This window comes from Micromonospora sp. NPDC049366 (assembly GCF_044466625.1).
In the GTDB taxonomy this organism is placed as follows: domain Bacteria; phylum Actinomycetota; class Actinomycetes; order Mycobacteriales; family Micromonosporaceae; genus Micromonospora.
The window spans coordinates 1-56,749 of sequence record NZ_JBITMV010000025.1 but is presented as its reverse complement, the minus strand read 5'-3'; the positions used below and the strand labels follow the sequence as shown (position 1 = coordinate 56,749).

The 56,749-nt window shown below is 72.8% G+C and carries 49 protein-coding genes and 1 pseudogene (1 of these 50 cut by a window edge); 18 read left to right on the top strand and 32 right to left on the bottom strand.

Annotation, left to right across the window (positions count from 1 at the left end):
• Nucleotides 1-719, bottom strand: partial view of a DUF3097 domain-containing protein gene (locus ACIBTV_RS28545; protein ID WP_396709818.1) — the 5' portion only. Its footprint begins 94 nt before the window's first position; 719 of the gene's 813 nt are visible here — the first part of the coding sequence; it begins with the start codon at nt 717-719; its stop codon lies off the left edge, out of view.
• A 162-nt stretch (nt 720-881) separates the two neighbouring features.
• Between ACIBTV_RS28545 and ACIBTV_RS28540 the strand changes: the two genes are divergently transcribed.
• The gene (locus ACIBTV_RS28540) at nt 882-1,676 is read left to right on the top strand and encodes a hypothetical protein (protein ID WP_396709816.1); all 795 of its coding nucleotides are present in this window, start codon (nt 882-884) and stop codon (nt 1,674-1,676) included.
• Between the two features lie 12 nt (nt 1,677-1,688).
• Here the strand turns inward: ACIBTV_RS28540 and ACIBTV_RS28535 are convergent, their stop codons facing one another.
• The 7 genes from ACIBTV_RS28535 to ACIBTV_RS28505 all read right to left on the bottom strand — a co-directional run bounded on the left by ACIBTV_RS28535 (nt 1,689) and on the right by ACIBTV_RS28505 (nt 8,775).
• The gene (locus tag ACIBTV_RS28535) at nt 1,689-2,468 is read right to left on the bottom strand and encodes an HAD-IIA family hydrolase (RefSeq protein ID WP_396709814.1); all 780 of its coding nucleotides are present in this window, start codon (nt 2,466-2,468) and stop codon (nt 1,689-1,691) included.
• Nucleotides 2,469-2,502: 34 nt separating this feature from the next.
• The gene (locus ACIBTV_RS28530) at nt 2,503-3,531 is read right to left on the bottom strand and encodes a ferrochelatase (protein WP_396709812.1); all 1,029 of its coding nucleotides are present in this window, start codon (nt 3,529-3,531) and stop codon (nt 2,503-2,505) included.
• A 54-nt stretch (nt 3,532-3,585) separates the two neighbouring features.
• Nucleotides 3,586-4,353 carry an enoyl-ACP reductase FabI gene (gene fabI, locus ACIBTV_RS28525; RefSeq protein WP_091597254.1) on the bottom strand — a complete coding sequence of 256 codons (768 nt, stop codon included), beginning with the start codon at nt 4,351-4,353 and terminating at the stop codon, nt 3,586-3,588.
• 36 nt (nt 4,354-4,389) lie between these two features.
• Entirely contained in the window at nt 4,390-5,094 is a 705-nt protein-coding gene (fabG, locus tag ACIBTV_RS28520) for a 3-oxoacyl-ACP reductase FabG (RefSeq protein WP_396709810.1), read from the bottom strand.
• A gap of 653 nt (nt 5,095-5,747) precedes the next feature.
• Entirely contained in the window at nt 5,748-6,698 is a 951-nt protein-coding gene (locus ACIBTV_RS28515) for a VWA domain-containing protein (RefSeq protein ID WP_396709808.1), read from the bottom strand.
• A complete protein-coding gene (locus tag ACIBTV_RS28510) occupies nt 6,695-7,690 on the bottom strand; it encodes a DUF58 domain-containing protein (protein WP_396709806.1) in 996 nt (331 codons plus the stop codon). Before ACIBTV_RS28510 ends, ACIBTV_RS28515 begins: the two co-directional genes overlap by 4 nt.
• Nucleotides 7,669-8,775 (bottom strand): AAA family ATPase, encoded by a 1,107-nt coding sequence (locus ACIBTV_RS28505; RefSeq protein ID WP_396709804.1) that lies wholly within the window; start codon nt 8,773-8,775, stop codon nt 7,669-7,671. The genes ACIBTV_RS28510 and ACIBTV_RS28505 overlap by 22 nt, the downstream gene beginning before the upstream one ends.
• A 239-nt stretch (nt 8,776-9,014) precedes the next feature.
• Here ACIBTV_RS28505 and ACIBTV_RS28500 point away from each other — a divergent pair, with 239 nt between their 5' ends.
• The 3 genes from ACIBTV_RS28500 to ACIBTV_RS28490 all read left to right on the top strand — a co-directional run bounded on the left by ACIBTV_RS28500 (nt 9,015) and on the right by ACIBTV_RS28490 (nt 11,335).
• On the top strand, nt 9,015-9,245 hold the full coding sequence (locus ACIBTV_RS28500) for a hypothetical protein (protein WP_396709802.1): 231 nt from the start codon (nt 9,015-9,017) through the stop codon (nt 9,243-9,245).
• 22 nt (nt 9,246-9,267) lie between these two features.
• Nucleotides 9,268-9,789: a PH domain-containing protein gene (locus ACIBTV_RS28495; RefSeq protein ID WP_396709800.1), complete on the top strand. Its 522-nt coding sequence runs from the start codon at nt 9,268-9,270 to the stop codon at nt 9,787-9,789.
• Between the two features lie 64 nt (nt 9,790-9,853).
• Entirely contained in the window at nt 9,854-11,335 is a 1,482-nt protein-coding gene (locus ACIBTV_RS28490) for a PH domain-containing protein (RefSeq protein WP_396709798.1), read from the top strand.
• A 360-nt stretch (nt 11,336-11,695) separates the two neighbouring features.
• Here ACIBTV_RS28490 and ACIBTV_RS28485 read toward each other — a convergent pair whose 3' ends face one another.
• Entirely contained in the window at nt 11,696-12,766 is a 1,071-nt protein-coding gene (locus tag ACIBTV_RS28485) for a phosphatase PAP2 family protein (protein ID WP_396709796.1), read from the bottom strand.
• Between the two features lie 161 nt (nt 12,767-12,927).
• On the opposite strand from ACIBTV_RS28485, the gene ACIBTV_RS28480 reads away from it, so the two are divergent.
• The 3 genes and pseudogenes from ACIBTV_RS28480 to ACIBTV_RS28470 form a co-directional block, all read left to right on the top strand.
• Nucleotides 12,928-13,332, top strand: coding sequence for a thioesterase family protein (locus ACIBTV_RS28480; RefSeq protein ID WP_396709794.1), 405 nt, complete (start codon nt 12,928-12,930; stop codon nt 13,330-13,332).
• Nucleotides 13,329-14,159 (top strand): MBL fold metallo-hydrolase, encoded by an 831-nt coding sequence (locus tag ACIBTV_RS28475; protein ID WP_396709792.1) that lies wholly within the window; start codon nt 13,329-13,331, stop codon nt 14,157-14,159. The genes ACIBTV_RS28480 and ACIBTV_RS28475 overlap by 4 nt, the downstream gene beginning before the upstream one ends.
• A gap of 99 nt (nt 14,160-14,258) precedes the next feature.
• A pseudogene (locus ACIBTV_RS28470) lies at nt 14,259-14,501 on the top strand (Bcr/CflA family drug resistance efflux transporter); the annotation flags it as partial.
• Here the strand turns inward: ACIBTV_RS28470 and ACIBTV_RS28465 are convergent.
• On the bottom strand, nt 14,491-15,426 hold the full coding sequence (locus ACIBTV_RS28465) for a carbohydrate kinase (protein WP_396709790.1): 936 nt from the start codon (nt 15,424-15,426) through the stop codon (nt 14,491-14,493). The pseudogene ACIBTV_RS28470 and the gene ACIBTV_RS28465 overlap by 11 nt on opposite strands.
• Nucleotides 15,427-15,529: 103 nt before the next feature.
• Between ACIBTV_RS28465 and ACIBTV_RS28460 the strand changes: the two genes are divergently transcribed.
• Complete coding sequence (locus ACIBTV_RS28460) at nt 15,530-15,928, top strand: nuclear transport factor 2 family protein (RefSeq protein ID WP_396709788.1); 399 nt, start codon at nt 15,530-15,532, stop codon at nt 15,926-15,928.
• A gap of 21 nt (nt 15,929-15,949) precedes the next feature.
• Here the strand turns inward: ACIBTV_RS28460 and ACIBTV_RS28455 are convergent, their stop codons facing one another.
• Complete coding sequence (locus ACIBTV_RS28455) at nt 15,950-17,209, bottom strand: XdhC family protein (protein WP_396709786.1); 1,260 nt, start codon at nt 17,207-17,209, stop codon at nt 15,950-15,952.
• A gap of 397 nt (nt 17,210-17,606) precedes the next feature.
• Here ACIBTV_RS28455 and ACIBTV_RS28450 point away from each other — a divergent pair, with 397 nt between their 5' ends.
• Entirely contained in the window at nt 17,607-18,704 is a 1,098-nt protein-coding gene (locus ACIBTV_RS28450) for a lytic polysaccharide monooxygenase (protein ID WP_396709784.1), read from the top strand.
• A 90-nt stretch (nt 18,705-18,794) separates the two neighbouring features.
• On the opposite strand, the gene asnB is transcribed toward ACIBTV_RS28450, so the two are convergent.
• Nucleotides 18,795-20,756: an asparagine synthase (glutamine-hydrolyzing) gene (gene asnB, locus ACIBTV_RS28445; RefSeq protein ID WP_396709782.1), complete on the bottom strand. Its 1,962-nt coding sequence runs from the start codon at nt 20,754-20,756 to the stop codon at nt 18,795-18,797.
• A gap of 134 nt (nt 20,757-20,890) precedes the next feature.
• Here asnB and ACIBTV_RS28440 point away from each other — a divergent pair, with 134 nt between their 5' ends.
• The 3 genes from ACIBTV_RS28440 (at nt 20,891) to ACIBTV_RS28430 (ending at nt 26,396) form a co-directional block, all read left to right on the top strand.
• The gene (locus ACIBTV_RS28440; protein WP_396709780.1) at nt 20,891-22,387 is read left to right on the top strand and encodes an aminopeptidase P family protein; all 1,497 of its coding nucleotides are present in this window, start codon (nt 20,891-20,893) and stop codon (nt 22,385-22,387) included.
• A gap of 342 nt (nt 22,388-22,729) precedes the next feature.
• Nucleotides 22,730-24,427, top strand: coding sequence for a right-handed parallel beta-helix repeat-containing protein (locus tag ACIBTV_RS28435; RefSeq protein ID WP_396709779.1), 1,698 nt, complete (start codon nt 22,730-22,732; stop codon nt 24,425-24,427).
• Between the two features lie 343 nt (nt 24,428-24,770).
• The gene (locus tag ACIBTV_RS28430) at nt 24,771-26,396 is read left to right on the top strand and encodes a right-handed parallel beta-helix repeat-containing protein (RefSeq protein WP_396709777.1); all 1,626 of its coding nucleotides are present in this window, start codon (nt 24,771-24,773) and stop codon (nt 26,394-26,396) included.
• 102 nt (nt 26,397-26,498) lie between these two features.
• Here the strand turns inward: ACIBTV_RS28430 and pulA are convergent, their stop codons facing one another.
• The 5 genes from pulA to ACIBTV_RS28405 form a co-directional block, all read right to left on the bottom strand.
• Complete coding sequence (gene pulA, locus ACIBTV_RS28425) at nt 26,499-31,997, bottom strand: pullulanase-type alpha-1,6-glucosidase (RefSeq protein ID WP_396709776.1); 5,499 nt, start codon at nt 31,995-31,997, stop codon at nt 26,499-26,501.
• Between the two features lie 193 nt (nt 31,998-32,190).
• The gene (locus tag ACIBTV_RS28420) at nt 32,191-32,808 is read right to left on the bottom strand and encodes a cellulose binding domain-containing protein (protein ID WP_396709774.1); all 618 of its coding nucleotides are present in this window, start codon (nt 32,806-32,808) and stop codon (nt 32,191-32,193) included.
• Between the two features lie 129 nt (nt 32,809-32,937).
• Nucleotides 32,938-33,615 carry a hypothetical protein gene (locus ACIBTV_RS28415; protein WP_396709772.1) on the bottom strand — a complete coding sequence of 226 codons (678 nt, stop codon included), beginning with the start codon at nt 33,613-33,615 and terminating at the stop codon, nt 32,938-32,940.
• 128 nt (nt 33,616-33,743) lie between these two features.
• Entirely contained in the window at nt 33,744-34,133 is a 390-nt protein-coding gene (locus tag ACIBTV_RS28410; RefSeq protein ID WP_396709770.1) for a hypothetical protein, read from the bottom strand.
• Between the two features lie 37 nt (nt 34,134-34,170).
• A complete protein-coding gene (locus tag ACIBTV_RS28405; RefSeq protein ID WP_396709769.1) occupies nt 34,171-34,854 on the bottom strand; it encodes a hypothetical protein in 684 nt (227 codons plus the stop codon).
• Nucleotides 34,855-34,904: 50 nt separating this feature from the next.
• On the opposite strand from ACIBTV_RS28405, the gene ACIBTV_RS28400 reads away from it, so the two are divergent.
• Both ACIBTV_RS28400 and ACIBTV_RS28395 read left to right on the top strand, forming a co-directional pair.
• The gene (locus tag ACIBTV_RS28400) at nt 34,905-35,081 is read left to right on the top strand and encodes a hypothetical protein (protein WP_396709768.1); all 177 of its coding nucleotides are present in this window, start codon (nt 34,905-34,907) and stop codon (nt 35,079-35,081) included.
• Between the two features lie 27 nt (nt 35,082-35,108).
• Nucleotides 35,109-35,288: a hypothetical protein gene (locus ACIBTV_RS28395; RefSeq protein WP_396709766.1), complete on the top strand. Its 180-nt coding sequence runs from the start codon at nt 35,109-35,111 to the stop codon at nt 35,286-35,288.
• 13 nt (nt 35,289-35,301) lie between these two features.
• On the opposite strand, the gene ACIBTV_RS28390 is transcribed toward ACIBTV_RS28395, so the two are convergent.
• Nucleotides 35,302-36,972, bottom strand: a complete 1,671-nt coding sequence (locus ACIBTV_RS28390; RefSeq protein WP_396709764.1) for a right-handed parallel beta-helix repeat-containing protein — start codon at nt 36,970-36,972, stop codon at nt 35,302-35,304.
• 740 nt (nt 36,973-37,712) lie between these two features.
• Here ACIBTV_RS28390 and ACIBTV_RS28385 point away from each other — a divergent pair.
• Nucleotides 37,713-38,366, top strand: a complete 654-nt coding sequence (locus ACIBTV_RS28385; RefSeq protein ID WP_396709762.1) for a C39 family peptidase — start codon at nt 37,713-37,715, stop codon at nt 38,364-38,366.
• A 60-nt stretch (nt 38,367-38,426) separates the two neighbouring features.
• Here ACIBTV_RS28385 and ACIBTV_RS28380 read toward each other — a convergent pair whose 3' ends face one another.
• Together ACIBTV_RS28380 and ACIBTV_RS28375 are read right to left on the bottom strand one after the other, a co-directional pair.
• Nucleotides 38,427-39,083, bottom strand: coding sequence for a DedA family protein (locus tag ACIBTV_RS28380; RefSeq protein WP_396709760.1), 657 nt, complete (start codon nt 39,081-39,083; stop codon nt 38,427-38,429).
• A gap of 290 nt (nt 39,084-39,373) precedes the next feature.
• Nucleotides 39,374-39,730 (bottom strand): VOC family protein, encoded by a 357-nt coding sequence (locus tag ACIBTV_RS28375; RefSeq protein WP_396709759.1) that lies wholly within the window; start codon nt 39,728-39,730, stop codon nt 39,374-39,376.
• Between the two features lie 156 nt (nt 39,731-39,886).
• On the opposite strand from ACIBTV_RS28375, the gene ACIBTV_RS28370 reads away from it, so the two are divergent.
• Nucleotides 39,887-42,742 carry an aconitate hydratase gene (locus ACIBTV_RS28370; RefSeq protein WP_396709757.1) on the top strand — a complete coding sequence of 952 codons (2,856 nt, stop codon included), beginning with the start codon at nt 39,887-39,889 and terminating at the stop codon, nt 42,740-42,742.
• A gap of 94 nt (nt 42,743-42,836) precedes the next feature.
• On the opposite strand, the gene ACIBTV_RS28365 is transcribed toward ACIBTV_RS28370, so the two are convergent.
• From ACIBTV_RS28365 to ACIBTV_RS28335, 7 genes are all read right to left on the bottom strand, one after another.
• Nucleotides 42,837-43,439, bottom strand: a complete 603-nt coding sequence (locus tag ACIBTV_RS28365) for a GTP-binding protein (RefSeq protein WP_396709755.1) — start codon at nt 43,437-43,439, stop codon at nt 42,837-42,839.
• Nucleotides 43,420-43,806, bottom strand: coding sequence for a DUF742 domain-containing protein (locus ACIBTV_RS28360; RefSeq protein WP_396709754.1), 387 nt, complete (start codon nt 43,804-43,806; stop codon nt 43,420-43,422). The genes ACIBTV_RS28365 and ACIBTV_RS28360 overlap by 20 nt, the downstream gene beginning before the upstream one ends.
• Before the next feature lie 5 nt (nt 43,807-43,811).
• Complete coding sequence (locus ACIBTV_RS28355) at nt 43,812-44,234, bottom strand: roadblock/LC7 domain-containing protein (RefSeq protein WP_396709753.1); 423 nt, start codon at nt 44,232-44,234, stop codon at nt 43,812-43,814.
• A 91-nt stretch (nt 44,235-44,325) separates the two neighbouring features.
• On the bottom strand, nt 44,326-46,884 hold the full coding sequence (locus tag ACIBTV_RS28350) for a nitrate- and nitrite sensing domain-containing protein (protein WP_396709752.1): 2,559 nt from the start codon (nt 46,882-46,884) through the stop codon (nt 44,326-44,328).
• Nucleotides 46,885-46,986: 102 nt separating this feature from the next.
• On the bottom strand, nt 46,987-48,630 hold the full coding sequence (locus ACIBTV_RS28345) for a prenyltransferase/squalene oxidase repeat-containing protein (RefSeq protein ID WP_396709750.1): 1,644 nt from the start codon (nt 48,628-48,630) through the stop codon (nt 46,987-46,989).
• Nucleotides 48,627-49,538 carry a terpene synthase family protein gene (locus ACIBTV_RS28340; protein WP_396709748.1) on the bottom strand — a complete coding sequence of 304 codons (912 nt, stop codon included), beginning with the start codon at nt 49,536-49,538 and terminating at the stop codon, nt 48,627-48,629. Before ACIBTV_RS28340 ends, ACIBTV_RS28345 begins: the two co-directional genes overlap by 4 nt.
• The gene (locus ACIBTV_RS28335; RefSeq protein ID WP_396709859.1) at nt 49,535-50,872 is read right to left on the bottom strand and encodes a cytochrome P450; all 1,338 of its coding nucleotides are present in this window, start codon (nt 50,870-50,872) and stop codon (nt 49,535-49,537) included. Before ACIBTV_RS28335 ends, ACIBTV_RS28340 begins: the two co-directional genes overlap by 4 nt.
• Nucleotides 50,873-51,259: 387 nt before the next feature.
• Between ACIBTV_RS28335 and ACIBTV_RS28330 the strand changes: the two genes are divergently transcribed.
• Nucleotides 51,260-51,508, top strand: coding sequence for a DUF2630 family protein (locus ACIBTV_RS28330; RefSeq protein ID WP_091597147.1), 249 nt, complete (start codon nt 51,260-51,262; stop codon nt 51,506-51,508).
• A gap of 51 nt (nt 51,509-51,559) precedes the next feature.
• Here the strand turns inward: ACIBTV_RS28330 and ACIBTV_RS28325 are convergent, their stop codons facing one another.
• The 3 genes from ACIBTV_RS28325 to ACIBTV_RS28315 form a co-directional block, all read right to left on the bottom strand.
• A complete protein-coding gene (locus tag ACIBTV_RS28325; RefSeq protein ID WP_396709746.1) occupies nt 51,560-52,495 on the bottom strand; it encodes a serine protein kinase RIO in 936 nt (311 codons plus the stop codon).
• A gap of 175 nt (nt 52,496-52,670) precedes the next feature.
• Nucleotides 52,671-53,315: an HAD family hydrolase gene (locus tag ACIBTV_RS28320; protein ID WP_396709744.1), complete on the bottom strand. Its 645-nt coding sequence runs from the start codon at nt 53,313-53,315 to the stop codon at nt 52,671-52,673.
• 53 nt (nt 53,316-53,368) lie between these two features.
• Nucleotides 53,369-54,229, bottom strand: a complete 861-nt coding sequence (locus tag ACIBTV_RS28315; RefSeq protein ID WP_396709742.1) for a carbon-nitrogen hydrolase family protein — start codon at nt 54,227-54,229, stop codon at nt 53,369-53,371.
• A gap of 104 nt (nt 54,230-54,333) precedes the next feature.
• On the opposite strand from ACIBTV_RS28315, the gene ACIBTV_RS28310 reads away from it, so the two are divergent.
• Nucleotides 54,334-54,906: a TetR/AcrR family transcriptional regulator gene (locus tag ACIBTV_RS28310; RefSeq protein WP_091597138.1), complete on the top strand. Its 573-nt coding sequence runs from the start codon at nt 54,334-54,336 to the stop codon at nt 54,904-54,906.
• Between the two features lie 93 nt (nt 54,907-54,999).
• Here ACIBTV_RS28310 and ACIBTV_RS28305 read toward each other — a convergent pair whose 3' ends face one another.
• Nucleotides 55,000-55,536 (bottom strand): type VII secretion system-associated protein, encoded by a 537-nt coding sequence (locus ACIBTV_RS28305; protein WP_396709740.1) that lies wholly within the window; start codon nt 55,534-55,536, stop codon nt 55,000-55,002.
• Nucleotides 55,537-55,636: 100 nt separating this feature from the next.
• Nucleotides 55,637-56,749, bottom strand: a 1,113-nt coding sequence (locus tag ACIBTV_RS28300; protein WP_396709738.1) for a hypothetical protein, incomplete at its 5' end; no start/stop codon positions are given.

Sequence of the window (56,749 nt, the reverse complement as noted above, 5' to 3'; positions counted from 1 at the left end):
TGCCGCCACATGTCCGCCGGCTCCGCCACCCCGAGCGCCGCGCAGACGCCCTCTTTCCACGGCCGGCCCGGTGGCACCACCGGCCACGCCGCGATGCCGAGCGCCGCCGGCTTGACCGCCTGCCACACGTCCACGTAGGGGTGGCCGGTGACCAGCACGTGCGGGGAGGTCACCGCGGCGACGATGCGGCTCTCCTTGCTGCCGGGGACCAGGTGGTCGACCAGCACGCCCAGCCGCCGGCCGGGGCCGGGCGCGAACGCGCGCACCTCGTCGGCCAGGGCGTCGATGCCGTCGAGCGGCTCCACCACGACGCCCTCGATGCGCAGGTCGTCGCCCCAGATCCGCTCGACGAGCGCGGCGTCGTGCACGCCCTCCACCCAGATCCGGCTGGCCTTGGCGACCTGGGCGCGTACCCCGTCCACCGCGATCGAACCCGAGGCGGTCCGGCGGCGGGGCGCCGGTGCCGGGCTGCGGGTCGGGCGGCGCAGCGTCACCGGCTTCCCGTCGAGCAGGAACGCCGCCGGCAGCAGCGGGAAGTTGCGCCGCCGGCCGTGGCGGTCCTCCAGCACCACCGCACCGGACTCGAAACCCACGACCGCGCCGCAGAAGCCCGAGTCGGCGTCCTCGACCACGAGATCGGGTTCGGCGTCGACCTCCGGAACGGTCCGGCGCCGCCGCCAGTCCCCCGCCAACACGTCACTCTCGTACCGCCGGCCCATGTCGATCACGCTAATCGCCGGGCCGCCGCACGACACGCCGACGCGCCCTGGCGAGTCGGGCACAGGTCGGTCGCGGACGGGTCGAAGCGGGCATTGGGGGCACGCGGCGCCGCCGGGGCGGCAGCCGAGACACAGCCCGTGGTGACCACGTACCCTTTCGGCATGTCCACCCCCGCAGCGGGCGCGGCGACGCTGGCGCCCCGCCGGTCGAGCCGGTTCGTTGCCTGGGTACGCGCCTGGCGTGCCGGGCTGGTGCCCTTCGACGAGGTCGCCGACGCGATCGCCGGCGACGAGGAGCACCTCGTCGCCGACGCGCCCGGCACCTGGACCGACGTGCCGCTCGGTCAGGCGCTGCCCACCCTGGCCAAGCTCTCGCCCGACGAGATCCGCCTGGTGCTGCCGGCGCCCGGCGACCCGCGCGGGCTGCCCGGGCCGGGCGACTTCGCCGGCGCGGCGCTGCTCGCCGGCGAGGCGGTGGTGGCCGGCCCGCTGGGCCTGATCCCGCAGGTGCGGACGCACACCTCAGGCTCGGGCGACATGTTCGAGACGGTGCTGTGGCGGGTCTATCCGCTGCCGCCCGACGCGCCCTCGGCCTCGCTCGCCCTGCCCGGCGCCGCCGAGGCGGAGGCGGAGCTCGCCGCCGCGCTCGCCGAGACCACCGCCGCGCTGACCCGCCTGGACGTCGCCCAGTGGCGACCCGAGCTGGCCGGCGCGCTGGAGGCGCTGCGCCGCCCCGACGGCGCCACCGACCTGCCGCCCGGTTTCGATCCGCGCGCCCGCCGGCTGTTCGCCCGCGCCGCCGTCCTGGACCGGGTGCTGGCCCTGGCCGGGCACGCCGCGCCGGGCGGCGCGATCAACAACTACGAGGCTCAGCAGCGGGACGCGGCGCTGCGACCGCTCACCACGGCGTGCCGGCAGGCGCTGGTCGCGGCCTGCAACGCCCCGCTGCGCCCCTGACGCTGCCGCCGATCAGAGCTCGTCGATCAGGTCGGCCACCGACTCGACGATCCGCGACGGCCGGTACGGGTAACGCTCGGCCTCGGCCCGGCTGCTGATGCCGGTCAGCACGAGGATCGTCTCCAGCCCGGCCTCCAGGCCACAGAGGATGTCGGTGTCCATCCGGTCGCCGATCATCGCGGTGCTCTCCGAGTGCGCGTTGATCGTGTTCAGGGCCGACCGCATCATCATCGGGTTGGGCTTGCCGACGAAGTACGGCTCGACGCCGGTCGCCTTCGAGATCATCGCGGCGACCGAACCGGCGGCCGGCAGGGCGCCCTCGACGGACGGCCCGGTCACGTCCGGGTTGGTGCAGATGAAGCGCGCCCCGTCGTTGATCAGACGGATGGCCTTGGTGATCGCCTCGAAGCTGTAGGTGCGGGTCTCCCCCAGCACCACGTAGTCCGGGGCGTAGTCGGTCAGCACGTAGCCCACCGCGTGCAGCGCCGTGGTCAGCCCCGCCTCGCCGATGACGTACGCAGTGCCGCCCGGCCGCTGATCACCGAGGAACTGGGCGGTGGCCAGCGCGGACGACCAGATGGATTCCTCCGGCACGTCCAGGCCCATCCGGCCCAGCCGGGCGGTCAGGTCCCGGGGCGTGTAGATCGAGTTGTTGGTGAGCACCAGGAACGGCTTGCCGGAGGCGCGCATCCGCTCCACGAACTCCGGCGCACCGGGCACGGGCTGCCCCTCGTGCACCAGGACACCGTCCATGTCGGTGAGCCAGCTCTCGACGGGCTTACGGTCATTCATCGTTGATCCCAGGGGGTGTCGAGGTCGAGTCGGGTCACGGCCGGCGTGCCGGTACGCAGCACACCGTCGGGCAGGTGTCCCAGAGCGGCAGCTCCCCGAGGCGGCGGCGCAGCCGGGCACCGTCGGGGTCGGTCCGCTCGGTGACCAGCTCCCGCACCATCGCCACGAACCGGGGGTCGACGCCGGGGGTGGCCGCGCGGGCGAAGTCGAGGCCGAGCCGCCGGGCGGTGTCGCGGGCCTCGGTGTCCAGGTCCCAGACCACCTCCAGGTGGTCGGAGACGAACCCGATCGGGCTCACCACCACACCCGTGACGCCCTTCTCCACCAGCACGGCCAGGTGGTCGTTGACGTCCGGCTCCAGCCACGGCACCTGCGGCGGGCCCGAGCGGCTCTGCCACACCAGGTCGTACGGCAGATCGGGGGCGGCCGCGGCGGCCACCAGGGCGGCGGTCTCGCGCAGCTGCGCCTCGTACCGGCCGCCGTGCGGGCCGGCGTTGGCGGCCATCGAGGTCGGCACCGAGTGGGCGGTGAACACCAGACGGGTGCTGTCGCGCCGCGCCGGGTCGAGCCGGCCCAGCGCGGCCCGCACCGCGTCGACGTGCGGCTCGACGAAGCCGGGGTGGTCCCAGAACTGGCGGAGCTTCTCGATCACCGGGGCGTCCGGGCCGACCGCGGCCCGGGCCGCCGCGATGTCCTCCTGGTACTGCCGGCAGGAGGAGTAGCCGCCGTACGCGCTGGTGACGAACGCCAACGCGTTGGTCACACCGTCGTCGCGCATCTGCGTGACGGTGTCGGCGAGCATCGGGTGCCAGTTCCGGTTGCCCCAGTAGACCGGCAGGTCGATCCCGTTGGCGGCGAAGTCGGCCCGGATCGCGGCGAGCAGGTCACGGCTCTGCTGGTTGATCGGGGAGACCCCGCCGAAGTGCTGGTAGTGCTCGGCGACCTCGGCCAGCCGCTCCGGCGGCACACCGCGACCCCGGGTGACGTTCTGCAGGAACGGCATCACGTCCTCGGGCCGCTCCGGGCCCCCGAAGCTGATCAGCACCACCGCGTCGTACGCCATTGCTCCATTCTCCCCCGACCACCGGGACGGCCCGGCGACCACCCCGGGACCGCGTCAGGCGCCGAGCGCGTGGTAGCCGCCGTCGACGTGCACGATCTCGCCGGTGGTGGCCGGGAACCAGTCGGAGAGCAGGGCCAGGCAGGCCCGGGCGGCCGGCTCCTGGTCGGTCAGGCTCCAGCCGAGCGGGGCGCGTTCCGTCCAGGCGTCCTCGAACTGCTCGAAGCCGGGAATCGACTTCGCGGCCATGGTGCGCAGCGGCCCGGCGGACACCAGGTTACTGCGGATGCCCTGCTTGCCGAGGTGCAGCGCCAGGTAGCGGGAGGCGGACTCCAGCCCGGCCTTGGCCACGCCCATCCAGTCGTACACCGGCCACGCCTTCGTCGCGTCGAAGGTGAGGCCGACCACCGAGCCGCCGGCGGACATCAGCGGCAGCGCGGCCACCGCGAGGGACTTGTAGGAGTACGTCGAGACGTGCAGCGCGGTCGCCACGTCCTCCCACGGCGCGTCGAGGAAACCGCCGCCGAGGCAGCTCTGCGGCGCGAAGCCGATCGAGTGCACGACGCCGTCCAGGCCGTCGACGTGCTCGCGGACCTTGTCGGCCAGCCCGGCCAGGTGCTCCGGGTTCGTCACGTCGAGCTCGATCACCGGGGCCGGCTCGGGCAGCCGCTTGGCGATGCGCTCCACCAGCGAGAGCCGCCCGAAACCGGTCAGCACGACCTGCGCGCCGTTCTCCTGGGCGAGCTTCGCCACCGAGAAGGCGATCGAGGCGTCGGTGATGACGCCGGTGACCAGCAGCCGCTTACCGGCCAGAAGTCCGGACATGCAGGAGTTCCTCCGTCTGTGTCGTGGTGATCTGCGTCAGTGGCCCATGCCGAGGCCGCCGTCGACCGGGATGACGGCGCCGGAGACGTAGCCCGCGCTGTCGCTCGCCAGCCAGGTGACCACGGCGGCGACCTCGTCCGGGGTGGCCATCCGGCCCGCCGGGATCGACTTGCGGATCTCCGCCTTGCGCTCCTCGGACAGGACGGCGGTCATGTCGGTGTCGATGAAACCGGGCGCCACCACGTTCGCGGTGATGTTGCGGCTGCCCAGCTCGCGGGTGATCGACCGGGCCACCCCGACCAGGCCGGCCTTGCTGGCCGCGTAATTGACCTGGCCGGCGCCGCCGGAGAGGCCGACCACCGACGAGACGAAGATCATGCGGCCCCACTTGGCGCGCAGCATCTTGCCGGAGGCGCGCTTGGCGCAGCGGAACGCCCCGGTCAGGTTGGTGTCCAGCACCCGGGTGAACTGCTCCTCGGACATGCGCAGCAGCAGCGTGTCGTCGGTGATGCCGGCGTTGGCGACCAGCACCTCGACCGGGCCCAGCTCCGCCTCGACCGCGGTGAACGCCGCGTCCAGCGACTCGGCGTCGGTCACGTCACACCGGACGCCGAAGAACCCCTCGGGGGCCTCACCGCTGCGGTGCGTGACCGCCACCCGGTCGCCCTGCTTGGCGAAGGCCTGCGCGATGGCCAGGCCGATTCCCCGGTTGCCGCCGGTCACCAGCACGGTACGGGACACGGTTCCCCCTTGCACGTCATCAGCACGGACGGGTCGGAGCCTAGGCGTTACCGGCAGGTAAGCGCTAACGCCGCGTACATCACACCGAGCTCGGACGCCCGAATCCGGCCACCGGGAAGCGGATGGGTCACCGCCCCGGAGGGGGTGCGCTGACCGGTCGGCCGACTGCGCGGTCGCGCTCCGGCAGGTGTACAGTGATCGACGTCCCGGGCCCCGCCGACCGCAGGAGGTGATCGCTGTGCGAGATAGCGATCCTCCCAGTCGTGGCCGGGCCGATCGTCAGCCCCGCTGAGCCACGGCTGCAGCAGGTGAGCTGACCCAGCTCCGCTCCCGCACTCCCCGCCCCCGGTCGTCAACCGGGGGTAGCGGTCTGCGCCGCCCCTCATCGGCGGTCCGGGAGCCGCCCGGTCACGACTTCGTGTGCGCGTCCTGATCCACCCCACGGCCCCACCCTGCCCGCGGGCCGTCCAGTCGCCACCCGGAGCCTCCCATGAGCCGTTACGTCGCCCCGCTGGGGTTCACCCTCGCCGCCGTCTGGGTGGCCGTCGTCTTCGTCCTCGCCGGTCACTGACCCGCGCCGCCAGCCACGCCGACCCGCCGTCCCCCGGGCCGGCCGACCGGAAACTCCGGCCGGCCCCGAGGGCGGCCGGCCGTCACAGCATCCGCGACGACCAGAGCAGGCTGAGCGCGCCGGCGCAGAGCGCGAGCAGCAGGGCGATCCCGGCGTACCACTGGGTGATCTCGCGCGGCTCCGTCCGGAACCCGATCGAGCTGCCCATGTCCTGGTAGACCTGCTTCAGCTCGCTCACCGAGGCCGCCTCGTAGAAGTACCCCTCGGTGGTCTCGGCCAGCTCCGCGAGGGCCAGCCGGTCCACTGGCACCCGTTGCAGCTGCCCGCCGATGTCGACCTGCCCGGCGTCGGTGCCGAACGCGATCGTGGAGACCGGCACGTTCGCCGCCTGCGCCGCCGCGGCCGCCTCCTCCACCGCGCGGCCCGAGGTCCGGTAGCCGTCGGAGAGCAGCACGATGCGCGCCGGCGGGATCCCGGCGGCGCCGTCGGCGGGCACCGACCGGATCGCCTCCAGGCAGGTGAAGACCGCCTCGCCGGTCGCGGTCGCCTCGGCCAGCACCAGACCGTCGATCGCGCTGGTCACGGCCCCCCGGTCCTTGGTGGGCGGCACCAGCACGTTAGCCGACTTGGCGAACGAAACCAGCCCCAGGTTGTACGTCTCCGGCAGCTCGCCGACGAACTGCTTCGCCGCCTCCTGCGCGGCCTCCAGACGGTTCGGCGCCACGTCGTCGGCCTGCATCGACAGCGACACGTCGATGGCGAGCATCACGGTCGCCCGCTCCAGCGGCTCACGGGTGTCCACCGCCGGACGCGCCAGCGCGGAGGAGAGCACCAGCAGGCAGAGCAGGAACGCGGTCGCCGGCACGTGCCGCCGCCAGCCCAACCCCTTCGGGGCGACCGTACGCAGCAGGTCCACGTTGGTGAACCGCATCGCGAACGCCCGGCGGTGCAGCTGCCGCCAGACGTAGAGCGCGGCGAGGGCGAGCACCGGCAGCACGGCCAGCAGCCACCACGGTTGCAGAAAACGGATCATCGTGTCGTCCCCCGGGTGCGGGCGTGCCGCTGCGCGGCCACGAAACGCACCATGTCCAGCAGCCAGTCTCGGTCGGTACGCAGGCGCAAATGGGCGGCGCCGGCGGAGCGCAGCGCGGTGGAGATCGCCGCGCGTTGGGCCGCGGCCGCCTCGGCGTAGCGGTGGCGCAGCCCCGGATCGGCGGTCTGCACCTCGTGCAGCTCCCCGGTCTCCGGGTCGACCACCGGAAGCACACCCACGTCGGGCAGCTCCAGCTCGCGCGGGTCGACCACCTCGATGGCCAGCACGTCGTGGCGTACCCGCAGCTTGCGCAGCGGCCGCGTCCACTGCTCCGGCGGGGCGAGGAAGTCGGAGATGACCACTGCGACGCCGCGCCGTCGGGGCGGCCGGTTGAGCATGTCGACCAGCGCGCCGAGGTCACTGCGACCCGGCCGCAGCTCGGTGCCGGCGAGCGCCCGCAGCAGCCCCTGCGCCTCCCGTCGGCCGCTGCGGGCAGGCAGCCGGGTCAGCACCCCGGGCCCGGAGACCGGCGGGCGACGGCGCCATACGGTCGGCGCGGCCGCGCCGCCTCCGGTGCCGACGACCGCGCCGATGCGGTTGCCGCCCCGGACGGTCAGGTGGGTGAGGGCGGCCGCCGCGGCGACCACCACCTCACGCTTGAGCCACCGTCCGGTGCCGAAGTCCAGGCTGGCGGAGAGGTCCACCGCCAGCCACGTCTCCAGTTCCCGGTCGGCGACCGTACGCCGAACGTGCGCCATCGTGGTCCGCGCGGTGACCGGCCAGTCCATCCGGCGTACGTCGTCCCCGGGCCGGTACTCCCGCGACTCGCCCGCCTCGCTGCCGGGGCCGGGCAGCAGGCCGGCGTAGTCGCCCTGGAGCAGCCCGTCCAGTTTGCGGGTGACGAGCAGTTGGAGCCGGGACAGGACGGCCTCGGAGCGGTCGCCGGGGGCGGGGCGAGGGGTGGCTGAGGTCACGGGCGTGGCCCGGGCCACCCGGCGCCCGGCGGCGGGGTGGTCGGCGTCGGCGTGGCCTGCTGCCGAGGCGCGACCGAGGGCAGCGGGATGGTGGACATCACCCGGTGGACGATGTGGTCGGCGGGCACGTCGTCGGCGAGGGCGTCGTAGCTGAGCACGAGACGGTGGCGCAGGATGTCCGGGGCGATGTCCTGGACGTCCTGGGGCAGCGCGTAGTCCCGGCCGCGCAGCAGGGCCAGCGCCCGGGTGGCCCGCACCAGCCCGAGCGAGGCGCGGGGGCTCGCGCCGTACTGGATCAGCTGGGCGACGTCGGGCATGCCGTGCTCGGCGGGAGCGCGGGTGGCGAGCACCAGCCGGACCGCGTAGTCGACGAGCGCGTTGTGCACGAAGACCTGATCGGCCTTGCGCTGCAGGGCGATCAGGTCGGGGGTGTTGAACACCGGCGCCGGCTCCGGCGCGGCCACCCCCATCCGGTAGACGATCTCACGCTCCTCGGCGTCCGTCGGGTAGCCGACGACGATCTTCATGAGGAAGCGGTCCCGCTGCGCCTCCGGCAGCGGGTAGACGCCCTCCTGCTCGATCGGGTTCTGGGTGGCCATCACCAGGAACGGGTCCGGCACCTTGTGGGTCTCGCCGCCGATGGACACCTGCTTCTCGCTCATCACCTCCAGCAGCGCCGACTGCACCTTGGCCGGGGCCCGGTTGATCTCGTCGGCGAGCAGGAAGTTGACGAACACCGGGCCGAGCTCGACGTCGAACTTCTCGCTGGACTGCCGGTAGATGCGGGTGCCCATGATGTCGGCCGGCACGAGGTCGGGGGTGAACTGGACCCGCGCGAACGAGCCGCCGACGACCTTGGCGAGGGTCTCCACCGCCAGGGTCTTGGCCACGCCGGGCACGCCCTCCAGCAGGCAGTGACCGCGGGCGAGCAGCGCGACCACCATCCGCTCCACCATCCGGTCCTGCCCGACGATCACCTTCTTGATCTCGAACAGCGCCCGCTCCAGCAGGGTCGCGTCCTCGGCGGGTGTGGTCGCCGGCGCGGAGCTCTGCGGCGCCGCTCCGTTCGGGGTCGGGGCGTCGGGCGTGGTCGGCTGGGCCACCGGTCCTCCACAGCATCATCGGTCGTCGCGGCTGGTGCGTATCAAGACTCGCATGCCCGGCTGAGTACGGAGGTGGGGGAAACCCGATTTTCGCCACGCCGTCCCGGTGGGTCGAATCGCCACACACGGGGTGGACAGGGACTGGTCCGCCGCGTGTACGATTCACCCCGTCGCCGGGCGGCTCCCCCCGTGGCCGCCCGGCGCTCTACTTCTCCGTCCCGCTGCCTAGACTGGCCGGGATGAGCAGCCTCTCCCCCGCCGACGAGCCGCTGATCTGCTCGGCCAAGGAGTGCCGCGCGGTCGCCGTCTGGGCGCTGCGGTGGAACAATCCCCGCCTGCACGACGCCGACCGGCGCAAGACGTGGCTGGCGTGCGACATCCACCGCGGCTCCCTCGGCGACTTTCTCGACGCCCGCGGCTTCCTGCGTGAGGTCGCACCACTGTCCGGATCGCCTACGCTCGAAGCGTGAGTGTGCAGACTGGTTCCCCCCGGTGAGCGGAGTGGAGTTCACCGGACCGCCGCCGGCCGGGCCGCTGGAGCCCTGGCCGGCCACCGTGCGGTGGACGCCGATCTCCCGGGACCTGATCTGGGTGGAGTTGCTGCGACTCGCCGCCGTCCTCGTGGTCGTCGTGCTCGCGGCGGCGATCGGTTGGGCCCTCAGCGGCCATTGGCTGTTCGGTCTGGGGCTCGTCGTCGCCCTGCTGCTGGGCGCCCTCCGGAGCGTGTCGATCGTCCGGGCGGTCCACGCCTGGGGCTACGCCGAACGCGAGGACGACCTGCTGGTCCGCCACGGGCTGCTGGTCCGCCGACTGTCCATCGTGCCGTACTCCCGGATGCAGTTCGTCGACGTCAGCGCCGGGCCGCTGGAGCGCGCCTTCGACCTGGCGACCGTTCAACTGCACACCGCCGCGGCGGCCAGCGACGCCCGGGTTCCCGGGCTGCGTCCCGCCGAGGCGTCCCGGCTGCGTGACCGGCTCACCGCCCTCGGCAAGGACCGGGCGGAGGGGCTGTGAGCGGCCGAGCGGGGGTCGTGCGCGGCCGACCCGGCCCGGCGCCGACCGGCGCGGGGGCGGCCCGATGAGCGAGGGCCCGGCCGACCCGGGTGTCCGCCCGCCCGGCCCGACCCCGCTCACCCACCCGGTCGGCCCGCCACCCGGCCCCTACGGCCCGCCCGGTCCCTACGGCCCGCCCGGTTCTTTCGGCCCGCCGGGTCCGCCGTGGGCGGAGCCGGGTGAGCCGCGGCAGCGCCTGCACCCGCTCAGCCCCGCCCTGCACGGCGCGAAGTCACTGGTCGTGGTGATCGCCGGGCTCTCCTGGTCGACCCTGTCCCGGGTGGGCTTCGGCTGGTTCGCCGCGATGGTCGTCGTCCTGGCGCTCGGCGCCACCGTGCTGTCGGTGATCAGCTGGTACAACACCGGCTACCACGTGGTCGGCCGGGAGCTGCGGGTCTACGAGGGGCTGCTCTGGCGACGCACCCGGGCGATTCCGCTGGAACGGCTCCAGGCCGTCGAGGTGGTCCGGCCGCTGCTCGCCCAGCTCACCGGCCTGGCCGAGTTGCGCCTGGAGGTCATCGGCGGCGGCAAGACCGAGGCGCCGCTGGCGTACCTGGGCGTCGCCGACGCGACCGCGCTGCGGCAGCGGTTGCTGGCCCTGGCCGAGCGGGCCGGGGAGCCGGGCGCCGCAGCCGCTCCCCCCGGACCGGCCGGCGCGGCGACCGTACCGGCGGGGCCGGTCACCGAGGTGCCGCCCGGCCGGGCGCTGCACAGCGTACGCAACGCCGACCTGCTGGTCAGTCAACTGCTCACCCCGCAGGCGTTCCTGCTGCCGTTCGGCGTGGCGTTCGTGGTGACCCAGTTCCTGTCCGAGGGTTCGTGGTCGTTCATCGCGGTGGCGAGCACCCTCACCGCCATGGCCGGTGTGCTGCTGCAACCGGTCCGCCGGGTCCTCGACGACTGGAACTTCCGGCTCGCCCTGGACGACGGCACGCTGCGGGTGCGCAACGGCCTGCTGGAGACCCGGGCGCAGACCGTCCCCCTGCACCGGGTGCAGACCGTCCACGCCACCTGGCCGCTGCTCTGGCGGGCGAAGGGCTGGCTGCGGCTACGGCTGGAGGTGGCCGGCTACTCAGTCGGCGAGGCCGACGAACGCAACCGCCCGGACCGCCTGCTGCCCGTCGGCGACCTGGCCAGCGCCGAACAGATCGTCGCGGAGGTGCTGCCCGGGGTGCCGCTGACCGGGTTGCCGCTGCTCCCACCCCCACGGCGGGCCCGCTGGCTGCATCCGCTGGGTCGCGGGGCGCTCGGCGCCGGGCTGCACGAGCGGGTCTTCGCGGTCCGCTCCGGGCTGCTCACCCGGCAGCTCACCCTGGTGCCGTACGCCCGCATCCAGAGCGTCCGCGTGGTGCAGGGTCCGCTGCAGCGACGGCTCGGCCTGGCCACCGTACACGCCGATATCGCCGGCGGGGCGGGCGCGGCGGCCGAGGCGCGCGACGTCGCCGAGGCGTGGGCGCTGGCCGCCGAGCTGACCGCCCGCACGCACGCCGCCCACCGACCCGCCTGACCTCGCTCCGCGGGTGACCGCCGGACCGGACCACCGCCCAGGTCCGCTGCCGGTCGGCTCGGCCGCCCGGGCCACGCTCGCGACGGCGGCGATCCCCGACCGCGCCGATCGGCCATCGCTACCTCGGACGCTGTCGAGCTGCCCCAGATTTGGGGCGCCCCAAATCTGGGGCAGCTCGACAGGACCAGCGGGCACCCCGACAGGACCAGCCGGCACCCCGACAGGACCAGCCGGCAACCGGACAGGACCGGCGGGGAGAAGGAGCGGGCGCGGCGAGGGACTGCACGGCCGGCACCGACGGCTGGACCACGGCGGGGTCAGCGGCGGACCGGCCCGCAGGCGGACACCGCCGGCGTGGGATCAGCGGGTGGCGGGCACCGCGGGCGGGTCGGTCACCGCGGCCTCGTCGGCCGCGTCCCGGGCCGCGTCCCGGGCCGCGTCGCCGTCCGGCGGGCCGACCGGCTCGTCGGGCCGACGCCGGCGCGCCCGGTAGGCGGCCCACCAGCGCTCGGCGAGGCCGACCACGAGGAAGGTCATCCCGACGTACGCCCAGCCGACCAGCACGTCGATCACGTAGTGCTCGCCCGAGTAGACCAGGGTGAAGGTCATCGCCAGGGGATACGCCAGCAGCAGCGGCCACCAGCGACGCCGGGTGGCCTGGAGGAAGAACAGCACCACGAAGAGCGCCCACGCGGTGTGCAGCGACGGCATCGCGGCCACCGGGTTCGACGCGATCTGGCCGGCGTTGAGCAGGTTGCCGGCGCCGTGCATGCCGAACTCCTTCCAGCCCCGCGTCGAGATCCGGGCGACCTCCTCGATCAGGCCGTTCTGCGCCGCCCACCACGGGGGCGCCGCCGGGTAGACGAAGTAGGTGACCAGGCCGGCGGCGCAGAGGAAACCCCACCGCCTCATGTACGCGCCCCAACGCTCCCGGTTGCGCAGCCAGAGCACCGCCGCGGCGGTGAGCGCCACCACGAAGTGCGAGAAGTACACCCAACTGGCCAGCACGTCCCACCACTGCACCTCGGGCCGGTAGAGGTGCTGCTGCAACCACACGGTGGGCACCTGCCCGCCGGTCGCCCAGCCGAACATGAAGCGGTCGGCGACGACCAGCTCGTACGCGTGCGGGACGGCGCCGTTGTCGGCGAAGCCCCGGGAGAGGTTGTAGATCGCGAAGAGCAGCACCACCGGCACCCAGTCGCGGGCGAAGCGCAGGTGGCTGCGCCACGGCCGGGACGAGTGCCACGCGATGGTGGCGGCCCAGATCCACAGGAACGCGTAGGCGGGGTCGGTGGGGAGCCCGATGACGAGCCAACCGACGACGAAGGCGACCCCCCAGATCGCCATGGCGACCAGACGGCGACGCCCGCCGTCGGGCGACGCGGGCGGGTCGGTCCGGGCGGGGGGCTGCGGGTCAGTCACGACGGCCATCGCGGTCAAGGTTAGCGGCGGGTCACGCATCGACCGACGCCGACCGTGGCCGTCGGGCCCGGACGGGCCGACTCGCCGCGTCGGGCGGACCGGGCCGACGGGGACGGACCGGGACGGTCGGGGCGTGGCCGGCAGATCGTCCAGCCCCTAGGCTGTGGGCCATGCAGGAGCAGCCGGAGCCCGCGTTCGCCCCGGGTCTGACCGCCCAGGTGGAGCTGACCGTGACCGATGCCGACACCGCGCAGGCGGTCGGCTCCGGGGACGTGCCGGTGCTGGGCACGCCACGGGTCGTCGCGCTCGCCGAGGCGGCGACGGTGGCGGCGACGGCGACCCGGATGCCGGCCGGCATGACCACCGTGGGGCTGCGGGTGGAGCTTGACCACCGGGCGCCGACCCCGGTCGGCCGGACGGTGCGGGCCCAGGCGCGGCTGGTGACGGTCGACGGCCGTCGCCTGCTGTTCGAGGTGGCCGTCACCGACGGGTCGGACACGGTCGCGCAGGGGCGGGTGGAGCGGGTGCTCGTCGACCGCCAGCGCTTCGTGGAGCGCGCCTCGCGTACCGCATGAGTCTCCGCTTCGCCGAGGTCGCCGACCGGGTGCACGTGCTGCGTGAGCCGCTGCTGGACGTGAACGTCACGCTGGTGGTGGGCGACGGCGCGGCACTGCTGGTCGACACGCTCTCCACCGCCGGGCAGGCCGCCGAGCTGGCGGCCGCCGCACGCGCGGTCACCGACGCGCCGTGGACGGTGGTGAACACGCACCGCCACTTCGACCACTGCTTCGGCAACGCGGTCCTCGCCGCCGACCCGCCCCGGCCGGTGTACGCGCACGAGCGCGTCGTGGCCGCCCTGCGCGACCACCCGGACCGGCTGCGCCGCGAGGCGTACGCGGAGGTGAGCGCGGGGTGGCCGGCGCTCGCGCCCGCGCTGGCCGACATCGTCCTGCTCGCGCCGACCCATCCGGTACGGGACGAGACGGTGCTCGACGTGGGCGGGCGCCGGGTGCTGCTGCGGCACCCCGGGCCGGGACACACCGACGGTGACCTGGTGGTGCACGTGCCGGACGCGGACCTGCTGGTCGCCGGGGATCTGGTGGAGCAGGGCACGCCGCCCGCCTTCGAAGACGCGTACCCGCTGCGGTGGCCGGACGCCGTCGCCGAGCTGCTCGACCTGAGCGGGCCGGGCACGGTGGTGGTCCCGGGGCACGGCGGGCCGGTGGACGTGGCGTTCGTCCGCGACCAGCACGGGCTGTTGGCGGAGTTGGCCGCGCTGATCCGAGCGGGTCACCGCGACGGCATCGCCCCGGAGGAGGTCGCCGCCGAGGCTCCATTCGGCGGGCGCACCGCCCTGACCGCGGTGCGGCGCGGCTACGCCGAGCTCGGTCCGACCGCCTGAGACCCGGTCGCGCCCCGTCGACGCGGAAGGGTCACACGGGGCCGCGCAGCAACGCGGCGAGGCGGTCCAGGTGCGGGACGGCGGCCTCCAGCGCGGCGGGGCATGGTGACGCCCAACAGCACCGCGCTCGGGCTGGACCGTCACCCGCGTACCGCCGGCACGGCCGCGGCCCTCATGGGCACCGTCCAGTCGGTGGTCGGCGCCCTCGCCGCTCCGCTGGTCGGGCTCGGCGGCGAGGGCAGCGCGGTGCCGATGGCGGCGGTGGTGGCGGGAGCGGTCGTGCTCTCGCTCACCGCCGTCTCGACCCTCGCCGCCGCCCGACCGGCCCGCGTCAGCGGCTGAAGCGCTCCAGCACCTGGGCGCGGGTCGGCATGGAGGTGGCACCCCCGGGCGACTCGCAGACCACCCCGGCGACCCTCAGCGCGAACGCCACCCGGTCGACCCAACCCGCCGCGTCCGTCGGCTCGCCGTCGACGAGCAGGTCGGCGATGAGGGCGGCCATCACCGAGTCGCCCGCGCCGGTCGTGTCGACCGCGTTCACCTTCGGCGCCGCCACCAGGACCGGGTCGGCGTCGGCGGCGGCGAGCACCGCGCCGTCCGCGCCGAGGGTCACCACCACCGTGCCCGCGCCCAGCTCCCGCAGGTAGGCGGCGACGCCCTCCACGGGCTCGCCCGGGTAGAGCAGCGCGGCGTCGGCGTTGCTCAACTTGACCAGGTGGGCGCCGGCGGCGAACTCGGCGACGACCTGGCGCAGCTCGTCCAGCGCGGCCGGGCCGTCGAGCAGCCGGGGCCGCACGTTCGGGTCGAACACCCGCAGCCCGCCGGCGAGCGACCAGGCCCGGCGCGCGGCGGCGAGGACAACCGGCTGGAGCAGCACGATCGAGCCGCAGTAGAGCACGTCGGCGCCCTCGACGAGCCCGGCGTCGAGATCGTCGGCGCTGAGCAGGCCGTAGGAGCGCGGCTCGCCGTAGAAGCGGAAGTCGGGCTCCACCCCGTCGTGGGTGACCACCGCGAGCGCGGTCGGCGCCGGCACGGTGACCGCGCCGGTCAGGCCGACCCCGGCCGCGGCGAGGAAAGCGCGGATCCGGCCGGCCAGCGCGTCGTCGCCGAGCGAGCCGACGAACTGCGCGGCACCGCCGAGCCGGGCCACCCCGACCGCGACGTTCAGCGGACCGCCGCCGATCGCCTGTCGGTAGACGGGCTCGCCGTCGCGCTCGGTGTCGAGCAGATCGACCAGTGCCTCACCGAGCACCACCGTGTATCCCATTCCGGTCCTCCCGTCGCCGCAGGCGCCCCACCGTCGGGCCGTGCCCGCGTACCCGTCGTCCACCTGGGGAGTTCTGTCGCACCAGGCTGGCACAGTGCGCGCCATGACGAGCGCTGAAGATACGGTATTGGCGTACTGGGATGCCTGTGAGGCACGGGACTGGCCACGGTTCGGCACCCTGCTCGCCGACGACGTCGTCTACCACCTGCCGCAGACCCGCGAGCTGATCGCCGGGCGCGACGCCTACCTGCGGTTCAACCAGGAATACCCCGGCGACTGGCACCTGCGGGTGACCCGGGTGACCGGGTCCGGCAGTCACGCCGCCAGTTCGGCCACCTTCAACGTCGGCGACGAGCAGCAGGCGGCCCTGACCTTCTTCGACCTCGACGACGCCGGGCGGATCGCGCGGATCACCGAGTTCTGGCCGGAGCCCTACGACCCGCCGCCGGGGCGCGAGCACCTGGTCACGCGCTACGCGCCCGGCGAGGCGCCGCTCGACTGAGCGTCCGGGCCCGGCTCCGCGTCAGCCGGGGTGGTGGATGGGCCCGGCCAGGTCGGTCAACGGCCGTCCGGTGCCGCCCCACCGGCCGGCGACGATCTGCGCGGCCACGCTGACCGCGGTCTCCTCGGGCGTACGCCCACCGAGGTCGAGCCCGATCGGCGAGGCGAGCCGGGCCAGTTGCCCCTCGTCCAGCCCCTCCTCCCGCAGCCGCTTGCGTCGCTCGTCGTGGGTGCGGCGGGACCCCATCGCGCCCACGTAGGCGAGGGGCTGTCGCAGCGCCAGCGCGAGCACCGGCACGTCGAAGCGCGGATCGTGGGTCAGCACGCACACCACGGTCCGCCCGTCGACACGGCCGGCGTCCAACTCGGCCCGCAGGTAGCGGTGCGGCCAGTCGACGACCACCTCGTTCGCGTCGGGGAACCGGCGGGCGGTGGCGAAGACCGGCCGGGCGTCACAGACGGTCACCCGGTAGCCGAGGAACGCCCCGATCCGGGCCACCGCCGCGGCGAAGTCGATGGCGCCGAAAACGAGCATCCGGGGTGGGCTCGCGTACGCCGCGACGAAGAGGCTGACGCCGCTGCCGCGGCGCTGCCCGTCGTAGCCGTACCGGAGCATCCCGCTGCGACCGGCGGCGAGGAGCCCGACCGCGTCGGCGGCGGCCGCCGCGTCGAGCCGTTCACTGCCCAGCGATCCGGCGACCCGGTCGTCGGCCAGCACCAGCCGTCGGCCGAGCCGTCCGGCGGGGTCGACGCGCACGCTCGTGCCGGGCGGGTTCCCGGCGGACACCGCCGTGCTCGGCGGGTCGTCGGCGGGCACCGCCGTGTCGGCCGGGTTTCCGGCTGGCATCGCCGTGCCGGGCGGCTCACCGGCGTCGGCGGCGACGCAGGTGACCACGGCGACCGGGCGGCCGGCCGCTCGCGCGGCGGCGACGGCGCCCAACTGCGGGAAGCCGGTGGCGTCGATCCGCTCGACGAACACGTCGAGCACCCCGCCGCAGGTCAGCCCGACGGCCATGGCGTCGTCGTCGCTGACGCCGTACCGGACCAGCTCCGGGACGCCGGTGTCGAGCACGCCCCGCGCCCGCTCGTAGAGGTCGGCCTCGACGCAGCCGCCGGAGACGCTGCCGGTGACGGTGCCGTCGGCGGCGACGAGCATCGCGGCGCCGGGTGGCTGCGGGGCGGACCGCCAGGTGGCCACGACGGTGGCCACGGCCACCGACTCGCCGGCCCGCCAGCGGCGGTGCACCTCCTCGAACACCGGTCCGCCCTCCCGTCTCGGCACCGCCGCGCGACCCTCGTGTCATCCGGGGGCACAGGGGTCGAACCGGAATATATGGTCGCGCGCCGGGCGATGGACGCGAGTTGACGAAGTCGCGCCAGGCGACCCGGGCGGCAGCTCGCGAGCGCCGAGTTACACATCGAGCAACACCTATTGCGCGGACGCCGCGCCTCGTGGTGGGATGGCGCAAGCCGAGCGGTGCGGTGGGCTGCCGCAGCCGCCGGCAGCCGGGTTCCACAGCACGCGAGGGCGCCGGTCCGCGAGGCGGGCCGAGTGCGGCGCACGCCCCTTCGGGCGGCACGCCGCGACCGTCGCATCCGCTCGTCGCAGCGGGGCGGTCGGGCCACCCCGCGACGCGGGAGGCGGTCCGCAGGGCACGCCCCGCGAGTCAGGAGAACCCGTGAACCGTCCCCGTACCGCCGCGTTGCTCGTCGCGGCCCTGACCCTCGCGGTGGGGGCTTTCGCCCTGGTCAGCCGCCCGGAGCCGGCCGCCGCGCACGGCGCCGCGATGACCCCGGGCAGCCGGACCTTCCTGTGTTGGAAGGACGGCCTCAGCCAGACCGGCGAGATCCGCCCGAACAACCCCGCCTGCTCCGCCGCCGTGGCGCAGAGCGGCGCCAACTCGCTCTACAACTGGTTCAGCGTGCTCCGGTCGGACGCCGGCGGGCGGACCGTCGGCTTCATCCCCGACGGGCAGCTGTGCAGCGGCGGCAACCCCGGCTACACCGGCTACAACCTGGCCCGCAACGACTGGCCGTTGACCCACCTGACCGCCGGCGCCCGGATGGAGTTCCGGTACAGCAACTGGGCCCACCACCCGGGCACCTTCTACTTCTACGTCACCAAGGACAGTTGGAGCCCCACCCGGGCCCTGGCGTGGAGTGACCTGGAGGAGCAGCCGTTCCTGACGGTGACCAACCCGCCGCAGCGCGGCGCGGTGGGCACCAACGACGGGCACTACTACTTCAGCGGCAACCTGCCGTCGGGCAAGAGCGGGCGGCACATCATCTACTCGCGGTGGGTGCGCTCGGACAGCCAGGAGAACTTCTTCGGCTGCTCGGACGTCACCTTCGACGGCGGCAACGGCCAGGTCACCGGGGTGGGCCCCGGCGGCACCCTGCCGCCGGACCCGACCACGCCGCCGCCGGACCCGACCACTCCCCCGCCGGACCCGACCACGCCGCCGCCGCACAGCGGTGACTGCATGGCGGTCTACCGGGTGGTCAACGCCTGGCAGGGCGGCTTCCAGGGCGAGGTCATGCTGATGAACCACAGCAGCTCGACCTGGTCCGGGTGGACGGCCACCTGGACCTGGCCCTCGGGGCAGTCGATCAGTCAGGTGTGGAACGCGACCCAGACGACGTCCGGCGCGGCGGTGACGGCGAGCAACGTCTCCTGGAACGGCACGGTCGCCCCGGAGGGGACGACCACGTTCGGCTTCCTGGCGAACAGCACCGGCACCAACACCCTGCCCACGGTGACCTGCACCGGCCGCTGACACCTCGTCCACATGATCAAGAGGTTTGCGTCATCGGAAGGCCTCCGGATGACGCAAACCTCTTGATCGGCAGGATCGATGAGCGCGGGGTCAGCGGACCATGCTGCCGACCACCGGCTTGGTGAGCAGGGCGGACTGGTTGCGCTGGATGCCCGGGTCGAGGGTCTTCGTCACGAAGATCGCGTGCCAGATGCAGAAGATCAGCACGGTCCACACCTTGCGGGAGTGGTCGGCCTCCTCGTTCTTGTGCTCCTCCAGCAGGCGCAGCGCGTACGACAGGTCGAGCAGGTCGCCCGCGCCGGAGGTGGCCAGCACGTGCCGGGCCCACTCGTACATCTCGCCGCGCAGCCAGACCCGGGTGGGGGTCGGAAAGCCCAGCTTCTTGCGGTTGACGATCGCCGGGGGCACGACGCCCTGCAACGCCTGGCGCATCGCGTACTTGGTGGCGTCGGAGCGCGGCGGCAGCTTCAGGTCCACCGGGATCTTGGCCGCCACGTCGAAGACCTCGCGGTCGAGGAACGGCACCCGCACCTCGAGCGAGTGGGACATCGAGATCCGGTCGGCCTTGACCAGGATGTCGCCGCGCAGCCAGGTGTAGAGGTCGACGTACTGCATCTTGGTGACGTCGTCGAGCTCGGTGCACTCGGCGTAGATCGGGGCGGTGACGTCGGTGTAGCGCACCGAGGGGTCGTAGCGGCGCATCAGGTGCTGCTTCTCCTCCTCGGTGAACATCCGGGCGTTGCCGTAGTAGCGCTCCTCGATCGGCGTGGTGCCACGCTCCAGGAAGCTCTTGCCCTTCACGCCCTGCGGGATCGCCTTGGAGACCGCGCGCAGCCCCTTCTGCACACCGCCGGGCAGGCCGTTGACCGAGCTCAGCGACAGCGGCTCGCGGTAGATCGTGTAGCCGCCGAAGAACTCGTCCGCGCCCTCGCCGGAGAGCACGACCGTGACGTGCTCGGCCGCCTTCTTCGCGACGAAGTAGAGCGGCACCAGGGCCGGGTCGGCCACCGGGTCGTCCAGGTGCCAGACGATCTTGGGCAGCGCCTCGATCATGTCCTGCGGCCCGATCTTCGTCGGGATGGTGGTCACGTCGAGGTGACGGGCCGACTCCTGGGCGACGTCGATCTCGGAGTAGCCGGGCACGTCGTAACCGACGGTGAAGGTGAGGATGTTCGGGTTGAACTCCCGGGCCAGTGCCACCACCGCGGTGGAGTCGATGCCGCTGGAGAGGAACGAGCCCACCGGCACGTCCGAGCGCATGTGGATCCGGACGCTCTCGCGCAGCGTCTCCCGGATCTCGTGGAACAGCTTCTGCTCGTCGTCGACGGGCGCGGGCCGGAACACCGGCCGGTACCAGCGCCGCACGTCGATCCGCCCGCCGGGGGTCCAGGTCAGGTACTCGCCCGACCCGATCCGGCTGATCCCCTTGTGCAGCGTGCCGGGCTCCGGCACGTACTGCAGCGTCAGGTAGTGGCTGAGGTTGGCGGTGTCGACGCCCGCGTCGCCCTGGTAGTTGGAGTGCGCGAACGGCAGCAGCGCCTTCTTCTCCGAGGCGAGGTAGAGCCCGTCGGCGGTCTCCAGGTAGTGCAGCGGCTTGATGCCGAAGTAGTCGCGCGCGCCGAACGCCCGCCGCTCCTGCCGGTCCCAGATGACGAAGGCGAACATGCCCCGCAGCCGGGTGAGCACCTGCTCGCCCCAGTGGTGGTAGCCCGCCACGATCACCTCGCCGTCACCGGCGGTCGCGAACCGGGCGCCGAAGTCGCGCACCAGCTCGTCGCGCAGCTCGATGTAGTTGTAGATCTCGCCGTTGAAGGTCAGCAGGTAGCGACCGTCGGCGTACGGCAGCGGCTCGTGGCTGGAGGCCACATCGATGATCGCGAGACGCTTGTGCGCGAAGACGCCGTCCGCGTACCGACCGGAGGCGTCCCCGACCACCTCGACCCCTGTCTCGTCGGGGCCACGGTGGTGCAGGCACTCCAGGGCGCCGGCGATGTGGTCGCGGTGCGCGGCGGCGTCGCCGCGCGCGCTGAAGAAGGCCAGGAGTCCGCACATGGTGGTCATCTTCCCACGCGTGCCGGGCGGCGGTCGCGGCCGTCCGGCGATCCGGAGCGCTCCCCTGGCCGGCTCCACCGCCGCCGGCGGGGGGAGTACGGTCGGGGCCAGCATCGACGCGGAGGGAGCGGAGCATGGCCGAGGAGCGCACCGACGCCACGAAGGTCGACGGTACGAAGGCCGATGGCACCGAATCACACGATCCGGACTTTCCGGAGGCGTTCCTGTCGTTCATGCGGCAGGGCTGGCGGGACACCGAGCTGCCCGTGGGTCCCCGGCCGGAGGTGCCCAACTACGCCAAGCGCCGGGCGGCCCTGTCGGCGGCCTTCCCGGGCGAGACGCTGGTGATCCCCACCGGCACGGAGAAGGTACGCGCCAACGACACCGCCTACCCGTTCCGGCCGGGCAGTGACTTCGCGTACCTGACCGGCGACCACGACCCGGACAGCGTGCTGGTGCTGCGGCCGAACGGCTCCGGGCACGACGCCACGCTGTACATGCGCCCCCGCTCCTCGCGCGAGACCGACGAGTTCTTCCGCAGCCGGCACGGCGAGCTGTGGGTGGGCCGGCGGCACACGCTGGGCGAGAAGTCCGCCGAGCTGGGCCTGCCGACGGCGGACCTCACCGAGCTGGACGCGGCGCTGGCCGACCTGGCGCCGGGGCGCACCCGGGTGCTGCGGGGCTTCGACGCGGGCGTCGACGCGGCGGTACGCCCGTACGACGGCCCCCGCGTGGAGGGTCAGCCGCCCCGCGACCGTGAGCTGGCCGCCGCGATCTCGGAGTTGAAGCTGGTCAAGGACGAGTGGGAGATCGCTCAGCTCCAGGACGCCATCGACGCCACGGTCCGCGGCTTCGAGGACGTGGCCCGGGTGCTCCCCGCCGACCGGGGGATCTCCGAGCGGCTGCTGGAGGGTGTCTTCGGGCTGCGCGCCCGGCACGACGGCAACGACGTCGGCTACGGCTCGATCGTCGGCGCCGGCGAGCACGCCACGATCCTGCACTGGGTGCACAACCACGGCACCACCCGCCCGGGTCAGCTGCTGCTCATGGACATGGGTGTCGAGAACCGACACCTCTACACCGCGGACGTCACCCGGGTGGTGCCGGTCAACGGCCGGTTCAGCCCGCTTCAGCGGCAGGTGTACGACATCGTGTACGCCTCGCAGCAGGCCGGCATCGACGTGATCAAGCCCGGGGTGAAGTTCCGCGACGTCCACCTGACCTGCATGCGGGTGCTCGCCGAGGGGCTGGCCGACCTCGGCCTGCTGCCGGTGAGCGTGGACGAGGCGATGGACGAGAAGTCGACGGTCTACCGCCGGTGGACGCTGCACGGCTTCGGGCACATGCTCGGCATCGACGTCCACGACTGCTCGAACGCGCGCAAGGAGAAGTACCGCGACGGCACGCTGGGCGAGGGCTACGTGCTCACCGTCGAGCCGGGGCTCTACTTCCAGCCGGAGGACGAGCTGGTGCCCGAGGAGCTGCGCGGCATCGGCGTCCGGATCGAGGACGACGTGCTGGTCACCGCGACCGGCGCGGTGAACCTCTCGGCCGGGCTGCCACGCGCGGCCGACGAGGTGGAGACCTGGCTGGCCGCACAGCGTGAGGCGGGCCCGCGCCTGCCCGGCTGATCCGCCCGCCCCGCCTTTCCCGGCGGGCCGGAACCGTACGGACCCGACAGGGCCCTCTCCGCATTGCCGGAGAGGGCCCTGTCCCGTCTCCGCGCCCGGCCGAGGCTCCCGTTCGTCCCCGTCGGGTGCGTGTTTACGCAGGTCAGACACTTCCTGCCCGGCACACCCGGCTACTCGCGTTCCGCCCGATCTGAGAGTAATGCGGGCTTTTTTCGGATACATCCTTGTCGCGAGGATCCTTCTCATACGGTGGGCATCAGAGGCTGCAACCGTTTTGTAGCTGATCGCGCCGCCTTCGGTGGGTGCGAACCGTCTGGTAGCAGGAAAGGGCGGAAGGCTCTGATGTCCAATGACGTAACGAATCCCGACGGCGGAGCCATGGCGGCCCCGCCGAGATCCGGGCGGCGGAAACTCTGGGTGGCCGCCGGCGTGGCCGGGCTGACCGGCGTGGTCGGCCTGGCGGCGCTCGGTGGGCTCGCCGCCCGCAACGACGGGTCCGGCAGCCCGGACCGGCTCTCCGATGCCCAGTCCTCCACGCAGAAGCAGAACGTCAGCGACGCCGGCAAGGCGGACGAGGGCGGCGACGAGGGCAAGGGCGAGGAGGACCGGGGCGGCGAGTGGGGCGGCCAGGACGACCGCGGCAAGGGCAAGGACCGGGAGCACAAGGACCGGACCAAGAAGGTGCCCTGCGAGACCGACAAGCTGATCCAGGCCATCGTCTTCGCCAACGAGAACCACGGCGCGACGCTCGACCTGGCCAAGAACTGCACCTACAAGCTCACCCGGACCGACGAGTACGGCAACGGTCTGCCGGTGATCACCCAGGAGGTCGTCCTCAAGGGTGACCACACCGAGATCGTCCGGGACGCGACGGCTCAGTACTTCCGCATCCTCAACGTCGGCCCCGGTGGACACCTCGTCCTCAAGGGCCTGACGGTCAAGGGCGGCCAGACCCTCAACCGGGCTCCCGCGCAACCGCCGGCCGAGGTCTGGTCGCGCTACTCGAACTCCGGCCAGCTGACCGCGACGGCGAAGGCCGGCAACGTCGCCACGCTGGAGGCCGACACGGTCAAGGCCAGGGGGGCCGCGAAGCCGACCGCCGCCGCGGCGCCGGCTGCGGCGCCCGCGACCGGGGCGGCGGCCACGGACGCGAATCCGTTGGTGGAGTACCCGGAGTTCAACGACGGCGCGGGTGTCCTCGTCCAGCCGGGCGGCCGGGCCGACATCGAGCACAGCGAGATCGTTCGCAACCAGTCCGGCGGCAAGGGCGGCGGGCTGGCCAACTTCGGCCACACCCGACTGAGCAAGACCACCGTGGCCGACAACACCGCCTTCCTCTACGGCGGCGGGATCTTCAACGCCGGCGTGCTCCAGGTGGACGAGTCCAAGATCAAGGACAACCAGGCCGGGATCGGCGGTGGCGGCGTCGCCAACGGGGCGGCGGGTCTCCTCTCCGACGAGGTCGACGGCGGCGCGTTCTGGCTCTACAAGAGCGAGGTCGTCGGTAACAAGACCATCGGCTTCGGCGGCGGCATCCTGGACGTCGAGGGCGACACCGCCCTGGAGTACTCGAAGGTCACCGACAACACGGCGGTGGTCGCCGGTGGCGGCGTCGCGGCCGCCGACAGCCAACTCACGCTCAAGCACTCGGTCGTCGCCAAGAACAGCACGGTCGGCGTCGGTGGCGGTCTCGCGGTGGCCTTCGACAGCGCCGCGACCATCGAGGACAGCGCCATCAAGGACAACGTCGCCGGGTTCTTCGGGGCCGGGCTGTTCGTCGAGGACAGCACCGTCACGCTGCGCAACAGCGAGGTGGTCGGCAACCGGGCCGTCGGGCCGCTGGGCATCGGCGGCGGCATCTTCACCATCTTCGACGCCCGGGTCATCCTGAGCAAGACGAAGGTGGCGGGCAACTTCGCCACCCTGCCGCCGGGCGGAATCTTCAACTCGCCCAGCAGCGAGACGGAGCTGGACGACAAGTCCGCCGTCACCGGCAACCGCCCGACCAACTGTTTCAACGTTCCGCGCTGCTTCGCCTGAACCGGCTGGTGGCTGATCCACATAACGGGAGGCCCCTCCGCGCCGCTTCACCGGCGCGGAGGGGCGCTCCCCGTTTGTGGCGTCCATGCCCGCCCGGACTCCGCAGGGGCGTCCATGCCCGCCCGGACTCCGCAGGGCGTCCTCGTCTGGTCAGGCCCCTCACGGTCGCACCGTGCCCGCTAGGCCCGGACGTGAACCTAATGCGGGGTTCTTTCGGATATGACCACGAGACGAAGAACATTCTCATAAGTTGGGTTTCGGGAGCTACAACCGATTTGTAGCAGGGGACGCCGCCTGAGGTGGGGCGACCCTGTCTGGTACGAGGAGAGGGCAGAGAGCTCCGATGTCCAACTACCTAACCAACAACGAAGCCGCGGAGCCGGCCGGCGGGGCGAAGACCCGCCGCAGGCGCTGGCTCGTCAGCGGTGTTGCCGGGCTCACCGGCGTGGTCAGTCTCGCCGCCGTCGGTGTCGCCACCGGTGCCGGCGCGGCTGGCGCGGACGGCCTGCGTTGGGCGACCGCCCAGGTCAGCCGGGACGGCGACCAGGGTGGCGAGGGACGCGACCGGCACGGCAAGGACGACTACGACAAGGACAAGGACAAGGACCGCAAGCACGACGAGCGCGGGAAGGAGGTGCCCTGCGACTCGGACAAGCTGATCCAGGCGATCGTCTTCGCCAACGAGAACCACGGCGGAACGCTCGAGCTCGCGAAGAACTGCACCTACAACCTGACCCGCACCGACGAGTACGGCAACGGCCTGCCGACGATCACGGAGAACGTCACCCTCAAGGGTCACGACACCAAGATCGTCCGGGACGCCACCGCCCAGTACTTCCGGATCCTCAACGTCGGTCCCGGCGGGCACCTGACGCTCAAGGACCTGACCATCAAGGGCGGCCAGACCCTCAACCGGCTCATGGCACCGGAGCCGGCGGCGGTCTGGTCGGCGTACTCCGCCTCCGGCGAGGCCACCGCGGCGGCGACCAAGGCCGGCAAGCCGGTGGAGGTCGCGCAGCGGACCGCCCTGAAGGCCGTGCCGAAGGCCACGCCGAAGGCGGGCGAGGACGGCGTCTCCACGCTGGTGGAGTACCCGGGCTTCAACGACGGCGCGGGCATCCTGGTGCAGCCGGGCGGCACCGCCGACATCGAGAAGACCGAGATCGTGCAGAACCAGTCCGGCGGCAACGGCGGCGGCCTGGCCAACTTCGGCACCACCCGGATCAGCAAGAGCACGGTGGCCGACAACACCGCCTTCTTCTTCGGCGGCGGCATCTTCAACGCCGGTGTGCTCAAGGTGTACGAGGCCAAGGTCAAGGACAACCAGGCGGGCATCGGCGGCGCCGGTATCTCCAACGGCGCGGCGCGGATCTTCACCGACGACGTCGACGGCGGCACGGTCTGGGTCGAGAAGACCGAGATCACCGGCAACGAGACGATCGGCTTCGGCGGCGGCATCCTCGACATCGAGGGCAACACCACCGTGAAGCACTCCACGATCAGCCGCAACACCGCCCTGGTCGCCGGCGGCGGTCTCGCCGTGGCCGACAGCTCGCTGAGCCTCACCGGGGTCAAGGTCGAGGCCAACAGCACCATCGGTGTCGGTGGCGGCCTGGCGGTGGCGTTCGGCAGCAACGCCACGATCGAGGAGACCAGCATCAAGGACAACGTCGCCGCCTTCTTCGGCGCCGGCCTGTTCAACGAGCGCAGCATCACGGTCCTGCGCAAGAGCGAGGTCGTCGGCAACCGGGCGGTCGGTCCGCTGGGCGTCGCCGGGGGCATCTTCAACTTCTTCGGCCAGGTCAACCTGGACAAGACGAAGGTCGCCCACAACTTCGCGACGCGGCCGCCGGGTGGCATCTTCACCTTCACCTCGGGCGTGATCATCGACGACAAGTCGGCGGTCACCGCCAACCGGCCGACCAACTGCCTCGGCAGCCCGGCCACGCCGCCCAACTGCTTCGGCTGACCGCCCTCGGGCAACGTACGGCCGCCACCGCGGCACGACGGGTCGAGACAGGGACCGGCCCCCTCCCGCACCAGCGGGAGGGGGCCGGTCCGCGTCCGGGTGTCAGCGCTGCTGCACGAACACCGCCACACTGCGCGCCGGCACGGTGAACGTGCCGGTCGACGACTCGAACGACGCGCTCCGCAGCACCGGATCGGCCGACGTCCGCAGCACCGGGTGCAGCGAGACGTCCGCGCCGCGCAGCCCGGGCAGCCGCTGCGTCGCCGCCCGCGGGGTGCCGTTGAAGACGACCGTCACGGACGCCCAACGCCGGTCCAGGCCCCGACCGTCGAGCGTCATGGTGAGCACCCCGGGGGTCTCCGCCGTGCCGGACAGCGGGAACGCGACCCGGCGCTGCACCTCGTCCGCGCTCGTCAGCCCGAAGACCGGCGAGGACGCGCGGACCCGCAGCAGCTCCGCGTACCGGGCGTCGGTGGTGTCGATCGCCGCGCAGCCCGGCACCAGCGCCGGGTCGGCGAGCAGCGGTCGAGCGTACGACCACTTGTCCTCGTTGTCGGCCGCGGGCGGCAGCCCCGCTCCGAAGCCGTTGCCCTGGGCGCAGTCCCAGCGGATCTGGTTGAACCAGTCCCCCGAGTTGTACGAGTTACGGTCCAACGACTTCGAGCGCAGCCGCTCGCTGCCGGCGGTCACGAACCCGGTGCCCTGGCCCAGCACGGTGGTGCTCAACGCCAGCACCTGCATCCGCGACCGGTCCGCCGCGGAGGTGCCCTGCGGCAGCTTGTACGCCAGCGCGTCGTACAGGATCTCGTTGTCGTGCGCGTCGACGTAGGTGACCGCCTCGCCCGGCGCCGCCGTGTAGCCGGCCGGCGAACCGTTGTAGTCGACCTGTGCCCCGGTGACCTGCTCGCCCGCCGAGTTGGTGAACCGGTAGCCCCGCAGGTTGCCGGTCAACCCGACCTTGATCAGGTCGTGCTGGTGCAGCAAGCGGGCCCGCTGCTCGGCGGCGCTGCCGTTGACCGGGTCACCGTTCGGGTCGGTGAACAGCCCCGACGCGAAGCCCTGGGCGCGGGGGTTGGCGTCGAAGGGGCCTCCGCCGCGTACCGCGTCGCGGAGCCGGTCGTTGAAGGTGCCGACGCCGGTGCCGGCCATGTTGGCCTGGGTGGCCTGGACGAACCGGGCGCCGTCGGCGACCTCGCCGAAGTTCCAGCCCTCGCCGTAGAGCAGGATCGACCGGCCGTCCACGCCGTCCCGCGCGAGGGTCAGCCGGTCGAGGGCCTCGCGCACCGCGAGGATGTTGGCCTTCGGGTGGTGGCCCATCAGGTCGAACCGGAAGCCGTCGACCTTGTACGCCTTCGCCCAGGTGACCAGCGAGTCCACCACGAGCTTGTCCATCATGGCGTGCTCCGGGGCGGTGTTCGCACAGCAGGTGGAGTTCGCCACCGACCCGTCGTCCAGCAGCCGGTGGTAGTAGCCGGGCACGATCTGGTCGAGCACCGACTTCGGGTCGGTTCCGGCCGCCGACGTGTGGTTGTAGACGACGTCCAGGACCACCCGCAGGCCGGCGCCGTTGATCCCGGCGACCATCCGCCGGAACTCGGTGGTCCGCGCCGCGCCGGCCGGGTCGACGGCGTAGCCGCCCTCCGGCACGGTGTAGTGCAGCGGGTCGTACCCCCAGTTGTAGCCGTCGGTCTCGGCGACCGCCGCCACGCACCGCTGCTGCTCGGGCGAGTCCGGCGGCAGCGCGGCGAGGTCACAGGCGGGCTGCGCCTGGTCGGCCCGGCGCTCCGGGATGGTGGCGAAGTCGAACGCGGGCAGCAGGTGCAGGTGGGTCACGCCCGCCGTGGCGAGCGCCGTGAGGTGCTTCATCCCCGTCGTGGACGGGTCGGTGAAGGCGAGGTACGTGCCCCGGCGCTGCACCGGCACCGAGGCGTCGGCGATCGAGAAGTCGCGGACCGACAGCTCGGAGATCTGCGCCCGGCTCGACGGCACGGCCGCCGGCTTGCGCAGCGCGGACCACCCCGCCGGGGCGAGCGACGGATCGCCGAGGTCGACGAGCTGGCTATGGGTGGAGTCGGGGGCGAGCGCGACCGAGTAGGGATCGGTCACCGCGGCGGTGACGACCCGCTGGGCCGCCGGCTGCCAGGCCCGCACCCGGTAGCGGTAGTAGCGGCCGGTCCAGTCCCGGTCGCCCCGCACCGACCAGACCCCGGTGCGGTCGTCGCGGCGCATCGCGACCGTGCGGGGCGCGGCCGTGGGTGAGTCGAAGAGCTCCAACGCCACGTCCCGGGCGGTGGGCGCCCAGACCGACAGGGTGGGCACCCGTCCGGCGAACGTCGGCCCGAGACGCGCGTCCACGGCGCGGGCGTAGACGTCGTCGAGCACCCCGGGGATCTGCACGCCGGTGGCGGCGAGCAGCCGCCCCTGCGCGTCCCGCTCGGTCACCAGCAGCTGCCCCCGCAGCGCGTCCGGCACCCGGGCCAGGTCGGCCCGGTCCAGCGCGAAGGCGCCGTGGGCCCACAGGTGCGGGAACCGCGCCCGCTGGGCCTCCGTCAGTCCGTTAGGCAGCGCGGTGAGCGGCAGCGTGGCGTACGTCCCGGACAGCTCGCCGTCGACCACGCTCACCCCGCCGGTCGGGGCGGTGACCAGGGCGTACCGGCGGCCGTCGGTGGGCCCGGCGGACCAGGCGACGGTGGACCGGTCGATCCAGTGCGCCTTCTGCTTGGTGATGTCCAGGTCGGCGGAGACGCCGCTGGTCGTCGACGGCACCAGGTACCCCGGGGTCGCGGCGAGCAGCCAGACCTCCCGTCCGGCGCTGGCGAAGTCGAGCCGCTGGTCCTGCGGCAGGTCCTTCTCGTCACCGCGGTGCACGATGTAGTTCAGCCCGGTGGCGCCGGCGGCCAACGGCACCCGGAAGACCGCGCCGAAGGCGTCGACGCTGGTCGGCTCCATCGGGTCGGACCACTCGGTCGGGTTGGCGGCGCCGTCCCAGAGGTGCAGGCCCCAGCCGTCGTAGGTGCCGTCGGCACGCCGGTAGTGGATGACGGCCGTGCCCTCCTCGACCGGTGGGTCGGGCTCGCCGGTGGCGGCCTGCCGGGTCGGGTAAATCGTCGGGTCGCCCTGCTTGAGCCAGACCTCACCGGTCCGCGTCACGTCGATGCTCCGGTCCTGGGCGACGTCCTTGTCGCCGTCGGCGTCGATGACGAGGAAGCCCACCGACGTCGCGCCCGGCTTGAGCTTCACCCAGGCGAACCGGCCGTAGGAGTCCTCCCCCGCGAACGGCTGGCCCTGCGGCCACTGCGTGACGTACGCGGGGTCGATGTCGCCCCAGGCGTAGAGACGCCAGTCGTCGTACCCGCCGGCCGGCCGCTGGTAGTGCACGACCGCCCAGTCCCGGGAGCCGCCGAGCGCGGGGGTGCCCACGGTGGCCGTGGAGCGGGCGGTGGCCGTCCGGCCGCGCCCGTCGCGGGCCACCGCCTTGTACTCGATCCGGGTGCCGCCGGCCAGGCCCGTCAGGTCGTGGTGCACCGTGTACGGGGCGTGGTGCGCGCTGCCCAGGAGCGTCCACGGGCCGCCGGCGACTCGGGCGGCGACCGTGACGGTGGCCAGCGGGTCGCCGCTGACCTGGGCGGTGACCGCGGCGCGGGTGGCGACCGGGGTGTCCGGCGCCGGCTCGGTGATGGTGATCGTGGGCGCGCCGGTGGGCTGGGGGATCGGCCGCCCGGCACGGTGCACCACCGCGGACAGCGGCGGCACGGTCAGGGTCAGCGTGCCGTCGGCGCCCGCGGTGGTGCTCCCGGCGGCCCCGTAGATGCCGGCGAAGGTGGTGCCGGCCGACCAGGTGTCCACGGTGACAGTCTGCGGGGTGTCGGCGTTGTTCACCGCGACGACGTACTCGGTGCGCTCGGCCGGCGCGACGCGGGAGAAGGCGAAGACGCCGGGGCCGTCGGCCGCGTGGCGGGTGACCTGGACACCGTCGCGCAACGCCGGGTGGGCCCGACGCAGCGCGCCGAGTTCGGCGATGGTGCGGTAGAGCGGGTGCGTGCGGTCGTACTGGTCGACGGCGTGGGTGCGGGCGGTGCCCAGCAGGTCGTCGTCGAGGTAGTCGGGCACCGCCGAGGCGAACATGTCCTGCCGGGCGTCCTTGTCACCGCCCGGGCCGGTGAAGCCCTGCTCGTCGCCGGAGTAGACGACCGGCTGGCCCCGGGTGAGGAACATCAGCTGGTGGGCGAGCTGGTCACGGCGGAGGTGGGTGGCCGGGTCGGTGCCGCCGCCGGCGATGAACGAGCCGATCCGGCCCATGTCGTGGTTGCCGAGGAAGGTGGTGAGCCGGTTGGCGTCGGTGTCCCGGGCGGCGTACAGGTCGTCGCGGGCGTACACGTCGGCGAGGGCCTTGGCGGAGCCGGCCCCGGCGGTGTAGCCGCGCGCCGCCTCCTGGAACGCGAAGTCGAGGGTCGCCGGCAGGCCGCCGCGCCGCACGTACGTGGAGGTCACCTCGGGGTCGGCGCTGTAGACCTCGCCGAACATGAAGAAGTCCGGCTTGCCGGCGTGGTCGGCGGCCCGCTCGATGCCCTGGCTGAACTGCGGCCAGAAGTCGAGGTTGGAGTGCTTGACGGTGTCCAGGCGGAACCCGTCCACCCCGGTGCCGGTCACCCAGTCCGCGTAGATCTTCGTCATGCCGCGCACCACCTCCGGACGCTCGGTCCACAGGTCGTCGAGGCCGAAGAAGTCGCCGTACTCGCTGTTCTCGCCCGCGAAGGTCGAGTCACCGCGGTTGTGGTACATGGTGGGGTCGTTCAGCCAGGCGGGGACCTTGACCGTCGCGTCCGCCGGCGTCTCGAACGTCGGCGTGTACGGGAAGGACGTCTTGTCCACCGAGGGGAACGCCCGGGTGCCATCGGCGTAGTTGCGGTCCTCGAACGGCCGTCCCTGCGCGTCCCGGTACGGCGAGGTCGCCTTGTCCACGTACGAGTTGCGTCCCTGCTCGTACGTGATGACGTCGGCGGTGTGGTTGACGATGATGTCGAGGTAGACCTTGATGCCGCGCTGGTGGGCGAGCCGGACCAGCTTCTTCAGGTCCTCGTTGCTGCCGAAGTGCGGGTCGACCTGCGTGAAGTCGGTGATCCAGTAGCCGTGGTAGCCGGCCGAGACGTCGTCGCCTCGGCCCTGCACCGGACGGTTCTTGAACACCGGCGCCAGCCAGAGGGCGGTGGTGCCCAGCCCCTGGACGTAGTCGAGCCGGTCCATCAGGCCCTTGAGGTCGCCACCGTGGTAGAAGCCCTTGTCGGTCGGGTCGAGCCCGGTGCGCAGCCGGTCGCCGCTGAGCCCACCGCGGTCGTTGCGCCGGTCACCGTTGGCGAACCGGTCCGGCAGGACGAAGTAGAACTGCTCCGCCTTGGCGGCGTCCCGGCCTGCGGCCAGCAGCTTCTCGGCGGACGGCTCGGTGCGCCACTGGGCGGCGCCGGCGGCGGTCACGGAGGCGGTGGTCGTGTCGCCGGTGTCCGAGGAGAGCTGCCGGACGGCGACGGGAGTGCCGACGAGGGTGAGGGTGAGCAGGCTGGCGAGGGCGAGCAGGGCCTTGCGCGGCATCGGCGGGGGTTTCATCGACGGCCTTCCTCTGGTCGCTGATTGGCCCGCACGCTAGCCGTTGCCGAAAGGTTCTGCAATACCTTGCAAACATCGCTGTAACACGACAGTCTCCTTGCGGAAGGATGGTGGCCGGGGCCGCGATCCGCCACGCGGGACGCACGACGACGACGGGCCCCGCCGATGGCGGGGCCCGTCCGATGAGGCGGGTTCAGAGACCGCCGCAGCCGGTGCCGTTGACGACGCACCGGTTCGGGGTGGTGCTGCTGCCGTCCACGTGGAACTGCAGACGCGCCGACGCGCCCGGAGCGAGGTCGACCCCGCCGCGGTACGTGTAAACCCCGTCGTCGCCGCGGCGCAGCGTCCCCTGGCCCGTGTTCAACACCCAGGCGGTGACGATCCGCTTGCCGGAGAAGTCCAGCTCCACCGTCCAGGGTTGACGGCTCCCCGATACGTTGCTGATTCTCACCTCGCCGATGAAGCCGCCGGAGAACCGCTGCTCCACGTCGTACTGCCCGGTCACCGTGGGCGGCGCCGCCGGCGCGGTGGACGCCCGCAACGTCACCGTGGGCACCGCCGACCGGGTCGGCGACGTCGTGGGGACCGGGCCGCCGGCGGACGGTCCGGCCGACGACGGCGACGGCCGGGCCGAGGCGGTCGACGACGATCGCGACGGCGCGACCGGGGTCGCACCGCTCGCGCTGGCGTCGGGCTCGGCGGTGTCCGACGGCGGGACCAGCGGCAGCGCCACGTGCGGGCCCGGCGACACCTCCACGGTCGGGCCACGGCCGCGGTACGTGCCGAGGGCCACCACCATCAGCACGAGCATCACGACCACCCCAGCGAACACCACGATCCAGGGCGAGGACGCGATGGCCCGGCCCTCCGACGATCGCGGCGTACTACCGGTCCCCGACATCTTCCTCCCCCTCGCGCGGCGCCCGGTGAGCGTAGCGGTTCAGGCGAGGACGCACTCGTCGCCGTTGACCACGCAGCCGGTGCGCACGTCGGCCCCCGCTCGGAGGTTCAGGTGAAGGCCCAGTTCCACGGACGCGCCGGCGCCGAGCGGCTGCCTGCCGCTCAACAGGTACCGGCCGTCACCCTGGCTGGTCAGTGAGACACCGCCGCCGCTGACCACGCGCACACCCCGCACCGCGGCCCCGAAATCGAGGCGCACCGTCCACTCCTCGGCGCGGGCGGTGTCGTTGGTCACCAGAAGCTCCGCCTCGACGCTGTCGCGGTCGGCGTCACGGACCCGGTAGGTCGCCACCACCGCGCCGCCGTCGGCGAGCGGCTGCTCCGCCGCGAGCGACGCGGCAGGCGTACGGGACGGCGCGCGGGAGGCCGGCGCGGAGCGCGTCGCTGACCGGGACGGCCGGGACTGCGCCGTCTGCCGGCCCGACGGGAGAGGCGATCCGCTGGCGGAGGCGGTCACCGTCGGCGGCGTGATCGGCAGGGCGAGTGGCGGCAGGTCGGCGCCGGAGGGCTCCGGCTCACGCCCCCGGAAGGACAGCGACGCGACGAGCACGATCGTCACCAGGGTCACGACGACGAGCACCACGATGATCCACGGCACCGAGGCCACCACCTTGGGCGCGGTCCCCGGTTCCCGTGGTCCGGCAGGCCGCACGGGCATGCGTCCCCTCTCCTCCGAGCCGACCCGCAGCGTAGTCAGCGGTGGCGACCACGCGGAACGTCGACGACCGGGATCGGGCCGACCGGCCCAGGCATGTCGGAAAACGGGTGGCCAGGCGGCACGGCCGGTCAGCCGGTGCGGACGACGGTGCAGATCGCCGGACCGGTCGGGGTGCTGCGCAGCAGGTAGCGGTAACGCTCCCCGGGCACCCGCTGACCGCGGGAGTCGAGGAACTCCCACTCCACCGCGACCATGGTGAGCAGCGCGGAGACCGGCTGCACGTCCTCGATGAGGGCGTGCGCGGCGACCAGCTCACGCTCCTGGTAGTCCGGCGCCGCGCCGACGAACGACAGCGCCACCGCCGTCAGCGAGGTGAACGAGAAGCTGTACGCGTCGGCCACCACCAGCCCCGGCAGGGCGTAGCACCCCGCGACGGCCGGCAGGTCGGCACCGGTCAACGCGGCGCCGTACCGGTCGAAGAAGTCGGTCAGCGTGCCCAGGTCGGCGGAGGCTCTCACGGCGGAAGTCTTTGCCGGTCAGCGGCCCGACCAAACCTCAACGCGCCGGAACGCGCACCTCGATCTCGCTGCCGAGCCGCGCACCGGCCGCCAGACCGAGGTCATCGCCGCTCCAGAACCGGCCCGGGTCGTACCAGTTCGGACGCCGGCCCGTGGGCAGCAGGCCCATCGCCTCGTAGGTCACCGCCACCACCTCGGCGCAGTAGGCCGTCTCCAGGGCCCGGTCCGAACCACCCGCCGACGCCCGGGGCGCGGGACGGGCCTCGGGGCCGAGCGTGAGGCGGGGCAGCCGGGGCGGCTTCGGCGCCCGCCCGCGCAGCCACCGCCACGCGAGTTGGGCGGTGGACGGGAACGGCGTGCCGTCCAGCCGGGCGATCGCCCGCAGCACCGCCTTCTCCATCTCCGCGTCGGCCGGCGGGTCGAGCTGCCGCAGCCACGCCCGCTGCCCGTAGCGGTTGGCCCAGACGCAGACCGCGTCCCGCAGGTCGTGCAGCTGCACTCCCCGCTGGTGGGTGCCGGACCACAGGTCGGGCAGGGACCGGCCCAGCTCGGCGTGCCACATCAGCGGTGGCATGTCGTCGAGCACCACCGCCATGCCGACGTGATTGACCGGGCTGTTCGTGGTGAACTGGATCGCCCGGTCCGGCACGCTGCGACCGCGGAACACCCACACGTCGCCGGTACGGGTCAGCTCCACCGCCTCGTCCAGGCTGATGCTCATAGGCGTCCACACTAGGCGGATCGGTCCCCCGATGGGCAACTCCGACGCCAGTGATCGACACCGATTCCGTCGCCACCCTCCCGACCGACGACACGCTCGCCGGCCGGGTGCTGGTGTGCCAGGCGAGGGAGCCACGCCGGCTGCTGCCCGCCGACGGGTGGTCCGACCACGTCGACCGGCTCGTGTCCGGCACCGGTGTCGTCCAGCGGGTGTCGCGCCCCGGCTGACGGAGGTCCGCGGTCTACCCTGAGCCGATGCGGCGACCGATGCGGTGGTGGAAGGTGCTCGGGCTGGCCGGCCTCGCCGGCGTGGCGGCGACCGGAGTGGTGATCGCACGAGCCGAGCGGCGGCGACGCGCGTACAGCCCGGAGGAGATCCGGGAACGGCTGCGCGCCCGACACGCGGAGGCCACGGCGAGCGCCGACGACGCCTGACCCGCGCCCAGCGTCAGCCGCGCTCCTGGTAGTTGCGATCCCACAGGCCGCCCACCAGCGGTGTGTCCAGGCGGACCGATCCGACGACGTTGTCGGCGAAGTCGTTGTCCACGATCCGGCAGTCCACACAGCTGCCCTGCGAGGTGATCCAGAGTCCGTACGTCTGGGTCTGGTCGTCGTGGTGGTCCCAGATCCGATTGCCGCGCACCGTCGACGCGTCGAACGCCGCGTTGATCGTGATGCCGGCACGGATCTGCGGCGGCTCCGGCAACTCGTAGGGGGTGCCGGGCGCCGGGGTGTCCTCGTTCCACGCGACACGCTCATCCGGCCGCACCGCCGCGAGGTCCAGCTCGGTGTCGGAGTTGCCGGCGACCACCGCCGTCCGGGACCCCACCCGCAGCACCTTGCCCCGGTGGCCGTCGACGGGCCAGCTCGCCGTCCGGTCACTCATCGACCGGAGGCCGTACCGCACGGATTCGCCCCCGCCGGACGTGGCCGGCGCGCAGCGGCGCCCGTTGTTGCGGATGCGGTTGTTCACCACGGTCGCGTCCGACACGGGCCGGTCGATCCGGATCCCGTCGAGGCCGTTGTCCCAGAACTCGTTGCTGTCGATGACCATGTCCGACGCGACACCCTCGTACCCGTTGCCGAGGTCGTGCTGGTGGTAGCCGAACCCGCCGTTGCCGCTGATCCGGTTGCCTCGGATGATGTACGGCCCCGGGGTGTTGCCCACGCTGATCCCGTCGCCGACGTTGCGGTCGATGACGCAGTCGGTCAGTAGGCCGCCCCGGCCGGCGATGCCCGCGGTGCCGTTCGCGGAGACGTCGAACCCGGCCTCCAGGTTGCCGGTGAGCGTGCAGGCCGACACGATCAGCCCGTCGGCACCCCAGTCGGAGATGCCGAAGCGGTTGGCCTGGCTGTGACAGCCGACGATGCGGTAGCCCCGGGGCTGCGCCCAGTAGTCCTTCTGAAGCTCCAGGAAGATCCCGTTGGTGCCGTTCGCGATGGTGGTGCAGTTGGCGATGGTGAGCCGCTCCACGTCTCCCCAGCCGCCGATGCCGACGCCGATGCCGGCACCACCGATCTGCCGGCCGTTGTCCAGCCGGCCGCAGCCGACGACCACACACCCGTCGATGAGGCTGTCCTGGAGGAAGTCACAGCCCAGCCCGGTCGCCCCCGTGTGGTGGATGTAGAGGTTGCGGAAGACACCACGGACGACGTACTGCAGGCCCAACCCCTTGGCGAGGTAGCTGTACTCGGCCATCGCCACGCCCGACCCGTCGATCTCGAAGTCGGCGAACATGCAGTCGGCGATGTGCCGGTCCCGGTCCGCGCCGTGCTGCACCGTCGTCCAGTACGCCAACGGCGTGGGGTCCGCCCGGTTGCCCTCGTTGCTGAGCAGGAACCGGGTGGCCCGGGGACCCGCTCCGACCAGCGACACCCCGCTGCGCCAGACCGTGCCCGCGTCGCGGATCGAGTAGAGCCCCGGCGGGCAGTAGATGACCCGCGCCCGGCCGTCGATCGCGTACCCGTCACCGAGCCGGTCCACCAGCGCGGAGAGCGCCGGCTGGTCGTTGGTCACCCCGTCGCCCTGCAACCCGAACTCCCGCGCGTCACAGTAGAGCGGCGCGCCGGCGACCGGGGTGGGCCGCTGCGCCACGCTCGGCAGGCCGTGCTGCGACACAGGGCGACTCCTCTCGGGTCCGTTGGCCGGCGGCGTCGGAAGCAAGCGTCGCCTCCGATCGTCACGCTTCCCAGCCGCCCGGCGCATTCCCGCAAGCCGTGCCGAAAAACGCCAGGCACCCGGCGATCATGCAGTTGTGGTGCCCAGAACGGGCGCATTCGCGCCTTTCGCGAGGCACCACAACTGCATGATCAACGCGGTCACCAGCCGGAGCGGTCGTCCGGCCGGACGGGCCGGTAGATCTTGGTGAGTTGTGGCCCCCTATGGGGGCACTAATCGTCCAAGATCCGCAAGCGCCCTCCGCGTCGACCGTTCCGCGCGTGCCTCGTGTCCGGTTTGGGTGGGTGGGGTGTCCGGGTTTGGGGGTTCGGGTCCCGTGGGCGGGGCCACCCTTGAGGCGGAATCGTCGACCGGCCCGGGTCGTTGAACATGGCACGCCCGCGCGGCCCCGAGCCCCCGGCCCCGCCGGACCACCGGCCGACCGGACCCCCGTCCAGGCCACCGGCCCGGATCCGGGAAGGACCAGCCCGCCCCGGTCGTTGCACACTCCCGACGCCGCCAGCCCCACAAGCGCGGCCGTCACCGACCCGGTTCCCGGGAATCACCCGCCCAGCCCGGTCGTTGCACACCCCCCGGAGCCACCAGGCAGGCCACACCGCCGCCGGACTCCACCCCCAACCTTCCGGCACCCGCCCCCCTGCGGGCCGCCGCGCACCCCCGAACAGAGAGGCACACACATCATGCGTACCGATCTGATCCGCAAGACCGTCCTCACCGCAGCCGGAATCGCCGCCGCCGGCGGCGGCATCGCCGGCCCCGCCATCGCCGCCCACGCCGCCGAGGCCAAGCCCGCCAGCCAGGTCCAGGACCGCAAGAACACCGGCGGCGAGCGTGAACTCAACGTCCGCTACGAAGCCCAGCCCAACTTCTACTACTGCGGCCCCGCCGCCACCCGCAACGCCCTCTCCGTCCAGGGCAAGGACATCAACGTCGACGCCATGGCCAAGGAAATGGGCACCACCGAAGCCGGCACCAACTCCATCAACGACATCACCCCCGTCCTGAACAAGGAAACCGGCAGCAACGCCTACCACTCGGTGGAGATCTCCAACCCCAACGCCAACGACAAGCAGACCGACCAGCTGCGCCAGGACATCGTCCGCACCATCAACGACGGACGCGCCGTCGTCGCCAACATCGCCGGCACCACCACCGACACCGACGGCAACACCCACTCCTTCGAAGGCGGCCACTACATCAGCGTCATCGGCTACCGCGACGACGGACACACCGTCACCATCGCCGACAGCGCCGACCCCAACATGGCCTCCTACCGAGTCACCGTCGACCACCTCGCCGACTGGATCGCCACCCGCGGCTACTCCACCAACTGACCCGAGCAACACCGACCGACAGGGCCGGCCCCCACCACGGGGGCCGGCCCTTCGTCGTGTTCACCGGCTGCGGGCCGACACCGCCTCGCCGGGCTCCGGCTCGGGCTCGGTGTGCACCGCCCGGTGGGCCCGTCGGCGCAGCCACCAGGTGCTGCCGACGCCGGCGAGCACGGCCAGGCCCAGCCCGATCCAGGAGGCGTCCTTGAGCCAGTGCTCGGCGACCCGTCCGAGGTGGAAGAGCAGGTACGTGGTGGCGAAGGCCCAGACCAGCCCGCCGGCCGCGTTCGCGACGAGGAACCGGCGGTACGGCACGTGCAGGGCACCGGCGAGCGGTCCGGCGAGGATCCGCAGCAGGGCGATGAAGCGGCCGAAGAACACCGCCCAGACCCCGTGCCGGGCGAAGCTCAGCTCGGCCCGGGCGAGCTGAGCCGGGCCGAGGTGTTTCGGGAAGCGCCGACCCAGCCGCGCCAGCAGGGCGCGGCCACCGCGGCGCCCGATGGCGTAGCCGGCGGAGTCACCGACGATGGCGCCGAGCGCGGCGGCGCCGGCCACCCACTCCGGCTCGACCACGCCCGCCGCGGCCAGCAGCGACGCGCTGACCAGGGTGATCTCACCGGGCAGCGGAACGCCCATGCTCTCCACGCCGATCACGCCGGCGACGATCAGGTAAACGGCCAGCGGCGGCAGCGCCACGAGCCAGTGTTGTACGTCGAGCACGCGCCCTCCCCCGGTCCGGCCTCGAACCCTACCCGCGCGAGCCCGCTCCGGCGGGCCGCCGAAACGGCGGGGGAGCGCACTCCGGCGGGCAGGTCGGGACGGTACGGAAGCGCAGGTTCCCAGGCCCGCCGGGACGACGTGCGAGCGCAATCCGCCAGGCCCGCCGGGCCGGCAGAGCCCGAGCCCGCCGAGCCGGCACGGAAGCAATTCGCCGCCGGGGCCTCTTCCAGAGCCGCGCGGACCACGGCGGCAGGCTCTCGAACCCGTCGGAGGACCGTCGGGTGGCGGGGTCAGGCGCTCGGGGCGAGGAACTCCAGGCGGTTGCCGTGGGCGTCCTCGGTGTGGAACCGGCGCATGCCGGGCAGCTCGTCGTCGCCCCACGTGACGGGCGCCCCGGCGGCGGCGAGCCGGGCAGCCAGGTCGTCCAGGTCGGGGCGGAGCAGCGCGGGGTGGGCTTTGCGGGCGGGCCGGAAGTCGTCCTCGACGCCGAGGTGCAGTTCGGCCCCGTACCCGGTGAACCAGCATCCGCCGCGGGCGGCGAGGACGGGCGGCTTGGGCTTCTCGGTCATGCCGAGCAGGCCGACGTAGAAGGCCCGGGAGGCGTCCTCGGAGCCGCGCGGGCAGGCGAGTTGTACGTGGTGGATCATCGATGTGCCTCCTCGGCCCGACCATGGCACGAGGTTGCGCGAATAGCAAGACGGACGTACGGTTTTGTTGAGCCGGTACGCGGGTAAGTGTTGCCTAACCTCGGCGGCACCCGTACCGGTGCGACAGACTGCTCAGGACTACTCACGGTCGCTGGTGTGAAGGAGTACGACGTGGCGAGCCTCGACACCTTCGGTGCGAAGAGCCAGCTGCGCGTCGGAGACGCGAGCTACGAGATTTTCAAGATCGACAAGGTGGACGGCCACGACCGGCTGCCGTACAGCTTGAAGATCCTGCTGGAGAACCTGCTGCGGACCGAGGACGGCGCGAACATCACCGCCGACCACATCCGCCAGCTCGGCGCGTGGGACCCCACCGCCGACCCGAGCGTGGAGATCCAGTTCACCCCGGCGCGGGTGCTCATGCAGGACTTCACCGGCGTGCCGTGCGTGGTCGACCTGGCCACCATGCGCGAGGCCGTCCGGGACCTGGGCGGCGACGCCACCAAGGTGAACCCCCTCGCCCCCGCCGAGCTGGTCATCGACCACTCGGTGATCGCCGACCTGTTCGGCCGCGAGGACGCGTTCGCGCGCAACGTCGAGCTGGAGTACGAGCGCAACAAGGAGCGCTACCAGTTCCTGCGCTGGGGCCAGACCGCCTTCAACGAGTTCAAGGTGGTCCCGCCCGGCACCGGCATCGTGCACCAGGTCAACATCGAGTACCTGGCCCGCACGATCATGGAGCGCAACGGCCAGGCCTACCCGGACACCGTGGTCGGCACCGACTCGCACACCACGATGGTCAACGGCCTGGGCGTCCTGGGCTGGGGCGTCGGCGGCATCGAGGCCGAGGCCGCGATGCTCGGCCAGCCGGTCAGCATGCTGATCCCGCGGGTCGTCGGCTTCAAGCTCTCCGGTGAGATGCCGGCCGGCACCACCGCGACCGACCTGGTGCTCACCATCACCGAGATGCTGCGCAAGCACGGCGTGGTCGGCAAGTTCGTCGAGTTCTACGGCCCGGGCGTGAGCGCCGTGCCGCTGGCCAACCGCGCGACCATCGGCAACATGTCGCCGGAGTACGGCTCCACCGTGGCGATCTTCCCGATCGACGGCGAGACCGTCCGCTACCTGGAGCTGACCGGCCGCGACCCGCAGCAGGTGGCGCTCGTCGAGGCGTACGCCAAGGAGCAGGGCCTCTGGCACGACCCGGCCGCGGAGCCGGAGTACTCGGAGCGCCTGGAGCTGGACCTGAGCACCATCGAGCCGTCCCTGGCCGGCCCGAAGCGCCCGCAGGACCGGGTGCCGCTGGGCAGCGCCAAGACGCTGTTCCGCTCGGCGCTCAAGGACTACGTGGCCGCCGACGAGACCGGCGGCGACCCGGGTCGCAAGTCGGGCGTACCGCAGCTGGAGAAGCCGTTCGGGGTGGAGGGCCACGCCGACGAGGCCAGCGCCGAGTCCTTCCCGGCCAGCGACTCCCCCGCCAACGGCGTCAACGACCCGGCCGACGCCCCGCGTGACCTCGAGACCGCCGCGGTGGGCGCGGGCGGGCGGGCCACCAACCCGATCCGGGTCACCGGCGCCGACGGCACCGAGTTCGAGCTGGACCACGGCGCGGTGGTGATCGCCGCGATCACCTCCTGCACCAACACCTCCAACCCGCAGGTGATGATCGGCGCGGCCCTGCTGGCCCGCAACGCCGTGGAGCGCGGCCTGAACCGCAAGCCGTGGGTGAAGACCACCCTGGCCCCCGGGTCCAAGGTCGTCATGGACTACTACGAGCGCGCCGGCCTGACGCCGTACCTGGAGAAGTTGGGCTTCCACCTGGTCGGCTACGGCTGCACCACCTGCATCGGCAACTCCGGCCCGCTGCCGGAGGAGATCTCCGCCGCGGTGAACGAGGCCGACCTCTCGGTCGTCTCGGTGCTCTCCGGCAACCGCAACTTCGAGGGCCGGATCAACCCGGACGTCAAGATGAACTACCTGGCGTCCCCGCCGCTGGTGGTCGCGTACGCGCTGGCCGGCACGATGGACATCGACCTGGCCAACGAGCCGATCGGTGAGGACAGCGCCGGCGAGCCGGTCTACCTGCGCGACATCTGGCCGAGCACCGCCGAGATCCAGGACGTCATCGCCTCGGCGATCGGCGCCACCGGCTTCAGCTCCGCGTACGCCGACGTCTTCGCCGGTGACGAGCGCTGGCAGTCGCTGCCGACCCCGACCGGCGACACCTTCGCCTGGGACGGTGACTCGACGTACGTGCGCAAGCCCCCGTACTTCGAGGGCATGGAGCGTGCGCCGAAGGCCGTCACCGACATCGACGGCGCTCGCGTGCTGGCCAAGCTCGGTGACTCGGTGACCACCGACCACATCTCCCCGGCCGGCTCGATCAAGGCGGACTCGCCCGCGGGCAGGTACCTGGCCGAGCACGGTGTGGCGCGGCACGAGTTCAACTCGTACGGCTCCCGCCGCGGCAACCACGAGGTGATGATCCGGGGCACGTTCGCCAACATCCGGCTGCGCAACCAGCTGGTCCCCGGGGTGGAGGGCGGCGTCACCGTCAACCACCTGACCGGCGAGCAGACCTCGATCTACGACGCCTCGGTGGCCTACCAGGCGGCGGGCGTGCCGCTGGTGGTGCTGGCCGGCAAGGAGTACGGCTCCGGCTCGTCCCGCGACTGGGCCGCGAAGGGCACCATGCTGCTCGGCGTCAAGGCGGTCATCGCCGAGTCGTACGAGCGGATCCACCGCTCCAACCTGATCGGCATGGGTGTCCTGCCGCTCCAGTTCCCGGTCGACACGACGGCCGACTCGCTGGGGCTGACCGGCACGGAGACGTTCACCATCACCGGTGTGACCGCCCTGAACGACGGCGAGACCCCGCGCACGGTGAAGGTCACCACCGACACCGGCGTGGAGTTCGACGCGGTGGTCCGCATCGACACCCCCGGTGAGGCGGACTACTACCGGCACGGCGGCATCCTGCAGTACGTGCTGCGCCGGATGATCGCCGGCTGACGTACGACCGAGAAGGCCCCTCCCGGCGAACCGGGAGGGGCCTTCGTCGTACGTCAGGGGAACGCCGGGCCGGTGCGCCGGCCCGGCGTCCGGGTCACTCGCCTCGGCGGCGCGCGTCCCGGGTCTTCATCGCGTGCTCCATCAGGGTGATGAGCACCTCCTTGCTCGACTCCCGCTTGCGCGCGTCGCAGAGCAGCACCGGCACCCCCGGGTCGAGGTTCAGGGCCGCCTGCACCTCGTCGAGCCGGTACTGCCGGGCCCCCTCGAAGCAGTTCACCGCCACGACGAACGGCGTGCCCCGCCCCTCGAAGTAGTCGATGGAGGGGAAGCAGTCGGCCAGGCGTCGGGTGTCCGCGAGCACCACCGCGCCGATGGCGCCGAGGGCCAGCTCGTCCCAGACGAACCAGAACCGGTCCTGCCCCGGCGTACCGAAGAGGTAGAGCACGAGGTCGTCGCTGATCGTGATCCGGCCGAAGTCCATCGCGACCGTGGTGGTGGTCTTGCTCTCCACCCCGGAGAGGTCGTCGATGCCGACACCGGACTCGGTCAGCACCTCCTCCGTGCGCAACGGGCGGGTCTCGCTGACCGCGCCGACCATGGTCGTCTTGCCCACGCCGAAGCCGCCCGCGACCAGAATCTTGATCGCGGTGGGCAGTGGGGTCGCTCCCGCCGGCCGCTCAGAGTGCCCGTAGTCCATTGATAACCGCCTCGAAAACACTGTTGTCGGGAAGGCCGGCCGAGGTGCGTGGCTCGCGCACCTGGACCAGGCTGCGGGCCACCAGGTCACCCAGTAGGACCCGGATGGTGCCCACCGGCAGGTCCAGGTGGGCGGCGATCTCGGCGACGGACTGCATGCGCTGGCAGAGCCCGACGATCGCCACGTGCTCCGGCCCGAGGCCGATTTCCGCGCCCACGTCAGCGCGGGTCGCCGTGACCAGCGAGATCAGGTCGAACGTGCCGGTTACCGGACGAGCCCGGCCGCGCGTGACCGCGTACGGACGCACCACCGGCCCGGCATGGTCGTCCACCCACTGATGCTCCGCGGACTCCCCCTGCACCGTCATCGCGCCTACTTCTCGCCGGTCGACTGTTCGGCGCTCCGGGTCGGCGACGCGACGTGCTTGCCGACCCGGGTCACCAGCATCGCCATCTCGTAGGCGATCAGTCCCACGTCGGCGTCCTCACTGGCCAGGACAGCGAGACAGGCGTTGCGCCCGGCCGCTGTGACGAAGAGGAACGAGGACTGCATCTCGATGATGGTCTGCTGCACCTGACCACCACCGAACCGCTTGCCCGCCCCCCGGGCCAGGCTCTGGATCCCGGCCGCCATCGCGGCCAGGTGCTCTCCGTCGTCCCGGCTGAGCCCCTGCGAGGAGGCCATCAACAGGCCGTCCGTCGACAGCGCGACCGCATGCTCGGCCTGCTTCACCCGGCCGACCAGATCGTCCAGCAACCACGTCAGGTCGGCACTCGATGCCGTCTTCTGGGCCACTCGTCGTCCTCTTCTCCCCCGGCGGATGTCGCCGATTTCGTATGGGGCTGACCGTTCCGTCGCGGGCGGATGTCCGCACCGCCGGCACGGGTCAGGTCGCTTGCTGCTCGTCGGCCTCCGGGCCGGACCCCGGGTCCGGCTCGTCGTCGGGGCCGCCCAGCAGTCGAGCGGCCTCCGTCCGACCCCGACGGGTCCCGGTCTGGTACGAGCTCATCATCCGCCGCACCTGCTCCGGCGGCCGGACGGTGTCCTCGTCGTCGTCGGCGCTCGTGGTGGCGGGGTCGTCACGCAGTTCGGGCACGATGTTCGCCTGCCGAACCCGGACCGGCAGGCCTGAGTCGGTCTGGGACGCCTCGCTGCGGGCCGGTGCCGGGCCCCGCTCGGCCGGCGCCGCCGTCCCACCGTCCAGGGCACGGGGCAGCGTCGTCGGCAACCCGGTCGGGTACGTCGGCCCGTCCAGCGCGGCCTGCTGCTCCGGCGCGCGTCGGGCCCGGGTGGGCAGGCCCTGCAGTCCGGCGCGGGACCGGGTCGGCAGGCCGTCGCCGCCACCGGCGCCGTCGGTCTGCACGACCGGCGACTCCGGTCCGCGCCCGGCCGGCGACTGCGCCCCCCGCACGGTGGGCGCCTCGGCCAGGGCCACCGGGGCGGGAAGCGCCGGCGGTTCGACGGACGGGACGTTCGCGGCCGGCACGGCCGGGACGGCGCTCGCCGGGGCGGCCGGAGTCGCCTTGGCGGGCGTGCCCGCGGGCAGACCGCCGGACGCCTCGGGGTCGTCGCCGGAGTCGGCGACCAGCTCGATCGGGACCAGCACGACGGCGGTGGTGCCGCCGTACGCGGACTCCTTCAGCTGCACCTTGACGCCGTGGCGTTCGGTCAGCCGGCTCACCACGTAGAGACCCAGCCGGGACGCGTTGGCGAGGTTCAGCTCGGACTGGTCGATGATCCGCTCGTTGGCGGCGGCCAGGTCCTCGGGGGTCATGCCGAGACCCCGGTCCTCGATCTCGATCGCGAAGCCGTTGGCCACCATCTGACCCCGCACCTCGACCGTGGTGTTCGGCGGGGAGAAGGACAGCGCGTTCTCGATCAGCTCGGCGAGCAGGTGGATGATGTCACCGACGGCACGGCCGGCCAGCGAGACCCGGCCGATCGGCAGCACGTTGACCCGCGTGTAGTCCTCGACCTCGGCGACCGCGCCGCGGATCACGTCGACCATGGGGACGTTGCGCCGCCAGGCGCGGCCCGGCGTCGAGCCGGAGAGCACGATCAGGTTCTCGGCGTTGCGCCGCATACGGGTGGCGAGGTGGTCGACCCGGAACAGGTCCTCCAGCTCCTCGGCGTCCTGCTCGCGGCGCTCCATCGCGTCGAGGAGCGTCAGCTGGCGGTGGACCAGCGCCTGCGTACGCCGGGCCAGGCTGAGGAAGACCTCACGGACGTTGCGGCGCAGCTCGGCCTGCTCGACGGCGGTGCGGATCGCGGTCTCCTGGACCGCGTTGAACGCCTTACCCACCTGGCCGATCTCGTCGGTGCCGAACTCCAGCGGCGGGGCCTCCTTGGCGACGTCCACCTCCTCGCCGTGGCCGAGCCGCTCCACCACGCTGGGCAGCCGCTCGTTGGCCAGCCGCATGGCGGCCTGGCGCAGCCGCTCCAGCTGCTGGACCAGCGCCCGGGCGGTGGTGATCGACACGATGATGGAGGCGATGACGGCGATCAGGCCGAGACCGGCGGCGAGCACGAGCCGCACGATGACGCCCACCGCGACGGGGGCGGCCCGGTCGACGACGTCGTCACCACCGGCGAGCACCGTGTCGGCGATCTGGGTGAGGGCGGGACCGCTGACCTCGTCCCAGCCCTCCGCGTCGATCGGCGGGCGGGTTCCGCTGCCCTGCATGACCCGGTTCTCCAGGTCGACGAGCTGACGGAACGTCGGGCCGCCGGACATCTCCGCGTAGCGCCGCTGGTCGGCGGCGGGCAGGCGGACCAGCGCCTGCTCGGCGGTGAACTGCCGGGCGCCGACGATGCGGGTGAACTGCGCCTGCTCGGCCGCCGTGATGCGACCGGCCGCGAGCACGCCGGCGAGCAGGGCGTCCTCCTGGGACAGCAGCTCACGGGAGCGGTTGAGGCCGATCAGCGCCGAAGTGTCCTCGGCGACCTGCTCGTCGTCCAGGTTGCCCAGCGCGTCGTAGACCCGGTAGATCGACTCGATCAGGCCGGTGAACGCCGCACCGGCCTCGGCCCGGTCGATGGTCTTGGCGTCGACGGCCGTACGGGTCTCGCCGAGCCGGTCCAGGCCGCCGATCAGCTCGCTGATCCGCCGGTCCAGGGTGCCGCTGCCCAGCGCGTCGACCTGCCAGCTGTCCACGGACTCCTTGAAGTCCGCCGCCAGCTTGTCGGTGCGCGGCCGGATCTCGGCCAGCGCGGCGCGCTGCTCGTCGTCGGGGCGGCCGAGCAGGGCAAGCGACGTCCGCCGTTCCAGCTGCAACTGCAGCAGCAGCGGCTCGGTGGGGTTGAAGACCTTGCTGTCCAGGGCCTGCACGCCCAGCAGGTTGACACCGTCCCGGATGGTGACCCAGGCGGTGAACCCCCAGAGCGCCACCAGGGACGCGAGCAGGGCAACGACCTTGGTACGCAGATTCGAGCTGCGGGAACCCATTACACCGTCCCTGGCGTGGCCTGTGTGATCCGTCAGTCAGTGCGCGATGCGGACGCGCACGCATTGACCCCGGCGCACGCTAGCAGCGTCCGCACCCATCACTCAAGCGCTCCTGATCATGGGCCCGTCGGAAGCCGTCGCGGACGCGTCCCGGTCCACCCCCGACGCCAGGTCGGATCTCGTGATCGCCAACTGCCACGCGGCGATGACGGCGGCCCGCACGATCAGCACCGGCGCGTAGAGGTCCTTGTCGTGCCACAGTGGCGGGTGCGCCGCCCGGTCGTCCACGGCGGCCAGGTGCGCCAGACCCCGGGCCACCGCCTCGCGCACCCCGCGTCGCGGCGCGCCGGCGGTGCCGAGCAGCACGTGCAGGGCGTACGCAGTCTCCTCGACCGTGCCCGCCCACCGCCCCCACGATCCGTCCGGCCGCTGGGTGGCGACGACCCAGTCGACGGCCCGCTCCACCGCGGTGGTGGCGGTGCCGGCCGGGGCGTGGGCGTCCAGCGCCAGCACCGCGCACGAGGTGGCGTAGTAGGGCGAGGCGTGCCAACGGTCGGTCCAGCAGCCGTCGGGCTCCTGCCGCGCGCGCAGCCATTCGGCGAGCGCGCCGACCCGGTCGCCGTGCCGGGCCGCGCCGCCCGGCGTGTGGTGGGCGTGCCAGCCCAACGCCTCCAGCACGTGGGCGTTGGTGGTGACCGACCGCCCGTCCTCCCCCTGCCAGGTGCAGAAGTGGCTGCCGACGTCGTAGCGGTCGAGGCTGGCGGGGTCGACCGGTTGGCCGAGCAGGGCCAGCGCGTACAGGGCGACGGAGGTGGTGTCCGCGTCGGCCGGCAGCCCCGGTCCGGTCGCGACACCCTCCGGCCCGATCGCTTCGACCAGCTCGGCGATCAGGCGGGGCGCGGGGCGTACCGGCACGCCGGCCCGGGCCAGGGTGCTCAGCGTCCAGCCACGCTCGAAGGCCGTGATCGGGGTGCAGCAGGGCACGGGCCCGTCGTGCTGCGCGACCGCGGTCTCCAGGTAGGACAGCACGGCCGGATCCGCGTCGGCCGGGCCGGCGGTCCAGGCGGCGGTCGCCGCGGGCGAGGCCCCGACCGCACCGGCCACCGGCGCCACGTCGGCCCGGCCCCGTGCGGCCGGGCCCAGCACCTCGAAGGCGTGCAGCAGCTTCTGCGGTACCGGCCGGCCACTGGCCAGCAGGGCGTCCAGGGCGACGAACCGGCGCCGGTCCACCGCACAGGGCAGCCCACCGGCGAGCGGGCCACGGCGCGGCTCACCGTCGAGCTGGTCGAGGTGGGCGTTGATGCGGTCGGTCAACGCCGGCACGATCAGGTCGGCGGCCGGGGTGTCCGGAAGCTCGGGCGGCCCGTCGGCGAGCCAGCCGCGCAGGGCGGTCAGTCCGCGTACGGCCGCGGTCAGCAGCTCCACACGCGACGGTCCGCCGGGCTCGCGCGGCTCCCCGTCCCAGCCCCGCACACCGGCGAGCAGGGCCTCCACGGCGCTGAGGGTGGGCACGACGGCGTACCCGCCGGGTGCTCCCCAGCCACCGTCGGGTCGCTGCTCGCCGACCAGGTACGACAGCCGTCGCTGGTGCCCGGTGAGCCACGGCGCGTCGCTGACGACGCGGCCGGTCTCGTACACCGAGGGGGTGACCCGACCGGACGGTTGCAGTGCCATGGCGGCGAACAGCTCGCGCGCGGCGCCCGCCACGTCCGGCCGTCCCCAACCGCCCGGAATCGGTGCGGTCACAATGCTCCCCAGAAGTCGGTCGACCGGTAGAAGCCGCTGCTGAAGCCGATCTGGCGGGCCAGGTAGTCCGCCTGCACCGGTGACGTGGCGCGCAGCGGCGCCAGCAGCTCACGCGCCTGGGCGACCAGCCCCGCGATCCGCCGGGTCACCTCGTCCCGGTCCGGCACGAGAAGCAGCGCGTTGAGGTCGCCCCAGCGCAGGTCCCGCTCGTAGGTGCCGAGGTCGTTGACCAGCCGCAGGATCCGCTGCACCACACCGCTCGCCTCGATGAGCTCGTCGAGGTGGTCGAGGGTCGCCGGGTCCCCGGCGTGGATCCAGTGCACGACGTTGACGACCGTGCACGCCAGGTTGTCGGCGTTGTCGAGGTAGGTCTCCAGGTCGGGCAACGTCCCGCCGTCACCGGCCTGTTTCCAGTCCCACTCCCGCGCCATGGCGTCGAGGACCTTGGCCAGCTCGTTCCGCCAGAGCGACCGGTGCGTGGCGAAGGCGGGCGCGGTGGCCAGCTCGTCGCGCAGCTCGGCCAGGAACCGGCCGAGGTGGTCGTCCGGTTCGGGTGCGTCGCCGTCCGCGACCGCGAGGCAGCGGGCGGCGAGCCGCTCGATCTCCTCGGCGGACTTGGCCACGTAGTCGACCTGCCAGTCGACCGCGAAGCCCCACAGCACCGCCCGGTTGGTGATGCGCAGCTGGGCCTCGTCGCACCACGGCGCGCCGAAGGCGATGGCCATGGCGACGTTGCCGAACAGCGCCGGGTCGAACGGGCGGGGCGGGAAGAGGTCGGGGTACGCCGAGGCGCACCGTTGCAGGTCTCGCTGGCCCTTGGCGGCCAGGGCGCAGATTCGTCCCTGTTCCGCGGCGGCCAGCAGCTGCTCTTCGACCAGGTCCGACCCGGAGCGCTGGCCGGCCGTCATGCCGCGACGCTCCGCAGCGGCCGGAGCGTGAGCTCCACCCGTTCCCGTGGGCGCAGGGCCGCCGCCACCTTGATGCCGGGGACCGAGGGCTTCTGCAGGCGGAACCGGAACCGGCTGAGCAGGGTCGCCACGATCAGGGTCGCCTCCAGGTAGAACAGGTGCATCCCGAGGCACTGGTGCGGGCCGCCGCCGAAGGGGAAGTGCGCGTAGCGGTGCCGGCTGCGGGCCAGCTCCGGAGCGAACCGGTCCGGGTCGAACTCGTTCGGGCGGTCCCAGAAGACCGACATCCGGTGGGTGATGAGCGGGCTCACCACGATGGTGGCGCCGGCCTCGATCCGCACCCCGCCGACCACGTCCTCCTCGACCGCCCGGCGCGGGAAGAGCCAGCCGATCGGGTAGAGCCGCAGCAGTTCGTCGAGGACCTGGCGGGTGTAGCGGAGCTCCTTGAGGTGCTCCCGGCGCACGGGCGCGTCGCCGACCACGCGGTCGATCTCCGCGTAGAGCTGCTCGGCGATGCGCGGGTCGCCTTCGATGTGCGGCCAGAGCCACGTCAGCACGCTGATCGTGGTCTCGGTGGTGGTCGCGACCATGGCGACGGTGTCGTTGCGCACCTGGGTCTCGTCCAGCCGGCCGCCGTCCTCGGTGCGACCGCGCCACAGCGTCGCGATGATGTCGTCGCCGTCGGTCTCGGCGGTCTCCCGGGACCGCCGGATGATCGGCATCAGCAGGTCGTCGATGAGCTGGACCGCGTTGCGGAAGGTGCGGTCGCCGGGCATCGGCACGGCGAGCGGCGCCCACGGGACCGCGATGCGCGGCATCACCGACGAGGCGATGGCGTCCTGCGCCTCCATGATCCGCATCGCGTCCGGCACCGAGATCTTGTCGGCGAAGAAGACCCGCATGATCGCCGAGCAGACGATCCTGGCCTGCTCGGTGCCCATGTCGACGGGTCGGCCGGCCCGGGCCGGCTCCTCCAGCTCGTCGACGGCGTCCTCGATGGCCTCGGCCAGCCGGTCGATCAGCCCGTCGATGCGTCGGGCGGTGAACAGCGGTTGGAGGATGTGCCGGCTGTTCGACCAGTACTCGCCGTCGCTGAGGATCCCCTCGCCGAACAACCGCTTGAGCGGCCGCCACTGCAGCCCGTCGCCGGCGCGTACGTAGTTGCCCGACCGCTCGCGCAGCACCCGCTGGAGGTGCTCGGGGTGGGTGATCAGGTAGGGGCGGAACGCGCCGAGGTTCAGTTTCACCACCTCGCCACCGGAGCGCTCGCCGAAATCGACCAGGGCACGGGACGGTTCGCGGAGGAGACCGGGCACCACGTGGCGCAGGGGTATCGCGCCCGCTCGTCGGGTGGGGACCGGCGTGGTGTCTGACGTTGCCACCTGCGGTGGTTTCCTTTCGGCAACGGAACGTGTCGAAGCGGCTTTAGGGAGTGACCGTTCCGCCGAGCATGCCATTGCGGCGTCAAGTTTCTCTAGACGTGCAACGAGAAATTCTCACACCGCACATCTCACACGCTCCACAAGGGATGACGATGCATCTGCGCTCTCGTGGAAATCCCGCAGGTGGCGCGCCGGGCGGCCGGAGTCAGCCATCGGCGAGGGCCGCTGCGACCGGACCGGGGCCCGGAGTCCCGCTCATGGGACTCACGGTCGATCTTCGTCACAGCCACCCTGGGGGATTGCCGGCATGCGGATGGCCGCTGTGCGAGGCTCTTGACCATGGACGACAAGACCATCCTGAACCGGATCTCCGAGCTGGTCGACGAGGAGCACCGCCTCCGCGCGGCCGCGCAGGCCACCGAGCAGGGCACCGACGACGAGGCCAAGGACCGGCTGCGCGAGCTGGAGGAGTCCCTGGACCAGTGCTGGGACCTCCTGCGCCGCCGCCGGGCCGCCCGCTCCACCCACGGCGACCCCGACGCCCAGGGCGTACGCCCCAAGCCCGAGGTCGAGCGCTACCTCCAGTGACCGGCGCGCGGGCCGGGCGGTGAGCGGAGCGCCCACCGCCCGGCCGCCGGCTCAGCGGACACCCGCCTCGCGCAGCAGCTCCCCGGTCAGCCGGTCGGGGTCGGTCACGGCGGCCGGCAACCCGCGTGCCGTGAACCAGGTGCTGACGACCCGGACGTCCCGGGCCAGGAACTCCGGCCCCTGCGGGTTGGCCACCACGTCGACCACCTGCGGCAGGTCGATCAGGACCAGCCGGTCCCGGTGCACCAGCAGGTTGTACGGCGACAGGTCACCGTGCGCGTACCCGGCGCGGGCCAGCACGACCAGCGCGTCGACCAGCTGCGCCCAGAGGTCACGCAGGCCGGCCGGATCGGGCCGGACCTGGGCCAGCCGAGGCGCCGCCTGCCCCTCCTCGGGGTCGCCCAGGAACTCCAGCATCAGCTCGGTGCCCCGCAGCTGCACCGGATAGGGCACCGCGATGGTCCCGTGCTCGGCGCCGATCTCCCAGAGCCGGGCCAGCGCGGCGAACTCCGCCGCCGCCCACTGCCCGGCGATCATCTGTCGGCCGAACGCGGTCCGCCCGGCCATCGCCCGGTTCTCCCGGGACCGGCGGACCCGCCGCCCCTCCAGGTAGCCGGCGTCCCGGTGGAACAGCCGGTGACTCGCGTCCCGGTAGCGCTTGGCCGCCAGCAGGCAGGAGCGGTCGGTGCCCGGCACCGCCCGGCGGACCAGGTGGACGTCCGCCTCCTTGCCGGTCTTCAGCACACCGAGTTCGGTGTCCTTCGCGGCCAGCTCGGTGACCAGCCAGGCCGGGTACGGCTCCGGCCCCTGCACGGCGTCGTCCCAGGACGACCACCGCTCCCCCGTCTCCGGGTCGGATGCGTCGTCGGGGTCGGTAACGACCGGCTCGGAAGGCCGGCCGCGCTTCAGGAACTGCGGTTCGTCGTCGTCGAAGCGGCCCTTGCCGCGGGTCCGGCGCCCACGCGCCGGGAAGTCGTATTCGCGCACTGCGGTGGTGATCCCTTGATCGAGGCTGATGGAGGCAGGTGGAAGCGACCTGCGAAGACGGCCATGACCGACCCCCTCTCCTCGACCGGGCGCAGCCCGGGGTGCACGATGCGCGGACAATGCTCACCGGCGACGCGACGCCGGTCAACCGAATTACCGGCCGCGGGCGGTCCGGTCAGCCGGCGAGGACGGAGGCGACCGCGGCGATCAGCCCGTCGGCGGTACGCGTCGGCGCGAACCGGTTGTCCGACCAGGCGCGCCCCCGGTGCAGCCAGACGCTGGGCAGCCCGACCGCCGCCGCCCCGCCGATGTCCGCCTCCGGGCCGTCGCCCACCACCCAGGCACCGCGCAGCGGCGTCCGCACCCGCTGGGCGGCGAGCGCGAAGATCCGAGGGTTGGGCTTGCTCACGCCCGCCTCCTCCGAGATCACCCAGTCGGCCACGTAGCGGTCCAGCCCGGTCCGGCGGATCTTGGTCTCCTGCTGACGGACCACCCCGTTGCTGACGATCACCGGAATCCAGCCGGCCCCGTCGGCGATCTGGAGCGCGCAGGCGACCAGCGGGTCCAGCCGCGTGAACGCCACCACCCCGTCGTGCAGCTCCTCGACCAGGTCGATCGAGGGAATCCGCAGGTCGTACCGCTCCCGTATCGCGTCGGCCACGTCCCAGCGGTCGGTCAGCCCGTCCGCGTCGATGGAGAGCAGCCAGTCGATGTCCGCAGGTGGCGCGCCGATCCCGTCGAGGAAGCGCTTACCCCAGGCGCGGAACGGCCCGGCCCGGTCGAGCAGGGTGTTGTCCAGGTCCAGCAGGAGCAGTGGCACTCGGGCACCCTACGGGACACGGGAGTCGCCCGACAGGCCCGCGATGTTAACTCTCATCCGAGCAGTGCGAGTCGGGCCGCACCCTGGTCGGGAAGCCGGTCGGCGAGCATCGAGTGCGCCGCCCGGGTGGCCGCCAGCTCCGCCGGGTCCAGCCTCGCGACGACCACGTCCTCGCCGTCGTCGGCGCCGCGCGCGAGCGTACGCCCCTGCGGGTCGTGCACGGCGGCCCCGCCGTTGAAGCGCCACGGGTCGACGCCTCCGACCGAGTTGGCGAAGACCACGTAGAGGGTGTTGTCCAGGGCCCGCGCCCGGTAGTAGAGGTCCCGGCGGTGCTCCGACCCGGCGAGGTAACCGCTCGGGCAGAGGTAGCCGTGCGCGTCGTCGGCCGCGGCGGCCCGCGCGTGCTCCGGGAAGCAGCCGTCGTAGCAGATGCCCAGCCCCAGCCGCCAGTCGTCGACCAGCAGGGTCGCGCCGCGCGTACCGGGGCTGAACAGCTCCCGCTCGTCGCCCCAGAGCTGCTGCTTGTCGTAGCCGACCCGGACCACGCCGGCGCGGTCCACCACCAACGACGAGATGGTCCGCCGCCCGTCCGGGTGCCGCACCGCCGCGCCGACCACCACGGTGAGGCCACCGGCCACCGCGGCGGCGCTCAGCGGCGCCAGGCGGGGGTCGTCGACCGTCCGGTCCTCGGCGGCGGCCACGTCGGTGCCGACCGGGTCGGCCGCGAGCGCCGGGGGATGGTACGCGGGTAGGAACAGCTCCGGCAGCACGGCGACGCGGGCCCGCGCGTGCGCGGCCCGGTCGACGAGGCGGGCGGCGGTCTTCGCGTTGCCGGCGACGTCGCCGGGGACGGGCTCGGCCTGGACGGCGGCGACGGTGAGCGGTGCCTGGGGGACGGTGGCGGGGGGCGTCACCGGGCGATGGTAGACCGGCGGGGGCCGGTGGCACGATCCCCCGACACCCTCCCAAGCCGTACGTACGGTTTGCGTGACGTGGGGTGACCTGGAACGATCGACGTGTGCCCAGAGTAAGCCAGGACCAGCTCGACGCGCGGCGACAGGAGATCCTCGCCGCCTCGCGGGCGTGTTTCGCCCGGCACGGCTACGAGGGCGCCACCGTGCGCCGACTCGAGGAGGCCACCGGGCTGTCCCGGGGGGCCATCTTCCACCACTTCCGCGACAAGGATTCGCTCTTCCTCGCCGTCGCGGAGGACGACGCGGCGGCGATGGTGGAGACGGTCGCCCGCAACGGTCTGGTCCAGGTGATGCGGGACCTCCTGGCCGGGGCGCTCTCCCCCGACACGACGGGATGGCTGGGCACCCAACTGGAGGTCTCCCGCCGGCTGCGTACCGACCCCGCCTTCGCCAAGCGGTGGGCCGAACGCTCCGCCGCCGTCGCCGAGGCGACCCGGGAGCGGCTGGTCCGGCAGCGCGAGGCCGGCGTGTTGCGCGAGGACGTCCCCATCGCCGTCCTCGCGCAGTTCCTCGAACTCGCCTACGACGGTCTGGTGCTCCACCTGGCGATGGGTCGGCCCGCCGGCGACCTCGGTCCGGTGCTCGACCTCGTCGAGGAGGCCGTCCGGCGCCGCTGACCGGCCGGGGCGGGTGGACGGCTACGTCCGATCGGTGCGGGCGACCCTCACCTGCCCGTCCGCCGAGCGGAGCGCCATACCAGGTCCGCCGGGCTATCCGGACACGGTGACGGCCTCTCGCAGCGCGTCGCCGAACAACCGCATCGACGCGGGGCCGCCGGGATTGAGCAGCACGTCAACGTCCTCGGGAAGCAACCCCACCAGCTCGGCGCCGCTGACCTGCCGCCAGCCGGACGCCCGCACCCGGCGTTGGTCCGCCGTCCCCGTGGCGACCAGCACACACGGCGCCCCGTCCGGGGCGGGCGCCACGATGATCCGATCCTCCTCGTCGACCGCGATCCCGGTCAGACTGTCCCGCAGCGCGAGCAGCACCAGGCCCGGTTCGGCACGCCCCGCCACGACCAGCCTCGCCGCCGCATCGACCGGTCCGGTCGGCGCATCCTCCCCGCTGGGCAGATAGAGCGGGTTCGGCTCGAACACGCCGACCGTACCGTCGTCTTTGACGAGCCAACCTCCGACGATCGCCTCCACCGGCGGCACCACCCCGACCTGGTCGTCGGCCTCCGGCGGCGGCGACCAGTCACTGTCCAGCAGCAGCATCCAGTTACTGCTGTCGTCCGCTACGCCCACCTGCTCACTCCCTCACTCGGAATCACGCCGCTCGAATCGGCGAGTTCGCCCGACTCCCACACGTGGCAACACCGGACACGGTTCACCTCCCAGGGGCGACTCACGTGCTGAAATCGGGCATCCGGGGGCCGAAGTCCAGAGGCGGAAGCTGCGGGGCGGGAGTTGGTGGCCGACTGCGGACGGAAGAGACGAGCGGGCGGAACTCGCCCCCGTGGGAGACCGCGATCGTGGTGAAGTCCCCGCCAGGGTTGGTGACGGTGCCGTGGAAGTCCTTCGGTCGGGTGGTCCACACGGTGTCGGTCGCGGCGTAGATCTGCCGATCGTTCCCGAGCTTCTGCATCACCTGGCTGAAGTCCGGGGCGACGGTGCCGTCCCGCGCGCCGAACTTGCAGGCGATCATGACGATCGAACTGTCGGGGTTGGCGCCGGTCGTGCTCTGGAACACGCTGTTGTGGTGCAGCACCTTGGCGAACTCCCCACCCGACACGTTGACCACCTTGCCGTTCTGCAACTGCAGCGCGACGTCCTTCGGGCTGGTGTGCGCCATGACCAACATCGGGGAGTTCGTGTCCCCGGCCCAGGGCGCGGGGCGAAGCTGGTCGAACTCGAAGTCCGGCTGCGGCCCCCTGCGTGACGCGCCGGCCGCCTCGGTCGGCCGGTAGTCGGGCACGCTCTTGAAGACCGCGCCGGGGGGCAGGTTCGGGACCTGGTGGTTGCCGGTGGAGATGTTGGTGGGCACGCTCGCCCACGCGGCGCGACTCTCGCTGTCGCGGGGGCTCAACGGGAAGCTCACGCCGATCTGCCGGCCCTGACTGTTGAGCACCGGCTCGGCCCGGACGTTCCCGACGTCGAAGCGGGTGGTGATGCCCCAGCTGTTCTTGCCGACGATGGTGTTCCCGCTCGCCGGGGGTCGGCCCCTGAACCGCGCCGCCACGACCTCGCCCAGATCGCCGAGGTTCCGTCCGGCCGACGTGAACGCGCCCTTGATCACCTTGCCGGGGCCGTAGCTCGCGGCCATGTCCGGGACCTTCGTGCCGGTGGTGCCCGGGCTCTTCACGCTGGTGAGCTGTCGGGTGCCGGCCTTGACACCGTCCTTGATCATGCCCTTGGTGGCGAACTTCATGATCCGGCCGGCGAGGCGGCCGCCCGGCACCAGCCCGAGCGCCAAACCACCGGCAGCCAACCCGATCGCCGCCGGATCCCCCGACAACGC

Coding starts and splice junctions, on each gene's coding strand:
- ACIBTV_RS28435 (WP_396709779.1), top strand. CDS start 22,730: ATGTCCAATGACGTAACGAATCCCGACGGCGGAGCCATGGCGGCCCCG.
- ACIBTV_RS28360 (WP_396709754.1), bottom strand. CDS start 43,806: ATGACGGTGCAGGGGGAGTCCGCGGAGCATCAGTGGGTGGACGACCAT.
- ACIBTV_RS28350 (WP_396709752.1), bottom strand. CDS start 46,884: ATGGGTTCCCGCAGCTCGAATCTGCGTACCAAGGTCGTTGCCCTGCTC.
- pulA (WP_396709776.1), bottom strand. CDS start 31,997: ATGAAACCCCCGCCGATGCCGCGCAAGGCCCTGCTCGCCCTCGCCAGC.
- ACIBTV_RS28385 (WP_396709762.1), top strand. CDS start 37,713: ATGCGTACCGATCTGATCCGCAAGACCGTCCTCACCGCAGCCGGAATC.
- ACIBTV_RS28415 (WP_396709772.1), bottom strand. CDS start 33,615: ATGCCCGTGCGGCCTGCCGGACCACGGGAACCGGGGACCGCGCCCAAG.
- ACIBTV_RS28465 (WP_396709790.1), bottom strand. CDS start 15,426: ATGGGATACACGGTGGTGCTCGGTGAGGCACTGGTCGATCTGCTCGAC.
- ACIBTV_RS28440 (WP_396709780.1), top strand. CDS start 20,891: ATGGCCGAGGAGCGCACCGACGCCACGAAGGTCGACGGTACGAAGGCC.
- fabI (WP_091597254.1), bottom strand. CDS start 4,353: ATGTCCGGACTTCTGGCCGGTAAGCGGCTGCTGGTCACCGGCGTCATC.
- ACIBTV_RS28485 (WP_396709796.1), bottom strand. CDS start 12,766: ATGGCCGTCGTGACTGACCCGCAGCCCCCCGCCCGGACCGACCCGCCC.
- ACIBTV_RS28430 (WP_396709777.1), top strand. CDS start 24,771: ATGTCCAACTACCTAACCAACAACGAAGCCGCGGAGCCGGCCGGCGGG.
- asnB (WP_396709782.1), bottom strand. CDS start 20,756: ATGTGCGGACTCCTGGCCTTCTTCAGCGCGCGCGGCGACGCCGCCGCG.
- ACIBTV_RS28500 (WP_396709802.1), top strand. CDS start 9,015: ATGAGCAGCCTCTCCCCCGCCGACGAGCCGCTGATCTGCTCGGCCAAG.
- ACIBTV_RS28540 (WP_396709816.1), top strand. CDS start 882: ATGTCCACCCCCGCAGCGGGCGCGGCGACGCTGGCGCCCCGCCGGTCG.
- ACIBTV_RS28480 (WP_396709794.1), top strand. CDS start 12,928: ATGCAGGAGCAGCCGGAGCCCGCGTTCGCCCCGGGTCTGACCGCCCAG.
- ACIBTV_RS28515 (WP_396709808.1), bottom strand. CDS start 6,698: ATGATCCGTTTTCTGCAACCGTGGTGGCTGCTGGCCGTGCTGCCGGTG.
- ACIBTV_RS28420 (WP_396709774.1), bottom strand. CDS start 32,808: ATGCTCGTGCTGATGGTGGTGGCCCTCGGCACGTACCGCGGCCGTGGC.
- ACIBTV_RS28395 (WP_396709766.1), top strand. CDS start 35,109: ATGCGGCGACCGATGCGGTGGTGGAAGGTGCTCGGGCTGGCCGGCCTC.
- ACIBTV_RS28375 (WP_396709759.1), bottom strand. CDS start 39,730: ATGATCCACCACGTACAACTCGCCTGCCCGCGCGGCTCCGAGGACGCC.
- ACIBTV_RS28365 (WP_396709755.1), bottom strand. CDS start 43,439: ATGGACTACGGGCACTCTGAGCGGCCGGCGGGAGCGACCCCACTGCCC.
- ACIBTV_RS28340 (WP_396709748.1), bottom strand. CDS start 49,538: ATGACGGCCGGCCAGCGCTCCGGGTCGGACCTGGTCGAAGAGCAGCTG.
- ACIBTV_RS28490 (WP_396709798.1), top strand. CDS start 9,854: ATGAGCGAGGGCCCGGCCGACCCGGGTGTCCGCCCGCCCGGCCCGACC.
- ACIBTV_RS28475 (WP_396709792.1), top strand. CDS start 13,329: ATGAGTCTCCGCTTCGCCGAGGTCGCCGACCGGGTGCACGTGCTGCGT.
- ACIBTV_RS28460 (WP_396709788.1), top strand. CDS start 15,530: ATGACGAGCGCTGAAGATACGGTATTGGCGTACTGGGATGCCTGTGAG.
- ACIBTV_RS28535 (WP_396709814.1), bottom strand. CDS start 2,468: ATGAATGACCGTAAGCCCGTCGAGAGCTGGCTCACCGACATGGACGGT.
- ACIBTV_RS28530 (WP_396709812.1), bottom strand. CDS start 3,531: ATGGCGTACGACGCGGTGGTGCTGATCAGCTTCGGGGGCCCGGAGCGG.
- ACIBTV_RS28330 (WP_091597147.1), top strand. CDS start 51,260: ATGGACGACAAGACCATCCTGAACCGGATCTCCGAGCTGGTCGACGAG.
- ACIBTV_RS28405 (WP_396709769.1), bottom strand. CDS start 34,854: ATGAGCATCAGCCTGGACGAGGCGGTGGAGCTGACCCGTACCGGCGAC.